The organism is Kribbella sp. NPDC051718 (genome assembly GCF_040681515.1).
Classification (GTDB): Bacteria; Actinomycetota; Actinomycetes; order Propionibacteriales; family Kribbellaceae; genus Kribbella.
Genome location: NZ_JBFAYZ010000004.1, coordinates 1 through 57671, shown reverse-complemented (window position 1 = coordinate 57671; position 57671 = coordinate 1). Strand labels below are relative to the sequence as shown.

The 57671-nt window shown below is 69.7% G+C and carries 48 protein-coding genes and 1 pseudogene (1 of these 49 running past the window's edge); 20 read left to right on the top strand and 29 right to left on the bottom strand.

The features are described from left to right. Positions 1-999, top strand: the 3' portion of a protein-coding gene (locus AB0M15_RS15905) for a thiolase family protein (protein ID WP_363818594.1). The gene continues 216 nt to the left of window position 1, outside the view; 999 of the gene's 1215 nt are visible here — the last part of the coding sequence; its start codon lies off the left edge, out of view; it ends in the stop codon at positions 997-999. 29 nt (positions 1000-1028) lie between these two features. Here the strand turns inward: AB0M15_RS15905 and AB0M15_RS15900 are convergent, their stop codons facing one another. Genes AB0M15_RS15900 through AB0M15_RS15885 form a run of 4 tightly spaced genes read right to left on the bottom strand, consistent with a single transcriptional unit; the run spans position 1029 to position 8732 of the window. Continuing rightward, positions 1029-3152: an AAA domain-containing protein gene (locus tag AB0M15_RS15900; RefSeq protein ID WP_363818591.1), complete on the bottom strand. Its 2124-nt coding sequence runs from the start codon at positions 3150-3152 to the stop codon at positions 1029-1031. Continuing rightward, positions 3127-6288, bottom strand: a complete 3162-nt coding sequence (locus AB0M15_RS15895; RefSeq protein ID WP_363818587.1) for a DUF4011 domain-containing protein — start codon at positions 6286-6288, stop codon at positions 3127-3129. Before AB0M15_RS15895 ends, AB0M15_RS15900 begins: the two co-directional genes overlap by 26 nt. Positions 6289-6344: 56 nt before the next feature. Beyond that, a complete protein-coding gene (locus tag AB0M15_RS15890) occupies positions 6345-7529 on the bottom strand; it encodes a M48 family metalloprotease (protein ID WP_363818584.1) in 1185 nt (394 codons plus the stop codon). Between the two features lie 9 nt (positions 7530-7538). Beyond that, the gene (locus tag AB0M15_RS15885) at positions 7539-8732 is read right to left on the bottom strand and encodes an amidohydrolase family protein (protein WP_363818582.1); all 1194 of its coding nucleotides are present in this window, start codon (positions 8730-8732) and stop codon (positions 7539-7541) included. 64 nt (positions 8733-8796) lie between these two features. Between AB0M15_RS15885 and AB0M15_RS15880 the strand changes: the two genes are divergently transcribed. From AB0M15_RS15880 to AB0M15_RS15870, 3 genes are read left to right on the top strand one after another with little or no spacing between them, the layout of a single operon-like run. Continuing rightward, a complete protein-coding gene (locus tag AB0M15_RS15880) occupies positions 8797-9414 on the top strand; it encodes a hypothetical protein (RefSeq protein WP_363818579.1) in 618 nt (205 codons plus the stop codon). Positions 9415-9428: 14 nt separating this feature from the next. After that, positions 9429-10118 carry a response regulator transcription factor gene (locus AB0M15_RS15875; RefSeq protein WP_363818576.1) on the top strand — a complete coding sequence of 230 codons (690 nt, stop codon included), beginning with the start codon at positions 9429-9431 and terminating at the stop codon, positions 10116-10118. A gap of 2 nt (positions 10119-10120) precedes the next feature. After that, a complete protein-coding gene (locus AB0M15_RS15870) occupies positions 10121-11452 on the top strand; it encodes a HAMP domain-containing sensor histidine kinase (RefSeq protein WP_363818573.1) in 1332 nt (443 codons plus the stop codon). On the opposite strand, the gene AB0M15_RS15865 is transcribed toward AB0M15_RS15870, so the two are convergent. Next, entirely contained in the window at positions 11342-11932 is a 591-nt protein-coding gene (locus AB0M15_RS15865; protein WP_363818570.1) for a DUF6790 family protein, read from the bottom strand. The genes AB0M15_RS15870 and AB0M15_RS15865 overlap by 111 nt on opposite strands. Before the next feature lie 57 nt (positions 11933-11989). On the opposite strand from AB0M15_RS15865, the gene AB0M15_RS15860 reads away from it, so the two are divergent. Then, entirely contained in the window at positions 11990-12406 is a 417-nt protein-coding gene (locus AB0M15_RS15860; protein ID WP_363818567.1) for a MarR family transcriptional regulator, read from the top strand. Position 12407: 1 nt separating this feature from the next. Here the strand turns inward: AB0M15_RS15860 and AB0M15_RS15855 are convergent, their stop codons facing one another. The 3 genes from AB0M15_RS15855 to AB0M15_RS15845 form a co-directional block, all read right to left on the bottom strand. Next, positions 12408-13097 carry an HNH endonuclease family protein gene (locus AB0M15_RS15855; RefSeq protein WP_363818564.1) on the bottom strand — a complete coding sequence of 230 codons (690 nt, stop codon included), beginning with the start codon at positions 13095-13097 and terminating at the stop codon, positions 12408-12410. 84 nt (positions 13098-13181) lie between these two features. Continuing rightward, on the bottom strand, positions 13182-13325 hold the full coding sequence (locus AB0M15_RS15850; protein WP_363818561.1) for a hypothetical protein: 144 nt from the start codon (positions 13323-13325) through the stop codon (positions 13182-13184). Continuing rightward, the gene (locus AB0M15_RS15845; RefSeq protein WP_363818560.1) at positions 13322-13867 is read right to left on the bottom strand and encodes an alpha/beta hydrolase; all 546 of its coding nucleotides are present in this window, start codon (positions 13865-13867) and stop codon (positions 13322-13324) included. The genes AB0M15_RS15850 and AB0M15_RS15845 overlap by 4 nt, the downstream gene beginning before the upstream one ends. Positions 13868-13989: 122 nt before the next feature. Between AB0M15_RS15845 and AB0M15_RS15840 the strand changes: the two genes are divergently transcribed. Next, complete coding sequence (locus tag AB0M15_RS15840) at positions 13990-16758, top strand: AAA family ATPase (RefSeq protein WP_363818558.1); 2769 nt, start codon at positions 13990-13992, stop codon at positions 16756-16758. Here AB0M15_RS15840 and AB0M15_RS15835 read toward each other — a convergent pair whose 3' ends face one another. Continuing rightward, entirely contained in the window at positions 16759-17415 is a 657-nt protein-coding gene (locus AB0M15_RS15835) for a DUF1345 domain-containing protein (protein ID WP_363818556.1), read from the bottom strand. It lies immediately after the preceding gene. A 313-nt stretch (positions 17416-17728) separates the two neighbouring features. Here AB0M15_RS15835 and cysC point away from each other — a divergent pair, with 313 nt between their 5' ends. The 3 genes from cysC to AB0M15_RS15820 all read left to right on the top strand — a co-directional run bounded on the left by cysC (position 17729) and on the right by AB0M15_RS15820 (position 20420). Then, entirely contained in the window at positions 17729-18286 is a 558-nt protein-coding gene (gene cysC, locus AB0M15_RS15830) for an adenylyl-sulfate kinase (protein ID WP_363818553.1), read from the top strand. A gap of 126 nt (positions 18287-18412) precedes the next feature. After that, positions 18413-19144, top strand: a complete 732-nt coding sequence (locus AB0M15_RS15825) for a hypothetical protein (RefSeq protein ID WP_363818551.1) — start codon at positions 18413-18415, stop codon at positions 19142-19144. 235 nt (positions 19145-19379) lie between these two features. Beyond that, positions 19380-20420 (top strand): cytochrome P450, encoded by a 1041-nt coding sequence (locus AB0M15_RS15820; protein WP_363818548.1) that lies wholly within the window; start codon positions 19380-19382, stop codon positions 20418-20420. 115 nt (positions 20421-20535) lie between these two features. On the opposite strand, the gene AB0M15_RS15815 is transcribed toward AB0M15_RS15820, so the two are convergent. Further along, entirely contained in the window at positions 20536-21813 is a 1278-nt protein-coding gene (locus AB0M15_RS15815; protein WP_363818546.1) for an MFS transporter, read from the bottom strand. A gap of 30 nt (positions 21814-21843) precedes the next feature. Further along, positions 21844-22863, bottom strand: a complete 1020-nt coding sequence (gene gntD / locus AB0M15_RS15810; protein WP_363818544.1) for a guanitoxin biosynthesis L-enduracididine beta-hydroxylase GntD — start codon at positions 22861-22863, stop codon at positions 21844-21846. 450 nt (positions 22864-23313) lie between these two features. Between gntD and vioD the strand changes: the two genes are divergently transcribed. From vioD to AB0M15_RS15790, 4 genes are all read left to right on the top strand, one after another. Next, positions 23314-24444 (top strand): capreomycidine synthase, encoded by a 1131-nt coding sequence (vioD, locus tag AB0M15_RS15805; protein ID WP_363818542.1) that lies wholly within the window; start codon positions 23314-23316, stop codon positions 24442-24444. Then, entirely contained in the window at positions 24441-26402 is a 1962-nt protein-coding gene (locus tag AB0M15_RS15800; protein ID WP_363818539.1) for an amino acid adenylation domain-containing protein, read from the top strand. Before vioD ends, AB0M15_RS15800 begins: the two co-directional genes overlap by 4 nt. Then, positions 26399-27283, top strand: coding sequence for a transglutaminase domain-containing protein (locus tag AB0M15_RS15795; RefSeq protein WP_363818537.1), 885 nt, complete (start codon positions 26399-26401; stop codon positions 27281-27283). Before AB0M15_RS15800 ends, AB0M15_RS15795 begins: the two co-directional genes overlap by 4 nt. 88 nt (positions 27284-27371) lie before the next feature. Next, on the top strand, positions 27372-28478 hold the full coding sequence (locus AB0M15_RS15790; RefSeq protein ID WP_363818534.1) for a hypothetical protein: 1107 nt from the start codon (positions 27372-27374) through the stop codon (positions 28476-28478). 51 nt (positions 28479-28529) lie between these two features. Here AB0M15_RS15790 and AB0M15_RS15785 read toward each other — a convergent pair whose 3' ends face one another. After that, positions 28530-29567, bottom strand: a complete 1038-nt coding sequence (locus AB0M15_RS15785) for a hypothetical protein (RefSeq protein WP_363818532.1) — start codon at positions 29565-29567, stop codon at positions 28530-28532. Then, positions 29564-30955: an FAD-binding oxidoreductase gene (locus AB0M15_RS15780; protein ID WP_363818529.1), complete on the bottom strand. Its 1392-nt coding sequence runs from the start codon at positions 30953-30955 to the stop codon at positions 29564-29566. Before AB0M15_RS15780 ends, AB0M15_RS15785 begins: the two co-directional genes overlap by 4 nt. Positions 30956-31158: 203 nt before the next feature. Here AB0M15_RS15780 and AB0M15_RS15775 point away from each other — a divergent pair, with 203 nt between their 5' ends. Then, positions 31159-31959 (top strand): hypothetical protein, encoded by an 801-nt coding sequence (locus AB0M15_RS15775; protein WP_363818526.1) that lies wholly within the window; start codon positions 31159-31161, stop codon positions 31957-31959. Between the two features lie 7 nt (positions 31960-31966). On the opposite strand, the gene AB0M15_RS15770 is transcribed toward AB0M15_RS15775, so the two are convergent. The 8 genes from AB0M15_RS15770 to AB0M15_RS15735 are packed head-to-tail and all read right to left on the bottom strand — an operon-like array spanning position 31967 to position 43313. Next, a complete protein-coding gene (locus AB0M15_RS15770) occupies positions 31967-33001 on the bottom strand; it encodes a GntG family PLP-dependent aldolase (RefSeq protein WP_363820221.1) in 1035 nt (344 codons plus the stop codon). A gap of 10 nt (positions 33002-33011) precedes the next feature. Beyond that, positions 33012-35294, bottom strand: coding sequence for a pyridoxal-phosphate dependent enzyme (locus AB0M15_RS15765; protein WP_363818523.1), 2283 nt, complete (start codon positions 35292-35294; stop codon positions 33012-33014). Then, complete coding sequence (locus AB0M15_RS15760; protein ID WP_363818520.1) at positions 35291-36229, bottom strand: hypothetical protein; 939 nt, start codon at positions 36227-36229, stop codon at positions 35291-35293. The genes AB0M15_RS15765 and AB0M15_RS15760 overlap by 4 nt, the downstream gene beginning before the upstream one ends. Then, entirely contained in the window at positions 36226-37710 is a 1485-nt protein-coding gene (locus tag AB0M15_RS15755; RefSeq protein WP_363818517.1) for a lyase family protein, read from the bottom strand. The genes AB0M15_RS15760 and AB0M15_RS15755 overlap by 4 nt, the downstream gene beginning before the upstream one ends. After that, positions 37707-40235, bottom strand: a complete 2529-nt coding sequence (locus AB0M15_RS15750; protein ID WP_363818515.1) for an amino acid adenylation domain-containing protein — start codon at positions 40233-40235, stop codon at positions 37707-37709. Before AB0M15_RS15750 ends, AB0M15_RS15755 begins: the two co-directional genes overlap by 4 nt. Positions 40236-40258: 23 nt before the next feature. After that, the gene (locus tag AB0M15_RS15745) at positions 40259-40993 is read right to left on the bottom strand and encodes a hypothetical protein (protein ID WP_363818512.1); all 735 of its coding nucleotides are present in this window, start codon (positions 40991-40993) and stop codon (positions 40259-40261) included. Positions 40994-40997: 4 nt separating this feature from the next. Further along, positions 40998-42005, bottom strand: a complete 1008-nt coding sequence (locus tag AB0M15_RS15740) for a TauD/TfdA family dioxygenase (RefSeq protein ID WP_363818509.1) — start codon at positions 42003-42005, stop codon at positions 40998-41000. 18 nt (positions 42006-42023) lie between these two features. Beyond that, positions 42024-43313: an aminotransferase class III-fold pyridoxal phosphate-dependent enzyme gene (locus tag AB0M15_RS15735; protein ID WP_363818506.1), complete on the bottom strand. Its 1290-nt coding sequence runs from the start codon at positions 43311-43313 to the stop codon at positions 42024-42026. Positions 43314-43590: 277 nt separating this feature from the next. Between AB0M15_RS15735 and AB0M15_RS15730 the strand changes: the two genes are divergently transcribed. Beyond that, positions 43591-45513: a RiPP maturation radical SAM C-methyltransferase gene (locus AB0M15_RS15730; protein WP_363818503.1), complete on the top strand. Its 1923-nt coding sequence runs from the start codon at positions 43591-43593 to the stop codon at positions 45511-45513. A 3-nt stretch (positions 45514-45516) separates the two neighbouring features. On the opposite strand, the gene AB0M15_RS15725 is transcribed toward AB0M15_RS15730, so the two are convergent. The 8 genes from AB0M15_RS15725 to AB0M15_RS15690 all read right to left on the bottom strand — a co-directional run bounded on the left by AB0M15_RS15725 (position 45517) and on the right by AB0M15_RS15690 (position 53482). Next, positions 45517-46443 (bottom strand): phosphatidylglycerol lysyltransferase domain-containing protein, encoded by a 927-nt coding sequence (locus AB0M15_RS15725; RefSeq protein WP_363818499.1) that lies wholly within the window; start codon positions 46441-46443, stop codon positions 45517-45519. 32 nt (positions 46444-46475) lie between these two features. Next, entirely contained in the window at positions 46476-47246 is a 771-nt protein-coding gene (locus AB0M15_RS15720) for an endonuclease/exonuclease/phosphatase family protein (RefSeq protein WP_363818496.1), read from the bottom strand. A gap of 217 nt (positions 47247-47463) precedes the next feature. After that, complete coding sequence (locus AB0M15_RS15715; RefSeq protein WP_363818493.1) at positions 47464-48489, bottom strand: LLM class flavin-dependent oxidoreductase; 1026 nt, start codon at positions 48487-48489, stop codon at positions 47464-47466. Continuing rightward, entirely contained in the window at positions 48486-49856 is a 1371-nt protein-coding gene (locus AB0M15_RS15710; protein ID WP_363818490.1) for a condensation domain-containing protein, read from the bottom strand. The genes AB0M15_RS15715 and AB0M15_RS15710 overlap by 4 nt, the downstream gene beginning before the upstream one ends. Continuing rightward, entirely contained in the window at positions 49853-51433 is a 1581-nt protein-coding gene (locus AB0M15_RS15705) for an amino acid adenylation domain-containing protein (RefSeq protein ID WP_363818488.1), read from the bottom strand. Before AB0M15_RS15705 ends, AB0M15_RS15710 begins: the two co-directional genes overlap by 4 nt. Positions 51434-51435: 2 nt before the next feature. Next, positions 51436-51690 (bottom strand): phosphopantetheine-binding protein, encoded by a 255-nt coding sequence (locus AB0M15_RS15700; protein ID WP_363818485.1) that lies wholly within the window; start codon positions 51688-51690, stop codon positions 51436-51438. A gap of 207 nt (positions 51691-51897) precedes the next feature. Then, positions 51898-53166: a condensation domain-containing protein gene (locus AB0M15_RS15695; protein WP_363818483.1), complete on the bottom strand. Its 1269-nt coding sequence runs from the start codon at positions 53164-53166 to the stop codon at positions 51898-51900. 34 nt (positions 53167-53200) lie between these two features. Then, entirely contained in the window at positions 53201-53482 is a 282-nt protein-coding gene (locus tag AB0M15_RS15690; RefSeq protein WP_363818481.1) for an acyl carrier protein, read from the bottom strand. Positions 53483-53723: 241 nt separating this feature from the next. Between AB0M15_RS15690 and AB0M15_RS15685 the strand changes: the two genes are divergently transcribed. From AB0M15_RS15685 to cysD, 5 genes and pseudogenes are all read left to right on the top strand, one after another. After that, positions 53724-54824, top strand: a complete 1101-nt coding sequence (locus tag AB0M15_RS15685; protein ID WP_363818478.1) for a hypothetical protein — start codon at positions 53724-53726, stop codon at positions 54822-54824. Between the two features lie 126 nt (positions 54825-54950). Continuing rightward, complete coding sequence (locus tag AB0M15_RS15680) at positions 54951-55232, top strand: phosphopantetheine-binding protein (RefSeq protein WP_363818475.1); 282 nt, start codon at positions 54951-54953, stop codon at positions 55230-55232. Further along, a complete protein-coding gene (locus AB0M15_RS15675; RefSeq protein WP_363818473.1) occupies positions 55229-55615 on the top strand; it encodes a cupin domain-containing protein in 387 nt (128 codons plus the stop codon). Before AB0M15_RS15680 ends, AB0M15_RS15675 begins: the two co-directional genes overlap by 4 nt. Before the next feature lie 56 nt (positions 55616-55671). Further along, a pseudogene (locus tag AB0M15_RS15670) lies at positions 55672-56211 on the top strand (FAD/NAD(P)-binding protein); the annotation flags it as partial. 864 nt (positions 56212-57075) lie between these two features. Beyond that, on the top strand, positions 57076-57671 hold a 596-nt coding region (cysD, locus tag AB0M15_RS15665), incomplete at its 3' end, for a sulfate adenylyltransferase subunit CysD (RefSeq protein WP_363820218.1).

The following is a 57671-nucleotide window of genomic DNA, read 5'->3' as shown; positions in this document are numbered from 1 at the left end:
TGGGCGGTACTCGCGGCCGGCTTCCCCGAATCGGTACCAGCGGTGACGGTCGACCGGCAATGCGGAAGCAGCCAGCAGGCGATCCACTTCGCCGCCCAGGGCGTGATGAGCGGCGCCTACGACATCGCCATCGCCTCAGGCGTCGAGTCCATGAGCCGGGTGCCGATCGGCAGTCAGTATCGGGAGTCGGTCGACGGCCAGTCTGTGCTTGCCGATTTCGCCGGGCCGGCTGTTGGTCAGCGGTATGAGCCGGGGCTGATTCCGCAGGGTGTCTCTGCGGAGCTGATCGCCGCGAAGTGGAACTTGAGCCGCGGGCAGCTCGACGAGTTTGCGGCCGAGAGTCACCGGTGTGCGGCTGCGGCGTGGGCGGAAGGGCGGTTCGATGCGGAGGTGGCGCTGCTGAAGACGGACGGTCACGGGCGCGCGTTGGGTATCGACGAAACCATCCGACCTGCGACGACTGTGGAGGTGCTGGCCGGTCTCCGGCCCGCCTTCCAGAACGACTACTTCAGCGGCCGTTATCCCGACATCGACTGGCGCATCACCGCCGGCAACTCTTCTCCGGTCAACGACGGCTCGGCCGCGCTGCTCATCACCAGCGAGGAGGCCGCACGACGCCTCGGCCTGAAGCCCCGCGCCCGCCTCCACACCTTCGCCGTAGCCGGCGACGACCCCGTCATGATGCTCACCGGCATCCTCCCCGCCACCGAAAAGGCGCTCAAGCGAGCCGGCCTGACGCCCGCCGACATCGACGCCTACGAGGTCAACGAAGCCTTCGCGAGCGTCGTGCTCTCCTGGCTGGCCGAAACCGGCGTCGACCCTGCCAAGGTCAACGTCAATGGTGGAGCCCTGGCTATCGGCCACCCGCTCGGCGCCAGCGGCGCCCGCCTGATGACGACCCTGCTCTCAGTCCTGGACCAACGCCAAGGGCGCTACGGCCTCCAGGTCATGTGCGAGGCAGGCGGCCTGGCCAACGCGACCATCATCGAGCGCCTCTGAAGCCATACCGGCGGCTTCGGAGTGGTCGGCTAGTTGTCGGTGGGGCGGTCGAGGGTGTCGAGCAGGCGGGCCAGCACTGCGTCTGGGTTGGTGGTCCAGTCGCCGGTGAGGACGTGGTGGGTCCGCCAGCCGCCTGCGGTGAGTGCTCGTGGGTGAGTGGTCAGACGTTCCAGGAGGGAGTCCGCGGCGACTCGCTCCGGAGTGTCGATCAGTACTGCGAGTCGATGGCCCTCGTGCGTCGGTCGGCGCAGCGCCAGATCGCAGCGGAAGACCGACTCACCGACGCCCGTCTCGACGACGACTCCTTCGGTGCGCAGTCGCTCGGCCAGTTGCTGGGCGACCGCCGATCGGAGCGCATCCCCGGCTCCGGGGCGGCGTACGGCGTACTGGGCGAGGGCTGCTTGGGTGGCTTCGGGGTTGGCTTGGGAGACTGCGTTGGCGTAGGTGAGGAAGCGGCGCAGGGTGTTGGCGCCGTCGTTGTAGGTGTTGGTGATGGCTTCGGGGTCGATGCTGCTGACGATGACCATGTGCTGGCGGGCGCGGCTGAAGATGACGTTGAGCCGCTTCTCGCCGCCGGAGGTGTTGATCGGGCCGAAGTTCATCAGCATCCGGCCGTCGGGGCCGGCGGCGTAGCAGACGCTCATGATGACGATGTCGCGCTCGTCGCCTTGGACGTTCTCCAGGTTCTTCACGAACAGCCCGGCATCCTGCTCGTCCCGCGTCCGCACCTGCTCGGCCTCGTACTGCGCACCGAACACCGGATCGGCCTCGGCAAATTCATCCAGCGCCCGCTCGATCTCCCCTTGCTGCGCCTCCGAGAACGCCACGATGCCAAGGCTCTTCCCGGTGTCGCGCGCCAAGATCTCGCGCACCAGCCCGGCGATCCATCGCGCCTCGGCCGGATTCGTCCGCCGCACATAGACGCCATCGGCAACCCGCACCGCAGTAATACTCCCCGCAAGCATCCCCTCCACAACCTCCGCCACCTGAGACGGCACACCCCCAACCGCACCACCGCCGGGGTGGGTGTTCGCCAGCCGGCCATCGCCGGATCGGGCGCTCGCGGGCGGGCCACCGTCGGGTTGGGGGTTCGAGCGTGCGCCACCGGCAGGTTGGGCATCGGTGGGGCGGGTGTGCGAGGTGGGGGGCTCGTTGCCGGCGCGTACGGTCCAGGGGGGTGCGGGGTGGGCGGGGAGGCGGTCTGGGATGGTGGCCAGGCGGCCTTGGTAGAAAGCTGCGTTGCTGAAGGAGATCAGCGCCTCGGAACGGCTTCGGTAGTGCCAGGTCAGCATGGTCGACGCCAGCCGGAGCGCGCTGATCGCGAGGAAGCTGTCGTCGGACAGCGCGACGCCGACGTGTTCGACCTCGTCGTCGGGGTCCGCGGCTGGGGTGGCGACGCGGAAGTACTGGGTGGGTGGCAGCTGCATCTGGTCGCCGACGACGATCACCTGCGGTGCCCGGTGCAGCGCCGGAATCGCTTCCTCGATGGGGATCTGGCTCGCTTCGTCGTAGATCACCACGTCGAAGGAGGTGTCGAGCGGGAGCGTGTCCGAGACCGACGACGGGCTCATCAACCAGACCGGGCGCAACCGCGAGACGACCTGGCCGGGGTCGCCCGACGCAAGATCGCGGATCGACTTGTAGCGCATGACCTTGCCGAACTCGTGCTCCAGTTCGCGTCGCCCGGCGCTGAACGCCTTCTTGCGCGCCCGTTCCTCCGTCGGCATCCCGGTCACACTCGCCTCCGAGTGCGCGAGCTCACTCAAGAACCGCCGCCGTACCCCGGCCACCACCACCTCGGCGTTGACCGTGGTCAGCTCGTCGTACACCAAACTCAACTCCCCGACGATGGAGTCGAGCCGCGCGGACGTCACATCCCCCAGCAACGGCGCCCCCGCCCGAGCCCGCTCCCACTCCAACCCACAAACCGCATACTCCAACTGCTCCGGAGTACCGTCCAACCCCCGCACCGCGTCCTGCACCCCAGCCGGCACCTCCCCAAACCGCCGCATCACCGAAACCAACCGCTGAACCACCGGCACCACAGCCGGCGACGCCAGCACCTCAACAACCTCCCGCACCCCACCCAACGTCCGTTCCGCATACTCCTCAACCAACAGCCGCCCACTAACCGCCTCGGCAACCTCCAACAACTCCCCAACCCCAGCAAGCCTGCCCGCAACGCCCGCGCCTACAGCGGTGGGTGGCGGGGGTGTTGGGTGGTCGGTGGAGAGGGTGGGTAGCCAAGGGGTTAGGGCTTTGTCTTGGGTTAGGTGGTGGAGGGAATCGGCGAGGGCTGTGGGGTTGGGGGTGCCCCAGGTTTGGAGGGCGTTCTGGGTGCTGGCGGTTACTGCGGTGGTGCTGTCTTGGGCGGCGATCAACGTGGTGAGGAGTTCGGTGATGGTGGGGCGGACGGCTCGGGATGTGGTGTCTGTTCGGGTGTGGACCAGGGATTTGATGCGGCGCCAGTCGGAGGAGAGGAAGGCCAGGAGGGTGCCTTCTTTGCTTTTGGCAACTGTTAGGGCGGAGCGGGCGTCGGCTGGGGGGAGAGGAGTGGTCCAGGCGGCGGCGTCCTGCCAGGCCTTGCTCGGCGGATACGAGCGTCTCGTGGTCGGTGGAGGCGGCTCTTAGTTCGCGGGCTGTGCGGGAGTTGGGGTCGAGGGCGTCGGACTTGCCGCGGTCGGCTAGGGGGAGCATGAGCTTGCCGAGCTCGGTCAGGCGGCGTAGGACGGTGAGGTCGACGGATGACCAACCGTCCGCGGGTGGTGTCAGAGCGGTGGAATCCAAAGCATCGGCGACGGTGGTCCACGCGGTGCGGGCTTCGATGGCTGTGGCGGGGATTTCGGTGTCGGCGCCGGGGGCTGACCAGACCGAGGGGGCGATGAGGCTTAGGGGGCTTCGGGAGAGTACGCCGCCGCTTGAGGGGTCGGCGGCGGCCAAGCTGGACGACAGTTCGCCTACAACCTCGCGGGAAGCCCACCAATCGGCGGGCGACGGGATCAGTTTGCGCTGCGACGGCTCCAGGGATGAACCCCAGGAGGATGAGCGCAGCTCGGCCAGGGTGTTGACGACGGTTCGCAGGGAGGGGGAGCCACCGGCCAGCAGAGACTCGAATTCGCCGACGGTTGCTAGGAGGAGGTCCACCCGGGCCACCAGTGCGTCCCGGCGTACGGTCAGATCTTCTAGATCGTCTGAGGCAGCGAGCCAGGTCTCGTAGGTGTCGCGCAAGCCGTGGACGAAGGCCTTCTTGTCGGCTTGGGAGTCATGGATGAGCGTGCAGAGCCCGTCCAGCCGCCGGCTGACCAGGCGGGCGTGGACGACGTCGAGCGCCGCGCGTTTCTGGCAGACGAAGAGAACCCGCTGACCGCGCGCCACGAAGTCGGCGATCATGTTGGTGATCGTCTGCGACTTACCTGTCCCCGGCGGTCCTTGGATGACGAAGCTTTCGCCGCGCTGCGCCCGCGCGACCGCCGCCACCTGTGAGCCGTCGGCCGGCACGACCAGATGGCGCGCCGACGTCGGCAGCTCAGGCGGATCGCTCACCAACGGGCGCGGCCGATCCGAGAACAGTTGGTCGAAGGACGGGCACGACCGATCCGTCTCGAGCAGTTCGTCGTAGTCGCGGACGAGGCCGAGCGTTCGGTAGTTGAAGTTCGCCAGCGCGACCGCGCACAGATCGACGTCCCACGAATACGGGCTGCCGTCGTCGCCCGTCTCCAGCGTGTAGCTGTCGGTCTCGATCGCGCCCGGCCGGCGCGGCTCGCCGAACACGACACTCAGCGGCAACTCCTGCACAGCAAGCTGATTGCGGAAGATCTGCACCCCGAGCGGCTGATAGTCCGGCCGCCGGTACGAGTAGGAATAGTGCCGTCCGCCGAACTCGTTCGCCGTGTTCCCGTGCTGCCGCCGCCGGTAGTTCCGCAGCTTCACCATCGCGCGCTGCCGGACGAGATCGATCCGCGGCTTGGCACGCAAGTGCAGTTGCAGCCCGGGCTCGGACGCCTGCAGCTCGGCCCGCAACTTCTCGTGCAGTACTTCGACAGCGTCCGGCTCGCTCAGATCCACCTTGGCCGGGAGGTTGATCCCGTACAGCTGGTGCAGGTGATGGCGCAGCGTCGGGTTGATCTCGGCGATCGGGTCGGTGATCCGCAGCGTGTACGAATCGCGCACGCCCCGCTTCTTCGCGAGCTCGACCTTGACCAGCACCAGCGGCGAGGTCAGCCGCGTCGCCGGATCGTTCTTCAGATCGTGCCAGCGCAGGAACGCCGGGACGAGCCGCAGCTGGTCCTGCCCGTACTCCGCTCGGTCGCGCCTGGCCGTCGAGATCAGCTTGTCCAGCGCGGAGGCGGCGTACGGGGCTTCGTCGTACCGGATCCATCTGCCGAGCGGTCTGGCCTTGCCGTCGACGAGTTGCGCGGCGAGATCGGCGTTCCAGGTGAAGAGCTGCTCGGCGCGGATGTTGCGCACGTCGAGCATCAGCGGGACCGAGACCTCGGTGAGGTTGATCGTCTGGGCGGTATGCCGGAAGCTGACCAGCCGGTTGCGGCGGGAGAGGTCGAAAAGCCTGTCCCGCAAGGCTTTCAGGACTGCCTCGCGCCGGTCCGCCGTGTCGCGGGTGATCGCGTCGACGTCGAAGTCGAGCGGCTGGTCGCGGTAGTTCTCCAGTTGCTCGATCAGCGAGCGCAGGTCCTGGGCGCGGTGGTGACGATCGGGCTCGGCCATCTGCGAAGCCACCGAGACGATCACCGGATGCAGCGAACCGGTCAGCGCATAGAAGTTGCCTCGGGCATCGATCAGCCGGGCGACGTCCTCGGTGCGGGACAGGTCGAGCCCGCAGCCGAGGCCGATCAGGAGCTGGCCGAGGCTGAAGATGTCGGTCAGCGGATCGTGATGACCGAGGACGTGCTCCCAGCTCTGCCAGCCCGGCACGAGCGCCGGCGCGGTGATCGCCGCGGGCGTCGGCTCGGTCACCTGCAACTGCGGTCGCCCGCCGCTCTCGCCGAGGTCGAGCTCGGTCTGACGGTGTGCGACCACCTCGACCGCCGAGGCCCGATGCCCTTCCCTGGCGGCGATTTCGGCGGCTTGGACGACTGGGCGTGACGCACCTTCCGGTGCGAAACCCAGTCTGGTCCGGTCGTCGACGGTGATCCGGTCGAGCCCACGCAACGGCGCGACCAGGCCGCGCTCGTGCACCTCCGCGGTGGCATGGAACAGCGGCAGGACCGCGGCCAGCAAGGCGTCGTTGCCGAGCCCGCCCTGCGAGACGGCCAGCGCGACGAGATCCCTCATACCGTCGCCAACTGCGGCGGGGGTCCTCATGTCGCCGCCACCAGCGGCAGGGGTTGTCATGGCGTCACCGCCTGGGTCAGCTCGGCCCGGCGCTTGTCGCTCCAGCCGAGCTCGTCGTCGGCCAGATCGTCGTACTCCGAAAGCCCGGCCCGCCGTGCCACCCGCAGCGACGCGATGAGCCCGTCATCACCCAGCTCGGGGTCGGCCGTCGCGAGATCGAGCAGGAGATAGCAGAGGTACTGCCGGGTCGCACCCGTCAACGCGCGTGGCCGTGGGATCGGTGCGCCGTCGACCGGCCGGATCGCCAACGGTTCGTCGAAGCGCGGCACCGCACCACCCGGTACGCCGAGAGGCCCGGGCGGATCCGCGAACCCGGCCGCAAACGTGGCGACCGTGTCCGAACGCAGCCCCTCCGAATGGGCGATGTGCGCCGCGAAGTCCATGCTCAGCTCGCGCAACAACGCGGCGTCGAGCAGATCGGGCGAGTCGACGTCGAGCGGGCCGGTCAGCAGCACCTCCACGTCTTCGTCGGCCAGCCAGTTCTGGAGTGCCCAGGCGCGAGCGACTCCTTCGGGGTGGCTCGTCCCGCGGCTGCCGGTGCTCAGGTCCAGCTCATTCGCTTGGCGGAGATAGGCGGTCGGATCGACGGAGCCCAGTCCTGTTTGGACTTTCAGTAACGCGCGCACCGTAGTACCGAGGTCTCCACAGGCGACGAGGGCACCACGGTCGGCGAACAGTTCGCAGGCCATCACCCAGCGGCGACGAGTCTCCAAATACTGCGCTGGGGTGCGCGCGTCGGCGGCCGCCGCGTCGAGCAGCCGGTCGACCGCCAGATACGCGCCGTCCTCCACGGTCCACAGCACCCGATGCGCCAACTCGTGCCCGCAGACCGCCGTCAGCTCATCCGGATCCAACCGATCCAGCAGCGGTCCTTCAAAGAGAATCACCGCCCGATCGCCCTGATGCAGCAACGACGCATTGGGCTGCCCGGCCCCTTGCGCCTGGAAGAACTCGATCTCCACCTGAAGCCCGAGTGCCTCCGCCGCCCGCCGCCCCGCCGCATGCAACTCGGCGTGACTCTCCGCCTCGAGCCGGTACGTGTTCCGCAGCAGTACGTCGCTCAGCCCGTCATCCCGCGCGTCCCCGTCCCGCAAAGCCGTCCAGGCGCGCTCATCCACCCGGCGTACCTGCGACAGGACGGCCCGGTGATAACCCAGCACTCCAAGCGACTTCTCAACCACAACGTCACCTTAACGACCCCCACTGACAGAAAGTTCACGCCGACCGCCGACGAACACCGCCTGGGGTGAACGCAGTGTGGGGATGTCGGTGGTCGGGTTGCCGGAGACAACCAAGAGGTCGGCGTCGGCGCCGGGGGTGAGGTGGCCTTTGGTGGGGAGGTTGAGGGCGGTTGCGGCGTGGAGGGTGGCGGTGGTCAGGGCCGCTGTGGGGGAGACGCCGCCTTCGGTGAGGGCGATGATGGACTCTGGGAAGACGCCATGGGCCTTGCCGGGGCCGATGCCGGCGTCGGAGCCGGAGATGATGCGTACTCCGGATTGGTGGAGACGGGCAAACAGGCGATTGCGGCTGCTGAGGTCAGTGCCTGTACTACTCAGTCGCTCGAGTACTGCGGGTGGCGGGCTCATGCCGGGAAGGATGCCCAGCGTCGGGCAGACCGGAGTACCGGAAGCGGCAAGGTCGCTGATGACGGACTCGTCGACGGTGACTCCGGATGCTGTGATGAAAGAGCAGTGTTCGATGCTGTCGACGCCTGCCGCGAGGGCGAAGCGGATGGCATCCAGGGAGTGGGCGTGGGCTGTCACCGGGAGGCCAACGGTGTGGGATTCCTCAACTACTACAAGGAGTTCCGCGGCGGTGAACTGGGCGGCGGCCGGGTCGGTGCCGGGGGTGTTGACGCCGCCACTGGCCATGATCTTGACGACTTCGGCTCCGCGGGAAGCTCGCTCGCGAACGGCTGCGCGCAGTGCGTCGTCGCCGGAGACGGCGCCGCCCATGTTCCAGCAGTGACCGTTGGGAGTGGTGATCGGTGGTCCGCTGGCGAGGATGGTCGGTAGTAGGGCGCCAGAATGTCGGGCGCGCCAGTCGACGACCGCCCAGTCGCGGTCGCCCAGGTCTCGTACGGTCGTCACGCCGCTGGCCAGATGCATCCGCAGCGAGTTCTCGATGACCGCATCCAGCTCGGTCGCGGTGAAGTCGGGGATGCGGTCGAGGGCGCCTGGGTTGCTGTCGCAACAGAGGTGTACGTGGGTGTCGATCAGGCCCGGCAGGACAGTGCAGCCGTCGAAGCGGATCACCTCGCACCCGGCGGGCGTAGTACCGGCTGGTCCGACGCTGACGATCCGGCCACCGTCGACGAGCACGACGGCGCCGCCGCCGGAGTACAACTCTCCGTCGAACACGCCGTCGGCCTCGATCCCGATCATGAACCGACGGTACTAGTGTCAGCCCGCTCGCACATGGGCATTGGTGGGGTAACCGATCGAGGAGATGACCGGCGTGAAGCTCTACTCCGATGTGGGTGTGCAGCGGTTCGGGCAGGCTTTCGGGGATCTGCTGTTGCTGGGCTGGATCGCGTTTTGTACCGCGCTCGGGCTGACCGTCTTCAAGATCACCAATGCGCTGGGCTACCCCGGTCGCAAGACGGCCGAGGCCGGTGACGGGCTGGCGGCCGACCTGCACCGGTTCTCGGAACCGGTGGGCAAGGTGCCGGCGGTCGGCGACGAGTTGCGCGCGCCGATCGACGGAGCGGCGAATGCGGCGTCCAGGCTGGCCGAGGCGGGGCGGGACCAGGCGCACGCGGTCGAGCAGTTGGCCTATCTGTTGGCCGGCGTGACGATCGGGTTGCCCGTGCTGTTCGCGTTGCTGATCTGGCTGCCGCGGCGGATCAGGTTCTCCAGGCGCGCGACGGCCGCGCGGAGGTTCATCGACAACGCGGCCGACCTCGACCTGTTCGCGCTCCGGGCGATGGCCAACCAGCCGATGCACAAGCTGGCGAAGATCTCCGACGACCCGGTCACCGCCTGGCGCGAGGGCGACACGGCCGTCATCACCCGACTCGCCGACCTGGAACTTCGCAGTACCGGCCTGAGACTGCCGACCCCCTAGCTACCCTCGACAGCATGGCAAGGGTTCTGCTGGTTGAGGATGATGACGCGATCCGGACGTCGCTGGGCAAGTCGCTCACGGCCGCCGGGCATGCGGTCACGGCGCTCGCCAGTGGGGCCGAAGGGGTCGCGGCGGTTGCCCGGGACAAGCCCGACGTGATGTTGCTCGATCTCGGGCTGCCGGATCTCGACGGGCGGGACGTGCTCGCGATGGTTCGCGCGGTCAGCGACGTACCGGTGATCGTCGCGACGGCCCGTGACGACGACGCGAGCGTGGTACGGCTGCTCGACGCCGGCGCTGACGACTACGTGATCAAGCCGTTCAGCTCCGTCCAGATCGACGCCCGGATTCGGGCGGTACTACGCCGAGGCGGCCCCGACCAGCAGGAGGAGTCGACGCTCAGCCTCGGCGCGCTCTCCATCGACCCGCGGAGCCGCGAGGTGACCGTCGACGGCCAACCCGTCGACCTGACCCGCAAGGAGTTCGACCTCCTCCTCGCCCTGTCGCGTCGGGCGGGGACGGTCGTGACGAAGCGCGAGCTGCTGGCCGAGGTCTGGGGTCTGCCGTGGGGTGGCGGCGATCGTACTGTCGACGTCCACCTCTCCTGGCTGCGCCGCAAGCTCGGCGAGACGGCCGCCGAGCCGCGCTTCCTGCACAGCGTCCGCGGCGTCGGCGTGAAGCTCGCATCTCCGGAAGCAGGCTGACGATGCGCCGCCGGATCCTGCTGCTCTCGGTCGGCATGACCACCCTGGTCGTGCTCGCCTTCGCGATCCCGCTCACTCTGCTGCTGCGCAACGCCGCCGCCGACGAGTCGCTCAAGGCTGCTCGCTACCAGGCCGAGAACGTCGCGTACTACGTCGGCGACAGGGACCACACGGCCGCCGACATCCAGGCGTACATCGACGAGGTCAAGAAGAACAGCGCCGGCCGGATCTCCGTCCGCCTCCCCAACGGCACCACCCTCGGCGACCCGCCACCCGGCGGCGTCGCCGATCCCAAGCCGGTGCCGGGCGACGATGACGACGACAACGACGACAAGCACGGCCCGCCGAAACTCTCGACCGCATCCTCCCGCGCCATCGGCGGCGGCAAAGCGACGGACATCAGCGTCGGTACGCCGACCGGCCCCGCGACCGTATGCCTCTACCTGACCGCCGACGAACTGTACGAGGGCCTGCCCACCCGCCTCCTGATCCTGCTCGGCGGAAGCCTCCTGGTCCTCCTCCTCAGCGTGATCGGCGCCGAACTCGTCTCCCGCCGCCTGGCCCGCCCCCTGGAAGAAACAGCCCGTACCGCGGAACGCCTGGCCCGGGGCGACGTCGACGCGCGAGCCCCCACGACCGGCCCGGCCGAGGTGGCCAAGGTCGGCGCCGCCCTCAACGGTCTCGCCGATCGCATCGACGAGGTCATCGCCGTCGAACGTGAAGCCGTCGCCGACCTCTCGCACCGCCTCCGCACCCCGCTCACCGCACTCCGTCTGCAGGTCGAGGCGCTCCCCGACCGCGAGCGAGCCGAGGAGCTCAACACCCAGGTCAACAGCCTCGAGCGCACCCTCACCGCTGTCATCAGCGCGGCCCGCCGACCCCAACGCGAGGGCCGTGTCCCACACTGCGACGCAGTCGAGGTGACTCGCGCCCGGGCCGCCTTCTGGGCCCCACTGTTCGAGGACCAAGGCCGGGACCTGGTACTTGACCTAGTGCAGCCGCCTGCCATGGTCCGCGCCTCAGCCGACGACCTGTCCGCGGCACTCGACGCCCTCGTGGAGAACGTCGTCGCCCACACGCCCGACGGCACCCCGGCGCGGATCATCCTCACCCGGCAGCCGGTCGGCGGCAGTGCCGGCGTACTGATCGTCGTAGCCGATGAAGGCCCGGGGATCCCACTAGGAGCAGGGGAGCGCGGCCGCAGCGACCGCGGCTCCACCGGCCTAGGCCTTGACATAGCCCGTCGTTGCGCCGAGGCCGCCGGTGGCCGGCTGACCATCCACCCGAACCTCCCGCGCGGCTCCTCCGTCCACCTGACCCTCGCGGCGCCTTGAGGCGACCGCGAGGCCGATCATGACGGCAGGGATGAGCAGGTCGTAGATCAGGACGCCACCGGTGTTGCCCGGCGCGTGGTCGCCGTTGGCGAACCATTGGTACAGGTGGCCGATCACCGCGCCCCAGAGGAACATGCCCGCACCGAGGCCGATGGTGATGCGCTCTCTCGCCGAAGCTGACGGTGAGGCGGCGCGCAAGCCCAGCACTGCGAGGCAGAGGTTGGCGAAGGCGATCTCGAACTCGAACGGCGTCTGCCCGAACCCGATCGCGGTGGACATCACATCCGGGATCAGGATGAACGAGATCGTCATCCACAGGCTGCCGCAGCCGAGGGCGGCGATCGCCCACCAGCGTTGCCAGGTCTCCAGCTTCGCCTCGGCGGACGGGCTGTGGCGGGTGCGGATCGTTGCGCCCACGACCGCGATCAGCAGCCAGAGCAGGGGAACAGAGGTCTGTACGAGATAGGAAGGTGTGCTCATGTGATCGAGTGTTGCATGGTTAATATTAACTGCGCAAGATTCAGGTATGCTCGCCTGGTGGATGACGGACTCGCAGACCTGCTGCATCGCGTGGTGTTCCTGCTCGGAGAGGCCGCGCGGCAACGCGGTGACGGCCCCGGCGACCTGACTTACAGCCAGCTCCGCCTGCTGGGCACCCTGGAAGACATTCAGCCGGCGACCCAGCACCGACTCGCGCAGGCGTTGCTGGTCTCCGACCCAGCGGTCAGCCGGGCCCTCGGTCCACTGGAAGCGGCTGGTCTGGTGCAAGTCACCCAGGACCCCGACCACGGCCGCCGCCGTCTCGTCACCATCACCGAAGCCGGCCGTAAAGCCTTCCACGACGGCGGAAAGCCCCTCTACGACCAGCTCCGCACCTATCTACAGCAAGCCGGCTTCCCCTACGACCGGTACTTGGCCGACACCGCCAAACTGGCCCAACTCCTCAAGGACTGAGTCACTTGCAAGTTGGGGCGAGGGTTTTGGCGGCTGCCTGGTCGTCGCGGGTGATGGGGAGCTTGTACTTCGCCGCGACGTGGAGGTAGCGGGCGACGTAGGTGCAACGGAACGACTTGTTGAGGGGGAGCCATTCGCCCGGACCCTGGTCGGACTTGCTGGCGTTCGTGGCGCCGTCGACGGCCAGGAGGTTGTCGGTCAGGTCGTTCGCGAAGTCGACTCGACGCTGGGCCGGCCAGGTCGAGGCGCCGAGGTCCCAGGCTCGGGCGAGTGGGTAGATGTGGTCGATCTGCACCTTGCTCGCGGCTGCTTTGCGGAAGGTGATCAGGCGGCCGGTGTACGGATCGAGCAGTTGGCCGGACATCACCACGCAGTGCTTCGGGCCGGCCTTGTAGGTGACGTCGGTGAGTTGCTTGGCGAGGACGTTGTTGCGGGTGTCGCAGCCGTCGTGGCCGCCCGGGCCGGTGTGGTTGTCGGACCAGGGCTGACCGAACGAGCAGGCGCCGGACTTGCCGCAGTCGCGGTCGTAGCCCTTCACCTTGGGACGGGTGGCGACGACTTTCAGGAGGGCGAGTTCTGAGCGGATCGAGCTTCCCGAAGTACCGGCTGGTTGTTGCTCGATCGGGGTGCAGGCGGTGGTGGAGAGGAGAAGCAGCGAGAAGAGCAGGACGGCAGGGCGGGCAGAGGTCACCGGCGGGTTCTATCAGCACGCGCGGCGACGGGAACCGGCGGGCATGCTGGGGGATCCCTACGTGCCCGCCAGTGCGGAACCGGATCAGGCCAGGGAGTCGACGGCTGTCTGGATGAGGTCGGCGACGGCCTGGGGCTGGGAGACGTAGACCGAGTGGCTACCGGGCACCTCGCGGACGGTGGCGCCGGCGCGCTTGGCCATGTCGTGCTGGACCGGCGGGGGGATCATCCGGTCGTCGGTGGCGACCAGGTACCAGCTCGGCTTCGAGCGCCACGCGGGCTCGGTGATCGTGCCGCCCGCGCACCGAGGCCCCACGGGATCTGCGAGTCGGCCATGAAGGCTGCCTCGTCGCTGGGCAGGTCGCCGGCGAAGGAGTCGTGGAACTTCTCCCGGTCGAGGAAGAGGAAGCCGTCCTGCGGCGGCAGGATCGGCGGTACGGGCGCACCGGGAGCCGGGTTCGAGGTCAGGGTGACGACCGACTCGTCCTTCTCCGGCGCGAAGGCGGCGATGTAGACCAGGCCCGCCACCTTCTCGTGCCGGCCCGCCTCGGTGATGACCGCGCCGCCGTACGAGTGGCCGACCAGGACCACCGGGCCGTCGAGCTGGTCGATGATCTGGTGGGTCGCGGCGACGTCGCCTTCGAGGGTCAGGGTCGGGTTCTGTACTACGGCGACGCGGTGCCCCTGCGCCCGCAGCCGGTCGTAGACGCCGCGCCAGCCGGAGCCGTCGACGAAGCCGCCGTGGATGAGCAGGATGGCCGGTGCGTTCATTTCGTCCTCCAGGGGTGGTTGGTGATGAGGACGAAATTAGGGTGGGAACCCTCGTCGTCGCTGCCGGGAAAACCCTCGGCCCGCCCCTCGCTCCCGTTGACGAGGTAACGGATGATGTCCGGGTGGATCAGGTATCGGCGACCGCCTACGGCCTGTTCGGCCGTGACGACGCACTGCAGGCTGTGAGCGACTTGCTGGAGCACGGTGGCAGCGCTGCGGTGACGGGCGAGCCGGGGTTCGGCAAGAGCAGTCTGCTCAAGGTCGCCGGCCAGTTGGCGCAGCGGCGGGGTCGCCGGGTGCTGGCGATCAGTCCGACCCAGTTCGACCGGGGGCTGCCGTTCGCCGGTCTGGCCGAGTTGGTGAACCAGTGCCCGGACGGCGTACTCGATCAGCTGCCCGGTCCGCAGCAGCGGGCACTGGCGATCTCCCTGCAACGTGCCGAGCCGGAGGGGCGCGATGCGGACGCCCTGGCCGTGCCGCTGGCCGTCCGTGGGCTGCTGGCCAGGCTCTGCGAGATCAGCCCGGTCACCCTGGTCATCGACGACCTGCAGTGGCTGGATCAAGCGAGTGAAGGCAGCCTGGCCTTCGCAGTACGGGCTGTGGACCCCGAGCGGTTGGGCGTACTGGTCGGGATGCGGCCTGATCCGGATGCGGGTGCTGCGCTGCTGCAGTCATTGCCCGAGCCGCGGCGCGATGTCCGGCTCCAGCCGTTGGAGGACTGGGCGATCGGCCAGCTGCTGCGTGAGCGGCTCGGGAGGCGGTGGACTCCGCCGATGGCTGCCGGTGTGGCGCGCGCGAGCGGCGGTAACCCGTTCCTGGCGTTGATGATCGCGCTGGCGATGCAGTCGGACGTCTCGAAGTGGCGCTGGAGTGCTCAGCAAGGCCAGGACCCGATCTTTCCCCTCCCGCCGAGTCTGTCCGGGCTGCTCAGCGAAAAGGTCTCGCTGTTGCTGTCGGCGGCCGCTCGCGAGGTCCTGCTGCTGGTCTCAGCGGCCGGGCGGCTCACGGTGTCGCAGCTGCAACGGATCGTCGAAGAGGGCATGCTCAGGTCCGCCCTCGAAGCGGCCGACGACGCCGACATCGCGCGGATCGGGGCCGGATCGGTGGTCGGCTTCACTCACCCGCTGCTGGCCTCGGCCATCTACGACGCCGCTGCGCCGGCTGATCGACGACGAGCGCATCGGGTACTCGCGGACAAGCTCGAAGATCCGGTCGAGCGGGCCCGGCACCGGTCGAAGTCGATCATCGCTCCCGACGAGATGGTGGCCACTGAGCTGGAACGCGCGGCCGAGATCTCCCGCAGTCGCGGTGCCCAGCAGCTGGCCGGGGAACTGCTCGAGGGCGCGGCGGTGGCGACGCCGTCCGATCTGGACACGACCAGCAGCTTCAACCGTTGGACCCGAGCGGTCGACACCTACCTCGGCGCCGGTGATGCGCTGGCGGCCCGGACCGCGCTGGAGAAAGGTTCGGCCCTGGCCGAGACTCCTGAGCAGCGGGCGCAGGTACTGCTGCGGGAGTCCCGGTTGGCGGGCGATGTGGTCGTCAGCAGGCCCAAGGCCGAGCAGGCGTTCCGGACGGCACCCGTTGGCAGCCCGGTCCGGGCCGAGATCCTGCTGGATCTGACCGAGTACCACCGGATGGAGGGACACGGCCGGCTGGTACTCCGGCTGATCGAGCTGACGATCCGGGCGGCCGTCGAAGCGAACCGGCCGGATGTCCAGCTGGCGGCACTGAACGTGCGGCAGAGCATCCACTGGCTCTGGGGGACCGGCGAGGGGCGGCGGACGCTCGCCGAGATCGATCGACTGGTCGCCGAGTCCGCGATCGAACTCTCCGCCGCGGAACGGGCGTACGCGCACAGCTTCTACGCGGACTGGAACGACGAGGCGGCCGAGGGAGTCGTCCGGGAGGGCATCGAGCGAACCGTCGAGTCCGGCCGGTACGGCGATCTGTCCAGCCTCTACATCACCCTCGTGCTGGTCCTCATCCGCGCCTCCAAGGTGCCGGCCGCCGCGGCGGCGTTGGACGAAGCAGGTCGGGTGAGTGCCTGGGTCAGCGGCTTCGGGCTGCAGGAGTACATGGCCCGCGTCCTGGTCACCGGCCACAGCGGTGAGCTGGAGACCGCGCGCGAGCTGGCCCAGAAGGGCGTCGAACGGACGGGGGCGACCGGAGTGCCGTACTGGCAGGCCGGGTTCCTGGCACAGCTCGGTTTCGTCGAGGTCTCGGCCAGGAACTGGCAGGCCGCCCTCGTCCCGCTCCGCGAGCTGGCCGGGATCTTCGCCCGGTACGAGTTCGTCGATCTGGAGCAGCTCCTCTGGCAGGTCGACTACGCGGACGCCGCTTTGCAGGTCGGCGCGTTGGACGAGGTCGATACAGCCGTCAAGCTGCTTCGCCGTCAGGGCGCGGCCGGCCGCCCCGAGGCAACCGTCGCGGCGGACCGTTGCCAGTCTTTGCTCACAGCAGCCCGAGGCGATATCGACACTGCGTTGGTGGAGCTTCGCCGTCTTGCGGACCTGTCAGGAGCCGAGTCTCCGTTTGAAGCCGCCCGGACCAAGTTGGCCTTGGGCCAGGTCTACCGCCGCGCCGGCCAGAAGGGCCTGGCCAACGAAACCCTCACGGCGGCAGCAAAAGCCTTCGACGACCTCAACATCCCCCGCTGGGCCGAACGCGCCCGCGACGACGCCGACCGCATCGGCCTGCACCCCAGCACTTCGATGCTCACGGCAACAGAACGACGGGTGGCCGAACTAGTGGCCGCCGGCCGCTCCAACCAGGAGGTCGCTGCCGAACTGTTCCTGTCCGTCAAGACAGTCGAAGCCAACCTCACCCGCGTCTACCGCAAACTCGCCGTCCGGTCCCGAACCGAACTGGCCAACAAACTCAAACCCTGATCAGCTCTTGCCGGTGAAGGCTCCGATCGCGATGCCGATCACCGCGGCGTTGTAGAAGAAGGCCAGCACCGAGTGCCACAGCACGGCGTGCCGGATCCGGCGGTCGGTGATCTCGACGTCGGAGGTGGCGAAGGTCGCGCCGACGGTGAAGGCGAAGTACGCGAAGTCGAGGAAGTTCGGCGTCTCGGTACCGGGGAACCTGATGCCGCCGCCGCGCTCGAAGTACAGGTTCGCGTAGTGCATCGAGTAGCCGCTGTGCAGGATCAGCCAGGCCAGTACGACGGCGACCGCGGCCAGCGCCCTGATCGCCGACAGACTGGCGAAGCTGTCCTCCAGCTCGGCCTCGATCGCGTCGACGCTCACGATCAGCAGACCGCTCGACAGCCCCGCCGCACTGGCCAGTACGACCGCGCCGAACCGCAACCGCATCCACCGCGCCGGCAGCAGCCAGTCGGCCGGCTCGCCGGTCGAGGTCCGGCCACGCCGCATCGCCCGCACCTGACGACCCACGAAGACAAGCGCGAGCACGTCCCAGCCGACCAGCGTCAGCACCGTCACCTTGTCAGGTACCGACACAACCCACAGAACCAGCAGCAACACCACACCCGCCACCGCGAGCAGTACCCGGACAGCCCCGTCAACCCGCACTCTGGCCACCCGCGGATCGTAGCCACTCAAACCGGCTGAACCCCCGAACTCGTTGCCATCGGCCACGGCGCGCCGCACAAGAGGGAGGGCTCCTCCCGCGCCGGCATCGTCCGGCGAGAAGTTGCTTTAGGCAAGCATCTCGTCGCGGCGGGGCTGCTGTACTTCTGCACATAGCTGCAAAATCGAGGCGGTCGCCGGGGGTGGATTGCTATAGTCCTCGGCTCTAGCGACTCGCGTTGCGACCGGTGTTCGGCCAGGTTGGAGCGCAGCTCAGGATGGAGTGGACTGTGCCTGACCGTAGCAGTGCGTCGCTCGGTGAATCATGACGGACAGCCGGCCGAACGGGACGGACGCGGGCGCGACGATCTGGTTGACGGGATTGCCCAGTTCGGGCAAGAGCACGATTGCCAGGCACGCGGCGAAGCGGCTGGAAGGTGACGGCCATCGGGTCGAGATCCTGGACGGCGACGAGATCCGCTCGAGGTTCGGCGCCCGGGGGTTCACCCGGGCCGACCGCGACCTGAACGTCCGGCAGATCGGCTGGGCCGCGGAGTTGCTGGCCCGCCATGGAGTCAAGGTGCTCGTTCCGGTCATCGCGCCGTACGCCGAATCGCGGCTGGCGGTCCGCGAGCAGCACGAGCTGGCCGGGGTCCGGTTCCTCGAGGTCCACGTCGCCGCACCGGTGGAAATCTGTTCCCGCCGCGACGTCAAAGGCCTGTACGCGTTACAACGTTCGGGACAGCTGACCGGACTGACTGGTGTGGACGACCCGTACGAATCACCGGAGTCTCCTGAGTTGTGCCTGCGGACCGAGGCGTTCGAGATCGACGAGACGGTCGACCAGTTGATGGCGATGCTGTCCTTCCGAGGTCTGGTCTGACTCGGAAGGACGCCTTCAGGGCTTCCCGCAGTGCATCGTCGATCTGGATGGCCCAGTCGTCCGTGTAGGTTCGACGCCATGCGAGTGGGTGGAGGGGGCGACTCGGCGGTTGTGGTGGTGACCACTATGCCGCTGTCTACGGCCGCCAGGGCGGAGCTCAGCGAGACGCTCGGCGACGGCTACGTCGTGGTGGACATCAAAGATGCGCCGGACACCGCCAACCTGCTGCTCACGCCGGTGGTGAGCGGCACGTTGCTCGGCATGCTGCGGGGCATGTTCCCGCAGGCCCGGATCCTGTTCACCGAGTTGCACGACGACGGTCACGGCATCAGCCTGTCCGGACCGCTGTCCCGGATCGTGGCGCAACAGCCGGACGGGTACTACGTTGCTCATGCCCTCGACGCGTTGGCGCCCATCGTCCAGTCCGAAGCCAGGCTCCAGTTGTCAGGCAGCTCGCGACGGACTCCCCCGCGCATCGCGCTCTCCACGCGAGCCGACGAGACCCCCAAACCGCCCCGTGCGGTGTCGCCCCCGGACCTGCCCAACACGCCTGACCTCGCGGAACCCATGGTCAACGCAGTCATCTGGATCGACCACGACGCAGGTCCGAACCCGCCGCTGGGGCACGTGCTGGATCTGGGTCCGATCGACGACCTGGTTACGCAGATTCTCGGGATCCCAAACCCTCGCGAGGATCTCCTGTGGGCAGCCCTGACCGCCGAGTGCGCCATCCGGATGCTGGCGTTCGGCGGCAAGAACGTGCTGGTGGACGTGGGAGGTTTGGCGCCACCGATAGCCGCGGAGCTTCAGATCCGGATCAGTAGCGAAGGGGTCGAGCAGTTCCCTTGGAGCGTGTGAGCCCGACGTAGCCCCAGCCCTCGGTTGACCGGGTGAGGTCGAGGAGCCGGCCGGGGCGAAGCTGACAGCTGACAGTACCGGCCGGCGCCGGTATCGCAGATGCTCGGGCAGCGCCCCACCGCGTCCACCGGACTGAGAGGACGACATGTTCCAGCTCTTCGAACGGCCCGGGCCCCTCGAGCCGCCATCCATCTACGAGGAGATGCGGGAGAAGGCGCCCGTGGCGCGCGTCCCCATGCCCAGGTTCGACAATGCCTGGCTCGTGACGTCGTACGACGCGGTGGCGACCGTGCTTTCCGACCCCCGTTTCGGCGGGGCTCCTCCGGCCGCCGAGGCCGAGGCCGAGGGTGCCGTCGACGGGCGTGCGCGCATCCGTCGGCTCGTCACCCGCGGGCTCACCGCTCGCCGGGTGGAGGCGGTGCGTCCGTACGTCGAGGAGATGGCGCACGGCTACGTTGCCCGGATCACCGCGCAGAAGGTCGATGCGTCGCACCCCATCGACCTGGTGGAGACTTTCTCCGCTCCGCTGGCGATCAACGTGCTCGGCGAGTCCATCGGCGTGCCTGTGCAGGAGCGAGCAGCCTTGCGCGGGTGGGCCGAGGAGGCGCTGCTGATCGGCAACGTGCCCAACGGCGAGCGTATGCGCCAGGGGATGGCGGCCCTCGAGGCTTACGTCAAGGACCTGGTGGCCGCCAAGCGTAAGAGCCCGGGCGACGACCTGCTCAGCGACCTGATCGCCGTCCGTGACACCGAGGACGGGCGCCTCGGCGACGAGGAGCTCACCTCGCTGATCATGGTCCTGCTGGAGGGCGGCTACCTCAGCCCGCGCAACGCGATCTCGGTGGCCGTCCTGCAGGGCATCGTGGAGGGGCGAACCCGCGAGACCGATCCCGACGTCGACGAGGTGCTCCGGCTCCTCGCCGGTCTGACGGGCGAGGCGCTGCCCCGCTGGGTGCAGCAGGACCTTACGCTCGAGGGCGAGCAGCTCGTCGCCGGTGACATGGTGCTCGCCCGCCTGGAGGCGGCCAACCGCGACCCCGAAAGGTTCCCCGACCCGAACCGCTACGTCGCGGGGCGCGGTGTCCCGCATCTGACGTTCGGCCGCGGTCCGCACCACTGCCTGGGGGCCGCACTCGCGCGCATGGAGCTGGGCGCGGCCCTCACCGTGCTCGCGCGCGAGTTGCCGGGCCTCCGGCTGGAGACCGCGGTCCAGGACGTGCCGTGGTCCTACGGCTTCGCCGACTCCGGGCCGGCCACCCTCCACGTCTCCTGGTGACTGCTGAGGGGTTGCGGGCCGGGCCTCACTGACAAGATTCCTGAGAAGCACGAGGCGCCCGCCCCCTCAACGGGGACGGGCGCCTCAGCGTGCGCCTTGACGAGCAGCCCACAGATCAGTCGGCCACGACCTGGTCGAGGGGCGTGTCGAGCACGCGGAGCCCGCGCGCGACGAGGGTGCTGATGGCGATCAGGGCGAGCAGGCCGGCGAAGATGCCGGTCGCCGCTGCCGGGCTGATGGCCGAGGCCAGCAGGCCGGCGGCGAGCGCGCCGACCCACCGGATCGACGACGCGCCGAACTCGATCGCGCTGGAGGCCCGGCCGATCAGCCGGTCGGGAATGATCCGCGCCTGATAGGAAGAGAAGAGCACGTTGAGCGGCGAGACGACGAACATCAGCACCGCCATCAGGACGCCGACGGCCCAGGCGGTGGTGACTACCGCGATCCCGGCGACCGCTAGCGCCATCAGCCACGAGGCGACGATGACCAGCAGGCGGCCGGGGAGCGCGCGGACGATCCTGGCGGCGACGAGCGCGCCGACGAGGCCACCGACCGCTCCGATGGCGTTGACCGCGCCGACCAGCGCCGGGCTGCCGCCACGGGTGTGCACCAAGACGATGACGAGGATCAGCAGGCCGGCCGCGCAGGCGTTGATGAGGGCGGCCCAGACCAGGACGAACCGCAGGTAGGCGTTGGCCATGATGAAGCGGATGCCTCCGCCGATGCTCTTCAGCACCGGCTCGCGTGCCTCGTTCTCGTCGAGGTCGGGACCTAGCGGCCGGCGGATCATCAGCACGCCGACGATGTTGACCACGAAGGAGATCGCGTCGACCAGGAATGGCAGGAACCGTGCCAGGCCGTACAGCACGCCTCCGATCGCCGGCCCGGCCAACCGGATCACCATTCCCCGGGCTTGCATCAGCGAGAAGGCGGTGGGGAGCTGGTCCTGGTCGACCACGCGGCGTAGTGCGGCATACTCCGCGCCACCCGAGAGACCGCCCGCGAGCCCCTGCAGGAACCCGACCAGCACGATGTGCGGGATGGTCACGTGGTCGGTGAACACCGCGATCGTGACGGTGATGACTGCCACCGCCTGGATCGACGGACTGAGCAGCATCAGGGTCCGGCGCGAGAACTGATCCGCGAGCGCACCGCCGACCAGCAGTGTCACCACGTAGCCGATGCTGACTGCTGCCTCCACCGCGCCGGCACCGGTAGCGGAGCCGGTCACCGCCAGGACGAGCAGCGGATAGGCGACGACCGCCAGGGCGGTGCCGAACTCCGAGAGCGTCGCCCCGATCCACCACCCGGTGTAGTCGCGGTTGCGGAACAGGAGCCCCCGGGCCCGCTGCTCGGTGTCTTGGTCTACGGCGGGCGTGGTCGGATCGTCCATGGAAGGGCTGTATCGCTTTCGGGTTGGGGATCAGAAGATGATGCGGTCCGAGCTCGACAGCCTCGCCTCGCGCGAGTTGCGGAGGTTGCGGGTGACACAGATCCGCTTGAGCCAGCGGTCGTTGCCGTCGTAGCGGGCGGTGAACGGGTTGCGGCCGTGCACGGCCTTGTGGTTGTCCACGAAGCAGAGGTCGCCGGGCTTGAGCACGACCGGCTCCAGCACCCGATCGATGGCGCCGATCAGTCCCTGGATCGCTCCCCGGGCCGGCTCCTCGAGCTGGTCGACGTCCATGAAGTAGGGGTCGAGGCACATGTAGGGAGACCGGGCGGACCCCGAGAGGATCGGGCGCTTCTCGGCCCGGGTGTTCATCTCGCTGATCCGGGCGTAGGCGGCGTCGAGGAGCTCCGCGATCTCAGGGGAGACATCGCGGTCGGCCTGATTCTTCGGTCGGTGCGATTCGTCGGGCCGGATGTGGAAGAGAGGCTGGAAGAGGTGATCGACGTCGAGCTCGTCCCACGGGATCGAGTCCGCCATGGCGACGGTGGTCTCGACCTCGTCGGGGTTGCGTAGGCACAGGAGCCCGACATAGTCGCTGCGGAACGGGTGGAAGGCGTCCTCGGTGTGCCACCAGAGCAGCTGCTTGCTGCCCGTGCCGAGCTGGTCGTCCTCGTCGCCCTTGATCGGAAGCACGTCGTGCATGAGGTACCCGTCCTGCTGGGTCGACCAGCCGAACACGTCGCCGAGCAGCGTTCCGCACAGGAGGAACAAGATCTCCTCGGGCAGGGCGGAGGAGACTGTGTCGCGATCCCGCCAGTGGGCCGGCGTGCTGCCGATGCGCTCCTGGTCGATGGGGAGTCCTGAGATCACCGCAACGCCACTGGGCTCGGTGAGGCGGAAGTCGTTGAGGAAGCTGCGCACGCGCCGCGGGAGTTCGTGCGCGAGGACGGATGCGTTGAGTAGCAGCTCGCGGTCTTCGACGGTGGTGTACTTCTCGCTGATCTCACCGACCAGCCGATGAATGGCATCGATCTCCGAGCCGTTCAACGTCATCCCGTACATGCTACTCCTCGCATTGGTTCCGGTTGTGGTCAGCAGGCCCGGGACCGGGACGACGTACGCCTCCGCGAGCTCGAACTGGTGCGGAGCAGGTGGGTGGTGCGTCAGGCGCCGGCTGCGCCCGGAAGCGGGTGACGGCCATCGTTGTCCTGCCAGGTGTCGTCACGCCGCGATGGTAGGCCGGGTTGAACGCCCCCTGCGGCTGGCATTTGTCAGGGTCGCCCGCGCCGTCGGAAGACGCTGCGGACCCTTTCATCTGTCAGTGTCCGGCCCCGTGGCACCCGGTCATACAGTGAGGAACTCGTCGGGCAGTGAAGGGCGCCGACTCGATCCTGGGGATCCCAGGAGATCCGGTTCCAGCGCGAGAGCGAGCTGGACGAGCAGGAGGAGGCGGCCCGTGGCCCGGCAACTCGACGTTCTGTATGCGCGCACGGGCACCGACCGGTGACCGTGCTCGGTCGGGTCCCCGCAGCCGCGCTCGAGGACTGGTTCCGCGTGCGCTACTTCGACGCACGGGTGGACATCAGCAGCAGTGGGGTTCACCCGTACACCCTCGGCGAGGTCCGTGAGCTGACCGGCACGACCGCCGAGGAACTCGACGAGCTGGCCTTCCGCGACTCCCCGTCGTCCGGGCAGGAGAAGCTGCGCACGGCGCTGAGCAAGAGGTTCGAGCCGGGGCCTGGCCACGAGCCGCTGGTGTGCAACGGTTCCACGGAGGCCATCCTGCTGGCGGTGTCCGCCCTCGACCTCGGCGCCGGCGACGAGGTCGTGGTCACGACGGCGAGCTACCACGCACTCACCGCCCTCGCCGCGTCGGCAGGCGCCACGCTGGTCAGGTGGGAGCTCGACCTGACGGGCGGCCGGCCCGACCTCGATGCGCTCCGTTCCCTGGTCGGTCCCCGCACGCGCGCGGTCGTACTCAACTTCCCGCACAACCCCAGCGGGATCACCCTCACCGCTGCCGAGTACGACGAGCTCCTCGCGATCGTCGGCAGCAGCGACGCCTACCTGCTGTGGGACGCCGCCTTCGCCGAACTGGTCCACGATGCCGAGCCCCTGCCCGATCCCTCCCGCACCATCGAGCGCTGCGTCTCCTTCGGCACCTTGTCCAAGGCGTACGGCCTGCCGGGGCTGAGGGTGGGATGGTGCATCGCGCCGTCCACGCTGGCTCGCGAGCTCGTACGGATGCGCGACTACGTCACCTTGAACACCTCGCCCCTGCTGGAGGAGATCGCGGCGCGGGTGGTCGAGAACGCCGACGCGGTGCTCGGGCCGCGACTGGCGGAGGTCCGGGCCAACCGGGCCACCGTCGTGGATTGGCTGGCGGCTCATCGCGACATCGTGGCCGGGTTCGCGCCCGGCGGTGGCGTGACGTTCTTCCCGCAGGTCCTCGGGGTCGAGAACACCAGGCCGCTGTGCGAGGTCCTCGCTGACGAGCACGGCGTACTCACCGTCCCCGGTGATTGCTTCGACCACCCGGACCGGATCCGGCTGGGCTTCGGCGCTCCCGGGCCCGACGTCGCCGCGGGGCTGGACGTCCTCGCTCGCGTCATCCGGCAGCAGGACCGGCGATGATGACGAAGGGCGACGGCGACGGCGCCATGCTCTCGCAGCCGAGCCCGTTCGCACGGCCAGGGGACGCCGACCTCGACGAGGTCGAGCGCGCGGCCTGGCTCGAGTTCAACCAGGCGCCGGTGAACTCGGGCGGCCACCCGTCGAGGCTGCTGCCGTGGCTGGCGCAGGCCGCACGGGACCATCGTGACCGTCCCGCGGTGTCGGCCGACGGCCAGGTGCTCACCTACGCCGAGCTCCACGAGCGGGCCGAAGCGCTGGCAGCCCACCTCCGAGGATCGGGCGTGCGGCCGGGGGACACGGTCGCCGTGGTCGCCACCCGGACGGTCGTGCCCTACCCGGCGCTGCTCGCCGTGATTTCGGTGGGCGCCGCCTACGTCCCGCTGAACCCCGACGACCCCACGGACAGGCTCCGGCTGATGCTGGAGGACTGCGGGGCCTTGACCGTCCTCTCCGACGTCTCGAGCGCACCGAAGGTGCAGCCGCTGACCGGCCTGGTGCCGACATGCGCCGTGCTCGACGCGGGCGGGGCAGTGGACGGGTGGCAGGACTGGTCCGGGGTTCCGGCGGCAGACCGGCTCGCACCGGTACCCGAGGCAGGGGCTCCGGAGGACACCACCGCCTACGTCATCTACACGTCGGGCACGACGGGGCGGCCCAAGGGCGTGCGTGTCGCGGAGTCCAGCGTGCTCAACCTCGTGCGGTGGTTCCATGACCTGCACGGGACCGTCGCCGGTGACCGCGTGGCGCAGAACGCACCCCTGACGTTCGATCCGTCGGTGCAGCAGATCTTCCCCGCGTGGACCGCCGGCGCCTGCCTGGTGGTCATGCCTGAGGTGGCCCTCCTCGACTCCCACGAGCTGCTGGTGTGGCTGCGCGAGGAGGAGATCACGCACCTCGACATGGTCACCTCACATTGGTTCCACCTGCTCGACGCGGCCGTCTCCAACCCCGGCCTGCGCGATCTCCCGCACCTGCGGTGGACCCTGGTCGGAGGTGAGAGTTTCACCTACCAGAGCACGCGGCAGTGGTACGACGTCGTCCGGTCGCCCGGCCTGCTCAACAACGTCTACGGCCCGACCGAGGCCACCGTGAACGCGACCTGCATCGTCGTACCTCCCGAGCGGACGGACGGCAAGGTCCCGATCGGGAAGCCGCTGCCGCACTACCGCCTCTACGTGCTCGACGACGCAGGCGGCCTGTGCGCGATCGGTGAGCAGGGCGAGCTCTACATCGCCGGCGCGGGGCTGGCCCAGGGCTACTGCTCGGAGGAGGCCACCCGGAAGGTGTGGCTCGACCACTGCGTCTTCGGCGACACGACCGAGCGCCTCTACCGGACCGGCGACCTGGCCCGGCTGGTACGCGATGTAGACGGCTCGCCGGTCCTGGAGTTCCGTGGCCGGGCGGACCGGCAGGTCAAGATCTCGGGATACCGCCTCGAGCTCGAGGAGGTCGAGATGGCGGCGAAGGCGTGCCGGGACGTGCGCGACGCCGCCGTCATGACCCTCGGGGATCCGCCGACCCAGCTCGTCTGCTTCGTCGTGGGCGATCTCGACGGGCCTGCGGCGGTCCGCGCCGAGATGTCGGAGAAGCTGCCTGCCTACATGGTCCCGCACATCGTCCTGCCGGTCGGCAGCATGCCGTTCACCGCCAGCGGCAAGATCGACCGGGCCCGCCTGCTCCAGCACCTCGAGCAGGTGCGCGCCGATCAGGCGGTCCTCGGCCGGAGCCTGACACCGACCGAGCAGCTGGTCGCAGACGTGCTGGGCCAGGTGCTCCGTGTCCCCGTGACCTCGTCGACGGCCGACTTCTACCTGCTGGGCGGGTCGTCCCTGCTCGCCCTGCAGGTCGCCGGCATGCTGCGCGATGCCGGGATGCCCATGCGCGCGACCGACCTCCTGTACCACTCCCGCGTCGAGCAGCTCGCGGCACACCTCGACCGGGAGCGCATCGTCCGATGACCGCACGCGTGGACATCACCGGCGTCCTACCACCGACGCTCTCCTTCTACGCCCAGCTGGGCGGCACCACGGACGTGGGCCGCCACCGCCCGCAGGTCGAGGCGCTCCCGCACGACGTGGACCGCATCACGGCAATCAACCACGCCCTCGTGGTGCACGAGCACATCGCCCCGGCGTACGGCGTCGTGCTGACCGACGAGGACCGCGGCACCGCGCACCACCGCTCGGTCGAACGGATACTGGACTTCGTCATTGCGCGGGACGGGCGGCCGCTCGACCAGCCGCGCGCGCCCACGGGCCGGATCGCCGGCAACTGCTGGCACTTCGTGGTGCTGCTGGTTGCCGCCCTGCGCGTCCACGGGACACCTGCCCGAGCGCGGTGCGGCTTCGCCGGCTACTTCAACGAGGGCCGGTTCGAGGACCACTGGGTCTGCGAGTACTGGCACGCCGAGGAGCAGCGCTGGGTGCTGGTCGACGCCCAGGTCGACGCGATGCAGCGGAGCCTGTTCGAGATCGACTTCGACCACCTCGACGTACCGCGCGACCAGTTCCTCGTCGCCGGTGAGGCATGGGCGCGGTGTCGTGCCGGCACCGCCGACCCGGAGGCGTTCGGGCTGAGCATCACGGGTCGTTTCGGGGAGTGGTACGTCGCCGCAAACCTGATGCGGGACGCCGTGGCTCTGCAACGACAGGAGGTGCTGCCGGACGATACCTGGGGGGCGATGCCGGGACCGGGCGACACCGTCGACGCCGGGCTCGCGGCCCTCCTCGACGACCTCGGCATGCTCACGCAGGCGCCCGACTCAAGGCTGGCCCAGCTCGAGCGGCTGTGTGCCGACGAGCGGCTGCGGGTGCCGGAGCCCCGACCGGGCGGGAGCTGAATCGGGGTGACGACGCCGGACCGGACCGTCTCCGGGCGGCGGCCCCACCCCAAGTGAGCGACCACGTCAGTGCCGGAAGGGAGTGTCCATGGAACCCAGCGGAGTGCGCTACCACGACGGGCTCGATTGCTACGTCGTGTGGGGCTGGGAGCCGGCCCGTGCCGCGATGGCCGACCCCGCCCTCATCAGCGACACCTTCGGGCCGATGAATCTGAGCTACCTGCCGGATGAGGTCCGCGACAAGTGTCCCGACCTGGTCAGTCTCGTCGAGCGCTGGTTCATCTTCCACGACGGCGCCGATCACCAGGCGGCACGCAAGGCCGTTCGCCCGCTCTTCTCCCCGCGCCACATCCGCGACATGGCGCCGGCGCTGGCGGTGATCGTGGAGGAGGTGCTGGACGAGGCGATGAGCTCCCCGGAGTTCGACTTCGTGACGGAGGTCGCGGACAAGGTGGCGGCTCGGGCGATCGCCCTGGTCCTCGGGTTCGAGTCGGCCTCGCAGGAGTCGCTGCACCGGTGGGGCCTGGCGCTGTCGAAGTTCCTGGGCGCGTCCTATCGCCCGGACTACGCGATGGAGGCCCAGGTCGCCATCGTGGAGCTGTCCGACTTCGTCCGGTCTACCGAGGCGACTCCCGGCGCCGTGCTGAGCCTGGCGTCAGGGGAGCAGGAGGACCGGGTGGCGACTGCGGCGATGATGGTGTTCGGCGGGCTGCAGACGACGGTCGGCCTCCTGGGCTTTGCCTGCAAGTACATGATCGAGTCCGAGGTCGCCCCGTCGACCGCCGGGGAGCGCAGCGCCCTCATCGAGCGCACCCTGTCGCACTGGGCGCCGCTGGGACATGTGGCGCGGGTGGCGGAGCAAGCGACGTCGATCGCGTCCACGCCGATCCCCGCGGGGAGCGCGGTCCTCATCTCGCTCGACGGCACCGACGTCCTCGATCGGCCCGGAACCCTGACGTGGGATCCGGAGGCGCCGAGTGGGGGCCCGGGACCGCTGGCGGACAAGGCGGTCCACCTGGCCTTCGGCTACGGCGTCCACCGCTGCATCGGCGCGCCGCTGGCGCGCCTGGTGGGTGACGAGGTGGTCCGTCAGTTCGTGGAGAAGGCGCCCGGCGCGAGGGTGGTCTCCGCGACCCCCAAGGCCAACCGCACCTATCGCGGGTTCAGCGAGCTGGTCGTGGGCGTCGCCGGCTGAGCCGGCGGCCATCGCGAGCAGGCGCTGGGCTACGCGGGTGATGCATCACATCTAGACGATGTCGAGGCGATTGGGCATCAGATCGGGATGGCTCGACATCAGCAGCTGGAGGGCCTCTTCGAGCACGTCCTCGTCGCGGACGCGGAGCGGGGTGTCCTCCCAGGCTTCGTCGGTGGTCAGCAGGTCGGCGAGGTCACCATGAATATGCACACCGCTGTGTCGCAGCGCGTCGATCCGGCGAGACGTCTCGTCCTCGATCCATCCACGCGCCGACGCCGGCAGGCGTATCTCTCTGCTGCGATCGGCGGACCGCATCAGCGGCAGCAAGGTGCCGTTGAGCAGCCGTCGTTGAGCCCGCACGTCCAACGAGGGTGAAGCTGCCAGGTTGAGGCGCCGGAAGAGCTCGGCCTGGACCCGGTCCAGGGACCTGTTCGTCGCTATGCCGTCCGTGTGCCAGGCCGTCGTCTCGATGCCCAGCGCCTCCGAGAACCGGCTCAGCAGCTCGGTCGGTTCGGCACCTCGCGGCGGGACCGTGACCACGTGGATGCGCGTGGGCGGCACGTGAGCGAGCCATCGGTTCACGATCAAGGAGGCGTCGGTCCATGGCGACCCGGTCTCGCGCTCGGCCACCAGGAAGTCGGGCAAGCTGGTGTCGGGGTAGACCATCTTGATCAGTTCCTGCCACAGCGAGGCCAGGATCGGGGCCAGGCTCCTGGCCATCACCACGACGTGCAGCCGGGCGGGAGCGAGGGAATCCACGACCTTCGCGACGTGCCTCTCGGTCGACCAGCCCAGCACCTCGTGCGAGATCAGCGAGGTGCCGTCGTGAGCGGCCACCCGTTCACACACCTGGGCCCAGAGCCCGGCCGCCTCCGGCATCTCGAAATGGATGAACTCGTAGTCCTGCAAGTCGGTCGTGGCCAGCCACATCTCGTTGGGGTGCTCACCGGGATGGTGATATCCCTGCCGAGCGAGATCATCGCGATTGCGCCACAGCAAATCCTGCAGATAGGTAGATCCCGTCTTCACCGGCCCGACATGCAGGTACACATCCTTCGTGGCCGCGAGATCGGAGTCGGCCTGGTTCATCGACATTCCTGTACCGCTTTCTTCGGGGCCGGATGGCGGATGGCGGCTGCCGCGTTCACGGCCTGGGACGGTTCGCCGAGGAAACCGGGGAAGCGCCGTTCGGGATCCCGGTCGTCGCGCACTAGCTGGTAGCGGATCCATGCGGCATCCGACATGACCCGGGCACTTCGGGTGGCGAGGTCGGTGTCGCCGAGATAGCACCCGGCCGACGACGGAGCGAGGTCGGCCATCGTCCGCGCCAGCCAGTCCTGACAACGGGTGTCCCCGGAAGGCGTGTCTGTGATTGCGTAGGCGGCGAAGTAGAGGTCGGTGTCCACCGAGAAGGCCATCTCCGGACGGGCCCGGCGTGCCGCGGGGCCCAGGTCGCCCAGGACTGTGAACGTCTGTGGCGTGGGGAGGGAGCCGAATGTCGGTACGAGCGCCCGGCACCAGTCATCCGCCGGACCGGTGAGGAACGCGTTGTCGACGTGGTAGCGGTGTCCCTCCGGGTTGGCTCGGTCCTGGGCAGCGAGGAGGTCGGCGAACGACACCCCAGAGGTCGTCTCGCGCGACAGAGCCCGCCCCCGGACGGGACAGGTCTCGAGCGCGCCGAGCGAGTCCGCGCCCCCGTCGAAGGACAGCGCGTCGACGACGATGACCTGGCCGAGGCCGGGAACCGTGCACCCGACCAGTGCCAGCTCTACCTCGTCGGGGACCGCGTGGCGGCACTCGGCGTACCAGGACAGGATCTCCGGTGCCGTGTCGACCGGATAGGCCCAGGTCGCGTGCGTCAGGTGCCGGAAGCGAGGGCGCGTCCGCAGCCGGAAGGAGGTGACGACGCCGGTGAAGCCGGGGCCGGAACCACGCGCCATCCAGAAGAGGTCGGCGTTCTCCTCCTCCGAGCAGTGTACGAGCTCTCCCGAAGCGGCGACCACGTCGAGGGACTCCACGTGTTCGACCGCCCAGCCCCAGCCACGCGTGTTCCAGCCCAGTCCGCCCTGCAGGAGGAAGCCGGCAACGCCCACCGAAGGTGCGTGCCCGACGGGGAAGAACCGGTCGTGGCGCGCCAGGAACGGGTCGAGGTCGTGCCCGCCGCGGGCGCCGGCGCCCACCGTGGCGATGCCCGTGGCGGGGTCGTAGGCCAGGTCGCGGAGGTTGGAGACGTCGATCAGGAGGGTCCGCTCGCGCAACGACCACGCGGTCCAGCTGTGCCCACCGGCCCGCACGGCGACCTGCCACCCCTCCTGAGCCGCCAGTCCGAGGCCGGCGACGACGTCGGCAACGCTGCCGGCCCGGAGCACGGCCAGCGGCCGTCGCGACGGAACCCGCTGGTTGAACAGGCCGGCCACCGACGCCTTCTCGAAGCCCGGGTCACCGACGCGCCACAGCCTCCCGTCCCACGGCTTCACGGGGCCACGTTAGGGGGCGCGGACGGCGCGCGTCCATGACCCATCGGACACTCTGCAACTTGCTGCAACGCAGCGGGATTTCCACGACGCGAAGCCGCTGACGCTGTTACGTTGCTGGCGATCAGCTGCGCCGAGACTCGGGATCCCGGCAGGTGCTGACTGTGAAACGGACCGGCCGAACCACCGCTCAGGGGGAGCCACCCATGGAGAAATTTCCGCATGCACGCACAGCGGCAACCAGCGCGGAGCCGGCCGTCGGGCCAACCGCGACGATCACCTGGGTGCACGGACCGCCCGGCGTCGATGACGACGGCCCGACCGGACGTCGCATCGACCTGCGCGAGGGCGAGTGCGTCGACTTCGGACGCGACCCCTCCTCGGGAGGCTGGAAGCCCGGCGCCCTGCCCCGGGTCGGCGCCTTCGAGGTCGAAGACGACCGGCTGATCATCTCGAACTTCACGACCAGCACCACGTTCGTGATCGAGAACCTCGAGGGCGGCAGCGAACTGGTCAAGGCCCGCCCGCGGCATATGGGGGTGTCGGTCCCCTTCGAGATGTCCCGCATCCTCATTCCCGCCGGGATGGACGTCTTCGAGCTCAAGGCGTTCGGTCCGGAGCCGCCGATGCTCGACGTCGAACGCGCAACCGACGACGGCAACGGCCCGCTGCCGCGCCTGGACACGTCCAGCAAGTACTTCGCGGTGCTCGTCGCGCTGTGCGAGCCGCGGCTGCGCGGCAACTCCATGGCGGCCGTCCCGTCGGTGCAGGAGGTCGTGACGCGACTGCAGGGCACCGACGGGTTCAGCCTGGCCAGCCGCAGCAGCATCAACTACCACATCGACTACCTGGTGGAGCAGAAGGTCCCGGTCACCCGTTGGGCCAAGCACGGCGACGACGGTCGGCGGCACTCCAAGCGGGAGGCGCTTGTCGCGTTCGCCCTGCGCTTCGACCTGGTCTCCGACGAGCACCTCGACCTGCTTCCCCAGTTGCCTCGCTCTGCCTGAGACCGGGTCAGCCGGCCTCCTTGATGATGCCGGCGAGGATGTCGGCCGCGTCGCGCACGTCGGCGGGCCCGAGGCCGCGGTGCGTCACCGCGCGGATCCGGCCGTGGCCGAACTCGCCGATGGCCAGGCCACGCTGACGGGCCAGGTCGACCACGGCGTCCACGTCGAGGTCACCGGCGGTCACCCGGAACAGCACGATGTTGGTCACGACCGAGCTCGCGTCGATGTCGATCCCGTCGACCTCGGCCAGCCGCTGCGCGAGGCGCGCGGCCAGGGCGTGGTCCTCGGCGAGCCTGTCGACCATCGAGGTCAGGGCCACGATGCCCGCGGCAGCGACCACCCCGGCCTGGCGCATGCCGCCGCCGAGCATCTTGCGTAGCCGGCGCGCCCGGGCGACGACGTCGCGGTCCCCGGCCAGGATCGAGCCGATCGGCGCGGAGAGCGCCTTGGACAGGCAGAACTGGAGAGAGTCGGCGACGCGGGCGATCTCCGCCGCGGGCACGCCGCTGGCGACCTCTGCGTGAAAGATCCGGGCTCCGTCCATGTGCACCGGAACCCCGCGCTCGTCCGCCAGGCGTCGTACGTCGTCCAGGTAGCCGGGGGCCAGCACCCGCCCGCCCATCCGGTTGTGCGTGTTCTCGAGGCAGACCAGGCCGGGGAGGGCGAACTGCGAGTCGTCGAGGTCGGGTGGCCAGCCCGCGTCGAGGTCGGCGAGTTCGAGCGTACCGTCGGGCTGGGTGTGGACGGGCTCGTAGACGATCCCGCCGCACACGCTCGCCCCGCCGGCCTCGTAGAGGTAGATGTCGCTCTCGTCCCCGACGATTGCTTTCCCGCCCCGCGGGACGTGCGCCATCATCGCGGTCAGGTTGGCCATCGTGCCGCTGGGCATCAGGCAGGCGTCGGTCTTGCCGACCCGCTCGGCCGCGAGCTCCTCGAGCCGCCTGACGGTCGGGTCCTCGGAGTAGACGTCGTCGCCGAGGTCGGCCATGGTCATGGCGGTGAACATCTCGGGGGTGGGCAGCGTGAAGGTGTCGCTCCGCATCTCGATCACGTCAGTAGGTCCTCACTCGGTCGTCGGTCAGTCGGACGGTGATGCCGGCCAACGCCGAGTCGAGGGTGCGGTCGACTTGCTCGACCGACTCCCCGCTGGCGATCACGTGGCCCAACCGGTCGTAGGCGTCGACGGCGGCGCGGATGCGGTCGCCGGGACGGCAGCTCGTGTGCACCGCCGCGACACCTTCCCGGCTCCGTGCCTCCTCGACGCCGTCGATGGTGGACACCTCGCCGTCGGTGGTGCTGGTGATGAACGCGATGCCGGCCGTCCTGGTCGGGAGGTCCCCAAGGGCTATCGGCAGGTCGACTGCCGCCCTCAGCTGCTGGTCGAGCAGGTCGGCGCCGCCTGCGAGACTGATCAGCTCGGGGATCATGCCTCCGGCCGGGCGGGCGTTGATCTCGATGACGGTGGGTCCGGCTTCGGCAAGCCGCAGTTCGGTGTGGCACACCCCGTGGCCGATCCCGGCTGCCGCGAGTGCCTCGGTCACGACGTGCCCGATCTCGCGCGCGGTGGTTTCGTCGAGCGCGGCGGGGAACGCGTGGCGCAGCTCCACGAAGGCCGGGCGGCGGGACAGGTCCTTCCTCGTGATGCCGACGACGTGGCAACGGCCGCCTACGAAGACCGTCTCGACGCTGAACTCCGCGCCGTCCACGAACTGCTCGACGAGCACCACGGGGGGCTGCGGCTGCATCCGCACGTTGTGCATCTGGCCCAGCAGGAGGCTGACCTGCTCGACGGCCTGCCCTACGCTCTCGCACAGCAGCACGCCGGTCGACGCCGAGTCGGCCACCGGCTTGACCACGCAGGGCAGTCCGGTGCGGGCGACGGCGGCGGCGACGTCTCCTGCGGTGCCGACACAGACCGACACGGGCTGGGGTAGACCTGCCTCAGTGAGCACTTTCCTGGTCTCGGACTTGTCGCGGCACCGGCGTACGGCTTCGGGTGTGTTGCCCGGCAGGCCGAGTTCCGCCGCGAGCAGGGCCGCGGCCTCGAGGTAGAACTCGCTGGTCGTGGTGACCCCGGCCACTTCCTGCGGGTCGAACGCCTCGTGCACGGCTTTCGACAGGGCAGCCTGGTCGTTGGTGTCGCAGCGCACGATCTCGCAGTCGGTCTCCGCGACGCCCCGGTAGCGCGTCGCCGAGCTGGTCAGCAGCACCGGGGCCAGGCCCAGCTCGCGGACGCGCTCCATGGCGAGCATCCCGGTGCCGGTGGTGTTGGACTCGACGAACAGCAGCCGCCGTCGGGGAGGCGAGGTTACCGGGGCCCACGACCACTGGGCCACCTCTGTCCCGTAGGCGACCTGCTCCGGCTCGGGACGGATCGGGAGGGACCGCAGGTCAACCCGGTCCCAGTAGTCGTCGGAGTAGATGGTGTCGACGTAGCGGTCGCCGCGGTCGGGGAAGATACCGACCGCTGTGGCGCCCTCCGGCAGAGTCAGTGCCACGTGCCGGAGCACCTGGTACACCGACCCCGAAGAGTTGCCGGCGAACAGGCACTCGTCGCGGGCGAGCTCACGGGTAGCGGCGAACGCCTCGTGGTCGTTGAGCCAGTGCACCTCGTCGATCTCGGCAAGGCTCAGGTTGCCCGGCATCAAGCTGTTGCCCAGACCGCTCTGTCTGCGGTGGGGGAGGTCGGGCTGCTCGAACAGGACGCTGCCCACGGCGTCCACGCCGATGACCCGCACGGGATCGGTGAAGCCGACTGCTCGTTGCGCACGTCGCAGGGCGCGTGCCGTACCGCACAGGGAGCCACCGCTCCCGACCGCGCCGACGAGCACCTCGACGCGACCGAGGTCGGCGAGCAGTTCGTCGGCCAGCGCGCTGTAGGCGAGCGGGTTCTGCGGGTTGTAGTACTGACGGGGGCAGAACGCGTCGTCGTACTCGGCCATCAGTTCGGCGAGGCGGGTCAGCCGCGCGCTCTGCCAGCCGTGCGATGTCATCGCGTCGACGACGTGCACGGAGCAGCCGAGCGAGCGGAGCTTGGCCAGGGTGATCTCGTCGATCCGTGGGTCGGTCACGATGTGGACCGGGTGGCCGAGCATCGTGCCGACCAGCGCGAGCCCCAGCGCCATCGTGCCCGAGGAGCTCTCGAGGATCGGCGCACCGGGGCGCAGCAGACCGCTGGCGCGTGCCTCGAGGACCACGCGCTTGGCGACTCTGTCCTTCATGGCGAAGACATTCTGCATCTCCAGCTTGGCGTAGACCGCCGCGGTCGAGGGACCAGTGCGCAGCCGGACCACGGGGGTGTGCCCGATCGCATCGACGAGGTCGTCGTACTTCACAGTTCTGCTCCAATGTCGGCGGGGTCGAAGTCCAGGGTCTGGCACACCAGGAGCGCCTGGCCCAGATGCCGGCAGCGGGTGATCGCCTCGGCCAGCCGAGCGCGGTAGTCGGGGAGGTGCTGGGGGAGCAGCAGCCCGATGGCCGAGCCGCTGTGCGCGGCGACGACGCCTACCCCGCCCACCTCCGCGCTGAGGGCGGTCATCGCATGGAGCGACCGCTTGGGGCACAGCCGCTGGTTGAGGTATGCGCTGCGCGTGGCGATGCGCCCGATGGTGAGGGTGTCCGCGGCGAGCACGGCGGCGCCGAGTTCGGTGAGTAGGGCGGCGTACTCCGCACGGTCGCGGTCGGTGAAGTGCTTGGAAATCGCGTTGAACGCGACCGTGTCGACGGGCGTGCCTTCGTCGATGCCGACGATGGTCATGGGCGGCAGCGCGCCCAGGCTGCTCCGGTGCACGACGTCGCGGTGGTCGAAGGCGACCACGCCGGGATACATCACGCCGTCGGTGGGTTCGATCGGTCGCAGCAGGTCCTCGACGAGCGCGGGCGGCATGTCGACGCCGATGGCCCGGGCGACCGCCCGGGCGGTCGCCACCAGGTCGGCCGAGGAGCTGGCCAGGCCGCGACCCTCAGGGAGGGATCCGCTGAGCCGCAGCGACCCGCCACCGCCCGCGGCATGCCGGGCAAGCACCGCCTCGGCGACCCGCTGGGCCTTGGTCTTCGTCGCAGGCGAGGTCTCGATGCCCTCGCGGGCGCCGTCGTACTCGAACTTGGCGGTGGACCAGCGGGCGATCGGGAGCGTGACCAGGAAGTCGGGCCCCTCGGGCAACGCGCCCTGCAGCAGTTCGCCGAAGGTGCCGAAGACCGAGCTGACTCCCGAGCCACGGGCCCGCCCGGCCGGCCGGGGTCGCTTGGATCGGAGCAGCTGCCGGGTCATGCGCGGCGTCCCGCCAGCGCGTCGAGCGCGGCGTCGGTCCTGGCCACGGCCGCGTCCACCGCCGACGTCCGTGCAGCCCACTCGCGCTCCAGGGCGACCCTGCGCTCGTGCTGGCTGTCCAGCAGCGCTCGCACAGCGTCGGGACCTGTTCCACCGGCCGACACCTTGCTCGCCAACTGACCGTCCACGTCGAGGGATGCGTCGAGGAACGACCCGGCGTCCTCGAGCGGGTGGCCGGCCGCATGACAGAGGTCGCTCAGCAGCCGGGCGTCATCGCGGCCGCCGTCCTGCTCGAGGACGGCGACGATGTAGCGTCCCGCGACGACCTGGGCCGTCCGCCACGGGACACCGGCCCGCAGGGTGAGCTGGTTGGCGAGGCTGAACCCGCCGAAGTGGTCGCGCTCGCACCACGCACGCATCCTGTCCACGCGCCACTGGAGGCGGTCCACCACGAGGGTGGTCCCGTCCACCACGGCTCGCGCGTCGGCGAAGGCGGCGCTCGCGTGCCGCCCAGCCTCCTTCGACACCTCGACGCTGTTGCTGTACGCCGTGTTGCGCTGGCCACTGGCGAGGTCGACGTAGAACGAGAGGAGGTGCGCCGTCCGGCCGCGCAGCCGCTCGAGGATCGGATAGTTCTTCTTCTGGGGCATCGACGCCGATATGCCGGCCAGGTCGTCGGGCAGCTCGACCAGACCGTACGCACTGGAGAGCCAGGCCATCAGGTCGGTGTGGAAACGGCTGAGACCCACACCCGCAGTGGACAGGTCGGCGGCGACGTCCAGTAGCCACGATCTCGAGGCCACCGCGGCCAACGCGTGTGGAGCAGGGGCAGTGCAGCCGACTGCCTCGGCCAGTAGGTCCCGGTCCCACGCCAACTCCTGCCCGGCCATCGGGCCGGCTCCGAGCGGCGAGAGGTTGATGCGGTCGTAGGTCGAGAGCAGCCGCGATGACGTCGCCAGTGCGTGCTCGGCCAGGGCGGACAGCCAGAACCCCGGACTCACGACCTGTGCGGCCTGGAGGTGGGTGTAGCCGGGCATCGGGGAGGTGACGTCCTCGCCCGCACGCCCGAGCGCTGCCTGCGCCAAGCGGCCGAAGCCTGCGGCCAGGGTCGTCACCTGGTCGCGCACGTGCAACAGCTGCGCGCACGCCTGCAGGTCGTTGCGACTGCGATCCACGTGCCAGGCCGGTACGGGGCCGGAGCCGGCGAGGACCTGGGCCTCGATCGCCAGAGCGATGTCGGTGAGCGACTCGTCGGCCCGGGCGGCGACGCTCTCCTGCGTCAGCCCGCGCAGGCCTGCGGTCAGGCCGGCCACTTCCCCCGAAGACAACACCCCCAGACGGTGGTACTCGGCCAGGAGGGCCTTCTCGATCAGGACGTACCACGGCAGCAGATGCTCCAGCTCGTGGCGGAGTTGGGGCTCGAGGAACTCGCGCCGCGCGAAGTCGCCGGGTGTGGCGGTCAGGCGCCCAGTCACGCTCACGGAGCCCTGCCCTCTGCGACGGGCGTGAGCAAGTCGCGGACGAGCGCGGCGGCGTCGGCCGCCCGGCCGCGCACGAAATAGCGGTCCATGACCTTCAGCGGGACGAGCCGCGCCAGGGGGAAGAGCTCGGTGAGCTCGGCGGCCACCTCGCGCTCACCGGGAGCTCGAGGCACGGCGACAACGGTGGTGGGCGCGTCGACCGGCTGCCGCCCGGCGTCGCCGTAGTAGGCCTCTGCCTGGTCCACGTCGTGGCGGAACGCGCGCTCGATGATCTCGCTGTGGATCGACCGGGCTTGGTCGACGTCGGTGAGCGCACCGGCCTCGCGCATCCAGGTGCCGACGTCAGCAGCACCGTCAGCCGGCTCCCCGGCACCGGCCGCGAGGATGACGTGGCGAGGAGCGGCACCAGCGGTCTGCAGGTGGCCCGCGATGGCGTGCGCCAAGGCACTTCCTGCGCCGTGTCCCCAGAGGATGACCGGCTCGGCCACCCGGTCGAGGATCTCCTCGCTCAGCCGACGGGCCAGCTTGTCGATGTCGCACAGCTGCTCGTCGGGACGCGCGATGTCGTGGCCCGGCAGCTCGGCGGCCCAGACCGCCAGGTCGTCCCGGGCGACCGCGCGTGCGAGTGCATCGAAGTTGAGGGCGTTGCCGGCCTCGTAGGGCAGGCACACCAGGGCAGCGGAGGCAGCCTCGGGCCGGGCGAGGGGCTGGAGGAGGGAGTCGCCGTCCTGGGGCTGCTCGACCGCCGCCGCCAGGTCGGCCAGCACTGGGTGCTTCATCAGGTCCACGAGCGACACGAGACCGGACAACCGGACCACCAGCCGGATGCCGGCGAGGGATCCTCCGCCGCGCTCGAAGAAGTTGTCGTTGCGGTCGATCTCGTCGAGCGGCACGCCGAGCACCTCGGCCCAGGCCGTGGCGATGCGGCGCTCGAGGAGGTTCTGCGGGGGCGTGACGCTGGTGCCCGTCGCGCATCCGGTTTCCAGGTCCGCCAGCGCGCGCTTGTCCACCTTGCCGTTGCCGGTCAGCGGCAGCTCGGGCATCCACCGCAGCGTGCGCGGGACCAGGTGGTGTGGCACGAGCTCGGCGAGCGACTCGGCGACTTCCCCCAGCGGGGACTCCGCCGTGTAGAAGCCCGCCAGGCGCTTGCTCGAGCCGTCCGGCATGACGATCACGCACGCCGTACGGACGCCGGGGACGCGCAGCAGTTGCGCCTCGACCTCGCCGACCTCGACGCGCATGCCGCTGATCTTCACCTGCTCGTCGCGACGGCCGATGAACCGCAGTCGCCCGTCGGCCAGCCAATGCCCGTAGTCGCCGCTGCGGTAGCGGCGCAGCCCGGCGCGCACCGGGTCGTCCTCGAAGGCCTCGGCCGTCCGGACCGGGTCGTTGACGTAGCCGCGTCCGACGCACACCCCGGAGAAGGTGATTTCCCCGACGCTGTCGTCGTCGACCGGCAGACCGTCGGGACCGACCACGTCGACCAGGACGTTGGCGATCGGCACGCCGACGGTGACCAGATCGTCGTCGGCGACCCCGGTGATCACCTCGTGCGTGGTGTCGTCGGAGGCCTCGGTCGCACCGTAGGCGTTGACCACGGGGATCGCGGGGCAGCGGGCGAACCAACGACGCAGCACGGCGGCGGTGACTGCCTCGCCGGTGACGCCGAGCATCCGCAGGGTGCCCGGCACCTGGTCACCCGCCTCGAGCCGGGTGGCCACCACATCGAGGTAGCTCGGTACGACCTGCAGCACCGCGACCTTCTCCTCGGCCAGCAGTCCCAGCAGCGCCGGCACGTCGAGGACGGTCTTGGGGTCGACGATCAGGGTCGACCCGCCGGCCAGCAGCGGCGCGAAGGCCTGCCAGAGCGAGATGTCGAAGCTCTGCGAGGCCGTCTGGGCGACCACCGACCCCGGACCCAGCTCGAAGATCTCGATCTTTGCCAGCAGGTGATTGAGCATGCCTGCGTGCTCGCAGGCGGCGCCCTTGGGCTCACCTGTGGAGCCGGAGGTGAAATAGATGTAGGCCAGGTCGGATTCCGAGACGGTGACCGCCGGCCGGGGTGAGACCGCGGCGTCCGGCGCCACGGGCAGGACGCTGACCCCCACGTCACGGAAGGTCTGCGGTGGGACGTCGTCCGCCAGCAGGGCGTGGGTCGACTCCGAGCGTCGGAGAAGCTCGGCGATCCTCTCGTCCGGGTAGGCGGGCTCAATCGGCAGGTACACGCCGCCGGCCTTGAAGATCCCGATGATCGCGGCGAGCCACTCCAGCGTTCGCTCACTACACACAGCGACGACGCCCTCGGGCCGCAGGCCTGCCGAGTGGAGGGCGCCCGCGACACGGTCAGCGGCCGCGTCGAGGCAGGCGTAGGTCCACCGCTCGTCGCGGTGCACCGCGGCGGTCGCGTCCGGCGCCCTCCGCGCCCACTCCTCGAACAGCTCGTGCGCTCGGCGGCCCGGCAACGGCCGTAGTGGACCGACTCCCCGCGGCTGCGAGCTACGTACTGCCTCGACCTGCTCCGTCACGACGTCCTCCTCTGGTTGCCGGCTCAGAACCAGGTCAGGAACCGGGTGAGCTCCTCGCGCAGCTCTGCCGGTCCCGGGCGCTCGATCTTGACCGCGACCTTGTCCTCGGTCTCCACCGCGGATCGGCGGTAGACGTTGGTGAACTCGGTGACGGCCGGCTGCTGGAGGACCAGCGATGCCGCACCACCGCCGCCGGAGCGGGAGATGTTGTGCAGCACCTCGTGGTTGATGCGATACACCGTGCCGGCGGGGAGTACGGCCTCGAAGACCTTGAGCAGCCGGGCCGTGCCCTGCGGCTCCAGGCTGTAGGACTCGTCGGCACCCACTGGGAGGTACTTCAGCTGATGGTGCTCGTCGCCGGTGTCGTCGACCCGGAACTCCCGCGCGCAGTACTCGCCGGCCAGCAGCGCGGTCGTGAAGTCCCAGCGGTGGGAGTGGACGTCCTCGGTGATCTCCTCGGTCACGTCCGGCTGCGGGTGCCACACGTGGAGCCGCAGCTTCCACGGGTTGGTGTCGCCGGCCATCAGCACGAGCTTCAGGAAGTTGTTGGAGTGGTAGTAGGACCGGGCTGCGATCTCGGCCAACTGGTCCTCGTCGTCGATGATCTGCCCGAGCATGCCCCTCAGCTCGGCCGGTGCGGCGAGGCCGCGGAGGACCGAGATGTGCGCATCGAAGCCGGCCGTGTCGGACTTCTCCACGACCACGTCGAGCTGGTCCTTGATGTCCCGCAGGCTCGCACCGGTTCTGATCTGCGCCATTTCTCTACTCCTCGTACGTCTGTGGTGCTTGTGCACTGGATGTGGGGCGCCGTGCCCTGCGGTCCGCTAGAGCGACCAGGAGCTCGGGCGACCCGACGAGCGGCGGACGGCCCTGCGCGCTCAGCAGGTTGTCCGCGACGAGGACGTCGCCCTCCTGCCAGGTCACCTCACGGCGTACGGCTGTGTAGCCGGCCTGGAGGGTCGTCAGCTCGCCGGTCGAGAGGGGCCGGCCGTCCCCGAAGGCGGTCTCCATCGGCAGGTTCTGCCCGAAGGCGCGCGTCATGACCTCGCGCTCGGCGGGGTCGAGGCTGCCGGTGTTCAAGAAGGCGAGGTCGTTGAACCAGCAGGTCTCGCCGGTGCCCGGATGATCGACGAACGCCGCGCGGTGCCGGGTGGTGCGCAGTGCGCCATCGGGCAGCCACGTCGCCTCGACCTCCTCGCGGGCGAGCACCTGCTCGAGCTCCTCCCGCGTCATCACGCCGAACGCGTCCTGCCACGACATCCCGAACCCTTCGTGGAAAGTCCGGGCCACCGTCCAGCCGAGCGTGCGGAGCCGGTCGACGAGCTCGTCGGGCAGCACCTCGGGCAGGCGCCGCACATCGCTGACGTGGTGCTGCGAGCCGGGACGCGGCAGCCGGGCGCAGGCAGTGAGCACCAGCGCAGGGGGAGTCAGGCTGCAGGAGCCTTCCTGGGACGGGCACAGCTCGCGATCCTTGGGCCAGCTGAACGGCGTCACGACCCCGCCCGCCCGGTCCTCACGGGGGGCGAAGTGCTCGGTGGTGTGGTGGGGCCGGTAGCCCAGTGCGTCCCGCGTCGCCGCGAGGTCCCTCGGGCTGCCGATCTGCAACCCGCGTACGACGACCGCGCCCTGCCGTCGTACCTGGTCCAGGACCATCGGCGCCTCGGTCGTCAGCCAGCCCATCGGGCCACCGGCCGGCGCCTCCACGACGGCCAGTTCGACACCGGTTCGCGACGTGCCGGCCCCAGGCAGCGCTGGTGCGCTCCCGCTCACTCAGTCAGCCCTCTTCTCTCAGCGGACCGGTTGCGCCGCAGCGGCGCCCTGTCCGACGGCCACCCTGACCGCATCGACGATCTGGTCGGTCTCCTCGGTGCTGATGGTGAGCGGCGGCGCGATCCGGATGACGCCACGCTCGTGGCGCGCCATCACGCCCTCGGCCGCCATCGTCACGGCGATCGCCTCGCCGGCCTCCACACTGGACGCCTCGAGCGCCACGACGAGCCCGAGCCCGCGTACGCCGGCCACCAGGGACGATCCGGTGAACCGGCCGAGCCCCTCGAGCAGGCGGCGCCCCTGCGCGGCCGAGTTCTCGACCAGGCCCTCCTCGGACATCACGTCCAGCACGGTGTTGGCGACCGCGGCGGCGACCGCGTGTCCGCCCGTCGTATGTCCGTAGCGCAGGCCCTGGACGAGTGGCTCGGAGAGGAAGGACTGCTTGATTCCGGAGGTCACCGTCACCGCGGCCAGCGGCAGGTAGCCCCCGCTGATGCCCTTGCTCATCGTGACGAGGTCGGGGGTGATGCCCTCGTGGTCGAAGCCGAACATGCGTCCCGTCCGCCCGAAGCCGCAGAAGACCTCGTCGAGGATGAGCAGCGCCCCGTGCTCGTCGCACAGGCTGCGGAGCCGGGACAAGAAGCCGGACGGGAGCACGACGCATCCGCCGAGGCCGAGCAGCGGCTCGACGATCACGGCAGCGGCCGGCGGTCCGGACCGCAGGGCCTGCTCGAAGCCGGCGACCAGCGCATCGGCCGCCTCTTGGGTCTGCATGCGGCTCGCGGGTGCCGGCAGCGGCACTCGGTCGATCGGGAACGGCTCGGTCCACTCGCTGACGGTGAACGGCAGGCCGGAGAGCTTCTGGCACAGGAAGGTCGACCCGTGGTAGCCGGCCTCGAAGGTGATCACGCGGTTCCGGTCCTCGCCGAGGTTGCGCCAGTACTGGAGCGCGATCCGCACCGCGGCCTCGGTCGCCTCGGAGCCGCTGTTGAGCAGGAGCGTCTCGTTGAGCTCGCCCGGAAGGATGTCCGCGAGGCGCGACGCAAGCTTCTCGGCCGGGTCGTGGCTGGTCACCATGGGGTCGTAGTGCACGAGCTGGCCCATCTGCCGCGTCGCCGCGTCGATGAGCTTCGGGTGTGCGTGCCCGCAGGAGGCGTTGAGCACCCCGGAGATTGCGTCGATGTACCACTTGCCGTCCTCGTCGCGGACGCGGTTGCCGCGTGCCTCGACGATCCGCAGGGATTGCGCCTGCTGCGTGATGGGAGTCCAGGGACGCCAGAGGACGCTGGCCCGGGTGGTATCCGACATCGCATTCACTCTCCGTGCTCGAGCTGGGCAGAGACCATGGCCGGCTTCGCGGCATGGCCGGCTTGGACTCGCCGGTGACGGGGTCGGCGGCGCGACGCACAGGAGGCCGACAGCATCCCGATCACCCACCTCCTGTCGGCGCCCACGATGCCCGAGCAGTGCGGGTCTGCAGTCCTATCAGGTAGCAGGACGCAGTCCCTGGGAGGTGATGTCTGATCGGTGGTCAGGTATGTCGCACGCTCTTGACGGCGACCTCGCACAGGACCGAAGGATCAGCATGCTCAAGATCAGCTTCGTCAACATGCCGTTCGCCGACTGGGACCGACCGTCGTTCGCGCTCAGTCAGCTCGCCGCGCTGACCCGGCAGGAGTTCGGCGACCAGGTCGAGGTGTCGGTCCACTCGCTCAACCTCGACGTCGCCCGCTACCTCGGCGCCGAGACCTACGAGGAGATCACCGGGAACATCCAGCACCTCCTCACCGGTCTCGGCGAGTGGATGTTCCGCGGTATGGCCTTCCCCGACGTCGAGGACAATCAGGGCTCCTACTTCGACCGCTACTACACCGGACCCCGGATGAGCGGGTTCAGGGCGCGGCTGCTGGACCTCCGCGCGGGGCTCCCGGAGCTCTTCGACCAGCTGTGCGACCAGTACGCGCTCGCCGGCTCCGACATCATCGGGTTCACCTCGATGTTCGCCCAGACGAACGCGTCCCTGGCGATGGCCCGCGTCGTGAAGGGCCGGAACCCGGACGCGGTGGCGGTGATCGGCGGTGCCAACTGCGAGGCTCCGATGGGCTCGGTGCTGGCGCGCAACGTGCCCGAGATCGACGCGATCTTCTCCGGACCGGCTCTGCACACCTTCCCCGAGTTCGTCCGGCTCTACCTCGAGGGCGGACTCGACGCCGTCAACAGCATCAAGGGTGTGGTCACGCCGGCGAACGTCGGCGACCCCGTCATGGTCGCCGCCGTCGGCAGGGACCGCGACATCGACGACTTCTTCGAGCCCGACTACTCCGGCTATCTCGACGCCTTCGACCGGGTGCGCGGCGAGCTGAGTGCGGACCCCGACGCCAAGCCGGAGCTGATGTTCGAGACCTCGCGGGGCTGCTGGTGGGGCCAGCGCTCGCACTGCACCTTCTGCGGGCTCAACGGACTCGGCATGGGCTACCGCGCGATGTCGCCCGACGTGGCGCTGCGCCAGTTCGCCTGGCTGTTCAGCCTGAGCGACCGGGCCAGGGGCTTCTCGTGCACCGACAACATCCTGCCCAAGAACTTCCCGCGCGAGGTGTTCGCGAAGCTGCCCGAGCGGCCGGACGGCCCCCCGGTGTTCTACGAGGTCAAGCTGCCCCTGAGCGCCAGGGACATGACCGCCATGGCACGCGTCGGGGTGACCCGGGTGCAGCCCGGCATCGAGTCCATCTCCACCGAGACCCTCAAGCTGATGGGCAAGGGCACGACGGCGTTCTTGAACATCCAGTTCCTGAAGAACTGCGTGGGCAACGGGATCACCCCCGAGTGGAACCTGCTGATGGGCTTCCCAGGTGAGAGAGAGGAGGTCTACCGCAAGTACATCGCGGACATCCCGCAGCTGACGCACCTGCCCCCGCCGCAGGCCGCCTTCCTCGTCCGGTTCGACCGCTACAGCCCCTACTTCACCGATCCCGGCAAGTACGGTCTGGACCTCGTCCCGATGGACTTCTACGAGAAGGCGTTCCCGTTCGCGCCCGACGACCTGCGCGAGCTGGCGTACTTCTTCCGCGACCGCGGAGCCGGCACCTACCAGGACTCGTCGTTCGCCTACGTCGGAGAGGTCAACCAGCTCGTCGAGCACTGGCTCGGCAGGCGGGCGGCGACCGACGGGGGAGCGAGGCCGGTGCTCGAGCTGCGCGTCGGCGGCGAGGGGGACCGCTGGATCCTCGACACGCGTTCGGGGTCCGCCCGGGAGCTTCCCGTGGACGAGGCCATGCTCCGGCTGCTCGAGCGGCTGGCGTCCCCGGTCACCGAGGAGTCGCTGGTGCGCGCGGAGGGCTCGAGCGAGGGCGTCATGGCACGGCTCGCGCTGCTGCGTGAGCACGGCATGCTGTTCGAGGAGGACGGCCGGATCATCAGCCTCGTGGTGCTCGACCTGCCGGAGGAGGAGCCCAACGAGGACGACCGGGTGCTGCTCCAGCTGGTGCCCCCGAGTGCGGCGCTGTCGTGACCGCTACGGGGTGAGCCACACCATCCGGGCCATCCGCTGGGGCTTGAGCTGGTCCTTGGCCCGGCGGAGGTTGGCAAGCCCGCCGTCGTAGCCGATGTTGATCGTGGTCGCGCCCGCGTCGTGTGCGGCCGCGAACAGGGCGTGCATGGTTCCGGCCGTGATGTCGCTGTCGTGCTCGGCCTTCATGAAGTGCCCGGTGGACTTGTCGCCGAACACGTCATAGACGGCGAAGCCGCGCAGTGATCCCTCGACGTCGAGGCCCACGCACCGCAGCCCGGCGTCGGCGCCCCGTTCGAGGGCCCGGGCCAGCCCGCGCCGCTCGGCTTCGATCGTCGCGGACTCCTCGCGCCCCGCGGCCCAGGCGTCGTACATGCGCCAGACCTGTGCCGTGGTCTCCGCTGAGGCCAGGTCGAGGGGCACTGCCTCGACCGAGGCGTAGTCCCTCTTGAGGGCCGACAGGCAGCGCCGTCGGTGGCGGAAGCGACCTCCGCTGAGGCGCAGCTGCTCGTCGAGATCGTAGATGTAGTCGTCGAAGTCCCGGTTCGGGATGGGGGTGAGCGCCGCCGGGTGCCGCAGAGACTCGACGTGCGCCCCCGTGCCGGCGTCGGCGCGGAACGACGCGATGTCGAGTGCGGCGAGATCGTCGAGGTCCGCACGGACGCCACGTCCCCACAGCAGCGAGACCGAGCCGCTGGAGATCGGAGAGGGATACGTCATCACGAGGAATCCTCCGAACCGGACGAGCACGAACTCGCCCGTCCCACCCCGGTACCAGGCGTAGTTCGGGTTCCAGTCGTACGGGAGTTCGTGCCGCGTCCAGAGAGCAGTCAGCAAGGCCTGCGCGAGTGCGCCCGAGCCGACCGGACGCCCCTCGGGGAAACCGCTCAGAATTCCCTCGACGACCCGTATGGACACATCCTCATCACTCACGGGTACGTCCCCTGCGGACGTCGAGGGCGGAGTCAAACGAGCACACTCGCGTGACAGTAGAAGTGGTCCGACTGCGTCGAAACCGTTCCCGCGGAGGCCACCCGGGTCTGGTGACCACAGAGCAGGTAGTCGCGCTGCGCCCCGTGCGGAGTCGTTGGTGTGTGTGCATCCAGCGCGCTCGAGAAGCGACCGGGCAACATCGCCGCCCCCAGTACCTCGTCGACGGGGGAGTGGTTGAGGTCGACCCCGGCCACCACCGGCCCGGCTGCGTCGAGCTCGAGCAGGTCGTCGGTGAACGCTCGCCACACCGGCGCGAACTGCGGGTCGGCAGGGCTCCGGCCGAAGCGGCGCAGCGGGAAGAAGTGACCGTTGGCGAGATGGACCTCGCCGCCGTCGGGCAGCCCGACCCTGCTGACGAGATACCCCTTGTCGTGCAGGGCCCACTCCTCGCCGGCCGGCCGGATCGCCTTTAGCCTCGGCGCGGGTAACGCGCGGAACGAGAGCCCGCTCAATGGGTATTGCGACAGCATGCCGAGCGCCAACCGCGCGCCGTCGACCAGGTGAGAGGCACTCAGTGCGTACGCGGCCCAGTGGGCGTACCCCGCGCGCTCGGCCAGCTCCTGCGTTTGGCCGGTACGGTCGTCGTACTCGTGGGCCTCCTGCAGGCACACCACGTCGGGGCGATGCGTGGTCAGCACACCGACGTGGTGGTCCAGGTCCGGCACGGCGTCGCGCTGGTGCGAGGCGCCGATGACGCCGCCGCCGATGTTCCAGGTGGCCACGTCCAGCCGTCGTGACATCATCGTCGCGCCCTCGCGGCGGCGGCGTCGACCACGAGCGCGGAGGCTCGCAGTACGCCCTCGGCCTCGCCGTCGTGGCTGATGATGACGGCACCTGCTCTCGCTGGGGTGGCTCGTGGGCACCGTCAAAACTATCGGGCGCGGCACCTGACTCGGTCCTGACACCGGCGAGGGTCGTACCGGGGTGGCCGCCTAGCGGATGACCCTTGACCCGCAGGACTCAGTCGTCCAGGAGGCGCAGCAGGTCGCGGACTCCTTCGAGCCCTGAGGCCTCCGTTCCGATGGACACGCGGTCCACGCCGAGCGACCGCAGCTGCTCGAGCCGGGTCCGCACCTGGTCCGGCGTGCCTGCGATGAGGAAGCGGTCGCCGAGGTAGTCCCAGGCGCCGGAGATCCGCGCGGCGTCGAGGTACCAGCGCTTCCTGGCGGCCGACTGCATGCCGTGATTGCCCACGTCGTAGGACCCGGCGAGCTCGACCACTCCGGCGCGCAGCTCGGCAGGGATGGAGGCCCGTCCCGCCTTCCCGTTGACGAGGTGGTGGGCGGCCCAGGCAGCCAGCCATCCCGCGCGTACGACGGCGCGTTCCTCGTCGTCGTCGACCACGATCCCGCCGGCGTTCCACCAGAGCTCGAGCTGGGGCAGGCCGGCGGCGGCGCGGGCCGGCGCCGCCTCCGCGACGATGCGGTGAGCCAGGTCGACCGAGGCGCGGTCGAAGCCGATCCCGACGATCGCGCCGTCGGCGATCCGCGCCGCGAGGGCGAGCGAGCGCGGCCCGTGCGCGGCCAGGTAGATCGGCGGGCTGCTGGATCCCGATCGCTCCATCACCAGCTCCTGGCCGCGCCACTCGGCGCGGCCGCAGTGGAGCAGGGCGCGCACGCAGCCGAGGTACTCCTCCAGCGCGCCGAGGGTGGCACGCTGACGGCCGAGGTTGACCACTCCGCTGTCCCCGGTGCCCACGCCCAGAAAGCTCCCGCTGGGGCTTGCCTGGTGGAGGCTCGCGATGGCCGACGCGGTGACGAGCGGGTGCCGCGTGACGGGGTTGGTGACCCCGACCCCGAGGGGGCGGGTGGTCACGTGCTGAGAGAGCGCGCCCAGCGTGGTCCAGCAGTCGGCGTAGCGGCTCGGGGAGTCCCAGATGCTGACCCGCGCGGCACCCCACTCGACCAGACTCTTGGCCTCCTCGACGGTGCGATGGATGCCACGCGGATTGACGCTGACGTCGACCTGGGTGCGCCCGGACGTCATCGCACCGTCCGAGCGACCGACTCGTCCTGACCGACCTGCCGGTCGGGATCGTGGAGCAGGAGGTCGAGGAGGTCGAGGAAGTCGTGGGCCATCCCGGCGATGGTCTTTTCGTCGAACAGCGCCATGGCATAGACCCACTCGACGAACATCCCCGCGGGCCGGTCGGCGCGGCGACCGCCTTCGGGGTCGACGATGTTGACCTGCAGGTCGAACTTGACCCGCAGGTTCTGGCCGACCTCCACCCGGGCGTCGGTGCCCGGCAGGTCGTAGGTCTCGGTCGTGATGTAGGAGATTGCCACCTGCGCGAGCGGGTGCCGCCGCGACGACCGCGACGGGTTGAGCGCCCGGACCACCTGCTCGAACGGGACGTCCTGGTGGGAGTAGGCGTCGATGTCGACCCTGTGCGTGCGACGCACGAGCTCACGGAACGACGGTATGCCCGAGGCGTCGACGCGGAAAACCAGAGTGTTGACGAAGAAGCCGACCACGTCGTCGAGGTCGCCGTCGAACCGGCCGGTGACAAAGCCTGCGACCGTGAGGTCGTCGCCGGCGCCACGTCGCGCCAGGAACGCGACCAGCGCAGCCTTGAGCAGGGTGAAGGGCGCCACCCGTTCGGTCCGGGCGAGCTCCGTGATGCGCTCGCGCATCTCGTCGGGTATCGGCAGCACCACGGTCGCGCCGCGCGTGTCCGGTACGGCCGGGCGCGGCCGGTCCATCGGCAACGGGGTCTCCTCGGGCAGCCCGGTGAGGTGTCTGACCCAGTGGTCCAGCTGGCGTGCGGCCAGGCTGCCCGGGTCGCGGACATCGCCGAGAAGCTCGCGCTGACGGGCGGCGTAGTCGCGGTACTGGAGACCGAGGGGCTGCCACGCGGGCGCGCTCCCGGACCGGCGCGCGACGTAGGCCGCGCCCAGGTCGTCGAGGAGGGTTGGCAAGGAGGCCTCGTCCACGGCGATGTGGTGGATCACGAGGACCAGCACGGTGCCGGCGCCGTCCTCGCTGGAGAGCAGCCAAGCGTGGAGCGGGAGCTGGTCAGCGAGCTCGAAGTCGTACTGCGAGACCTCGCGCACCCGATCGGGCAACCGTGCCTCGGAGACGGTCTCGACGCTGAGCAGGTCAGGCAGCGCAGCAGGCTCCCAGACCGCCAGCTGGGCGCGTCCGCCGACGTCCGCGTAGCTGGTCCGCAGGATCTCGTGGCGCGTGACGACGTCGCGCAGGGCTGCGTGCATGGTCGAGGCGTCGACCGGGCCGGGGAACCGCACGACGAGCGGGAGGTTGTACTGAGGGTCGGGTCCGGTGAACTGGGTCAGCAGCCAGATGCGCGCCTGAGCGAAGGACAGGGGGAAGTCCGGGACGAGACGGTGGTTCACAGCATCGCTTCCTCACTGCTCCGCGGTGGGGGTGTGGTGCCACCGGGCCCGTCCTGAGCGCCGGTGAGGCTGGTGCGGTCGATCTTGCCGTTGCTGGTCCGGGGCAGCGAGCCCAGCTCCACGACCTGCGAGGGCAGCATGAACGGTGGCAGCGACCGAGCGAGGAACTCCTGATAGTCGGCGGCGCCGGTGCGTCGCGTCGCGACATAGCCGACGAGGCGCTGGTGCGCCCCGTTGCCCTGGACGACGACGCACGCGTCGGCGACGCCGGGGTGCGCGCGCAGCGCAGCCTCGACCTCGCCGAGCTCGACGCGGAAGCCGCGGAGCTTCACCTGGTCGTCCATCCGGCCCAGGAAGCCGATCGTCCCGTCCTCGCCCCACCGGGCGAGGTCCCCGGTGCGGTAGAGCATCCGCCGTGCGTCGAGCGGGTCGGGGACGAAGCGCTCCGCTGTCAGCTCGTCCCTCCCGACGTATCCCCGGGCCAGGCCGTCGCCACCGATGTGCAGCTCGCCGACCTCTCCCGGTGCGACGCGATCTCCATCCACCAGGATCGCGACCTGGGTGTTGGCCACCGGCCGGCCGATCGAGAGCCGGCCGCCGGCGACGTGCCGGGGCTGGACATCGAGGCCTGTGCTGAAGGTCGTCGCCTCCGTCGGGCCGTACATGTTCAGTACCCGCGGGCCACCGGCGCCGAGGACGGCCCCGACCGCTCCGGGGTCCAGCACGTCACCACCGACGAGCACCGTGCCGATCCCGTTGAGGGCAGCAGGAGCCTCGTCGGCGTGGGCGTGGAACACCGCGGGCGTGAGGAAGAGCACCGAGACCGAGTGCTCGGCCAGGAAGTGCGTCAGCTGCTGGTGGACCAGCATGTCGTCGGTGTCGAGGCCGACGAGCGTGGCGCCGTTGAGCAGGGCGCCCCAGATCTCGAAGGTGGAGGCGTCGAAGCCGGCGTTGGACCCGTGGGCCACGACGTCGTCCGGCCCGAGGTGCACGTAGTCGGTGTTGACGACGAGGCGGGTGATCGCGCGGTGCGTGACGGCGATGCCCTTGGGGCGACCGGTGGACCCGGAGGTGTACATCACGTACGCCGTATCGGTGGCGGAGCCGGGGAGCAGCGGAGGCGCACTGGCGGCATCGCCCATCCGCTCGGCCGCGCCGGCGTCGACGACCTGCACGGCCGCCCCCGGGGCCTGGTCGCCGGCGACCAGCACTGCGACGGCGTCGCTGTCGGCCACGAAGAAGGCGTTGCGCTCGGGCGGGTTGAGTTCGTCGAGCGGGAGGTAGCCGGCACCAGCCAGGAGGATCGCGAGGTAGGCCACGATCCGCTCGGTCGTACGCCCCTCCTGCACCGCGACGACGTCGCCCGGCGCCACGCCACGGGCGCGCAGGCCGCGACCCAGGCGAGTCGCCCGGTCGAGCAACTGGCCGTAGGTCAGGGTGTCACCTGAGGCAACGACGGCGCGAGCGTGCGGGGTGCGCCGGGCCCAGGCGGCGACCTGCGCGGGCAGAGTGTCGTCGCGTGGGTAGTGCCGTTGCTCTCCGTGCTCGAGCTCGGTCAGCTCACGGTTGCTCGGCACGGTCAGTGCGTGAGCGGCGCGCGGCCGCTCACGGCGTCAGCGATACCGCGCGGCGTGCGCGCGGTGAAGACGTCGCGCAGCGAGATCGGGATGTCCAGCTGCTCGCGCACCCGGGCGACCACGCGGCCGGCGAGGACCGAGTGACCGCCGAGGTCGAAGAAGTCGGAGTCGGCGTCGACCTCCTCGACCTCGAGGACGGAGCGATAGGTGTCGACGAGGCAGTCGACCACTTGGCCGGATCCTGCGGCTTCTGGCATGGTTCCTCCACTCTCGGACAGCACCGTGAACTTCGCACGCTCCCGCACCCCGAGGTACTGACACCCATCAGTACTGAGGGTGCCGCACCACTCGGATGCTCCGGGGTACGTCGTTCGTGGCGCGAGGAGCTGCCCGGTACTCCGGTACGGGCACCTGCCCGACGAGCTGGGGTGATGCGCGCCGTGCAATGAGCCCGCGCGGGAGGCTCAGGCCTCGTCGAGCCCCTCCACCGCGTTCGCCGCCGCGAGCCGGACCAACCGGTCGACGGAGTCGCCAGGGAAGAGGTTCCGGTCATAGATGGCTACTACGTGCGGCTGCGACTCGCCCACGGTCCAGACGAACGCGATCGTGTCCTTCGCGCTGGCTGCGCCGTCGAACACCATCTCGACCGACTCGGCCGAGATCCCGGGCAGCCGCAGGCTGGGCTCGGCGGCATCTCCCTCGGTCACGCCGAGGAACATCCCGGCCGCACGGGGAGACGCCAAGGGCGTGGACCAGGCGTCGCCGGCGATGTCGAGCGACAGAATGTGGTCGGAGGTCTCCACGCCGCGCTGGAAGACCTCGCGCACGGTGTCGAGGCGGGACCTCGAGGTACCCCTGAGGTGGACGGGGACGCCATGCGTGAACAGGCCGAGTGTCCGGTAGCTGGCCGGCCTGAATCGTCCGTGGTGGCGGAAGGCGAGGCCCACGGTATCGTCGCCCGACACCTCCTGCATGCTGCTCATCACGGCCGCGGCGATCACGGCGAACGGGGTGGCGCGTGCCTGGCTCGCGGCTGCGCGGACCCTCGCCCCGGCATCGTGCGGGAGGTCGAGCTCGAGCGTCGTCATGTCCGGCTCGGCATCGGACTCGCCGCGGAGCGAGAACGTCGGCGGGATGGACCCGAACTCGCCGGTATAGCGGCTCCAGAACTCCCGGCGCTCACGCCCCCACGCTCCGGCGAAGTCGTCACGCATCGTCGACGCGAAGTCCCGGTAGGTCGTGCTCTCCGCCGTATCGGGCGCGGTGCCTTCGAGCGCCTGGCGGTACTGGACGCTGAAGTCCCGCAGGAAGTACTGCCAGGACATCTCGTCGCTGATGATGTGGTCCACAGAGATTCCGAGGAGGTGCCGCTGGTCGTCTCGCTGGACGAGGACGATGCGCGCGAAGCGGTCGCCGGCCAGGTCGAAGGGGGTCGACAGGCTGCGGTGCAAGATCGCCGCCGCCGCCTCGTCGGTGTCGGCCGTGTGGAGCTCGACCTCGGCGAGAGGGTCAGGGTGGGTGAGCGCCTCGACGGGCGAGGCATACGTGCGACGCATCGCGTCGTGGCGCAGGCACACCCGGTTCCAGGCGTCGCGGACGGCGTCGACGTCGAGCGGACCGGTCAGCCACCAGATCTCGTAGAGGAGGTTGTGCCAGTGCGCGAAGGCACCCCGCAGCCGCGCCTCCTCGGCAAGCGACGTCGGGCCGCGGTGGACGGCGCGGGTGACGCTCACCGCGCGGCTCCCGCCGCGCGGGCGTCGCGCGGAGTCAGGACGCGGCTCCATCCGTGCTCGCCGTGGAGGCTTCCGAAGTGCCGTACAGGAGGGTGGCCAGGCTGCGTGGCGTGGAATGGGTGAAGACGTCGCGCAGGCTCACACTGGTGCCGAGCTGCTGGTAGATCTGGCCGGCGACGTTGAGGACGTGCAGCGAGGTGCCACCGTTCTCGAAGACGTCGGAGTCCTCGTCGAGGCCCGGCTCGTCCAGGGCCTGTCGCCAGATCTCCGTCAGGGCGGCGACCTGATCGGGCCGCGCGTCGCTCGGTCGGTCCATGCGCGGGCTCCTCGTTTCACCGTCAGACATCGGAGCGCGGACTCGTCGAGCCACGCCGTCACCGACGCTACGGGCCACCCGACAGGCCCTGTACTGACACCGGTCAGGACTGGCGCCGGCGGACGACGGCCAGTCTTGTGACCGGTTGGAGGTGCCCATGTCGTCGAAGCTCCCCATGTTGAGCGCTCAGTTCGCCTTCGCGATGGAGGGAGAACGCACGGGCCGGAGGGGCAGCGTGTGCATGCAGTTCTCGGCGGTACCGGGGAGCCTGGTGGCGCGCGACGTCGAGGAGGTGCTCGCGGCGGTGGCCGCGACGAACCCCGCGCTCTGCTACCGCCCGCGGTTCTCACGAGGTGAGGCCGGACAGGAGTGGGTGCCGGGCTGGTGTGACTTCGCCGAGATCCGGGCCGAGTCGGAGGAGGCCGCGGACCGGGCCGTCGTGCACCTGGTCGCGGGGTTCGAGAGCGATCTGGGCGGGGCCCCGATCGGGGCCCGGCTGATCCGTTCGCCGGCGGGCGAACGATTGGCCGTCGTGCTGGACCACGCCCTTGTCGACCAGCAGTCGTTGCTGCTGGTGATGCGTCAGCTCGCCGCCCCTCGCGCCTGCGTCCCGGGCGAGCGCGAGCGCTTCGAGGCAGCGGTTCACGACCGGTTCGCATTCGAGAACGCGGCCGCCGACGGTGCCTCGATCGGGTTCTGGGCGGACCGGCTCGCGTCGGCGGGCGGGGCGCTCCCACGTGTGCGGCAGGGGATGGCCACGACGGTGCCGATGGTGGCGCTCCCGAGGGTCAGGGTGCCCCGGAGTTTCCGGGGCTCGTTGTTTCCCCACCTCCTCTTTTCCCTCCACCGGACCATCCAGGACGTGCTGCCCGGTTCCGGGGCTTCCGTCCTGGGATACCCGTGGGGTGGGCGCGACTCGCGCGTGGCCGACCTGGTCGGGTGCTTCATGAACACCGCGGTCTCGCTGGACATCACCGGGGCACGCACGGGCTCGCGCGACGCGACTGCCTTCCGGGACGCCTGGTTCGATGAACTCGACCACATCGACGTGCCAGTCACACGGTTGATGGGGCTCGACGCAGGCTTCACCGGTGCCGTGTCGGCCTACCTCAGCTTCTCCGGTGGATGGCTGGACACGGTGGATGTCGCCGGGACCGAGGTGGTGCAGCTGTCACCGGCCTACGCCGAGATCCCGGTGACTGCCACCTTCCAGGCCGCCGCATCGATCCGCGAGGGCGAACTGCAGCCCTGGCTGATCGTGGACGAGTCGGTGCCGGGGCTCGGCACCGACGAGCTGGGAGCACGCTGGCTCCACTGGCTCGGCGAGGTGCTGTCCGAATGACCCGCTCGGGGCCGGCCGGCCTGACGGCTGACAGGGCGTTCGCCAGGCTCTGGCTGACAGGTGCCAGTACCGCGTCGTACGGCGCTCGCGCATCCTCGGGGAAGTCGAACGTCGAAGGAGTCGCGCATGCCCGTGCCACCCAGCCCCGCGTCGGAGGATGCGTCGGCCGACGAGTCGCTCTGGCTCCGGGCCTTCAAGGACGTGCTCGAGCTCGACGACCTCACCGAGGACAGCGACTTCTTCCAGCGGGGTGGCTACTCCCTCCTCATCCCGCAGTTGATCAGCCGCTACGAGGCACTCGCGGGGTGGCGTCCGCCGGCGCGCCTGGTGTTCGAGTTCGGCTCCCCGCGGGAGCTCGAGAGGGAGATGGCCGCGAGGCGCGAGGCGACCGGGACGGCTTCCTCGTGACGGGTGACCCTCGCCCGGCGCCGTGGCGGTGCACGGCGAAGGAGGCCGTGCAGGTCAGCAAGCACGGGATCGACCTGACCATCTACGCGCCGGCCAACCCGTCGGCGACCGTGGCGAGGGTCGAGGTGCAGCGGGGGCATTTCCAGGAGTTCTACAACACCCGCAGTACCTACCTGTACTACGTCGTCAGCGGCAGCGGCACGTTCTACGTCGACGACCAGCCGCACCAGGTCGGACCTTGCGACCTGGTCACCGTGCTCCCTGGGAGCAGGGTCCACTACTTCGGCAGCATGGAGCTGGTGCTCACTGTCGCCCCGGCCTTCGACGAGCGCGACGAGCACCACGTGCGTTTCATCGGCGAGACCGAGGGCCCGGACCGGTGACCCCACGCAACTATTGATTCGATGGGAATTGGCGCTTGTCGGTAGAACTGGGCTGCGTGTCCGCCGGGAGGGGTATCCGTAGGGTCGCGGTGATCGGTGCCGGGGCGGCTGGAGTTCTGACAGCGGCCAGGCTTCTTGACTCCGACCGGGCCCTGACGATTGTTCTCGTCGATCCTGACCTGGAGACCGGGCGTGGGGTCGCGTACTCGACGCCTGATGGACGGCATCTGCTGAACGTGCCGGCGGCCGGGATGAGTGCATTGCCGGACCGGCCGGGTGACTTCGTCGATTGGTTGCAAGAGCACGTTGCCCTCGAGATCGGACCGTCGACATTCGTCGCGCGGGCTCTCTACGGCGACTATTTGGCGGCGCATCTCGATTCAGCGGCCAAGGAGTCGTCGGGTGAGCTTGTCCGTGTGCACGCCCGAGCGGTTGCCGTCGACCACACAGATCGACGGGAGCTCACCCTGAGCCTCGATACCGGCGATTCGCTTGTCGTGGACGCGGTGGTGCTGGCTACCGGTACTTCACGTCGAGTTGATTGGGCGCCCGCCAGGCTGCGGGCTTCTGATCGGTTCGTGGCCGACCCATGGCTTCCAGGAGTCCTTGACGCCTTGCCTGACGCAGATCTCCTCCTGGTCGGCAGCGGACTGACCATGGTCGACGTGGTCCTGTCCGCGGATCGGCCGGATCGCATCTTGCATGCTGTCTCCCGCCACGGCGCGGTACCGGCTGTTCACCGCTCGGAGAAGACGCCGGCGGTGCCACTCCATCCGGAGTTCGCCGAGGCCAAGGATTTGAACACCGTACGCACGATGTTCCTGCGCCACGTGGTGGAAACAGTGCGGCGCACTGGTGACTGGCGGGCCGCCGTGGACGGGGCCCGGCCGGCTACCGCGTCTGTGTGGAAGCGGCTGTCCGATACTGACAAGCGGATATTCCTCCGCGAGTACGCGTGGGTCTGGAACACCCACCGGCATCGGATGGCGCCGGCAACTGCTGAACGACTGGCGGTCGTCGGTGAGTCAGGTCGGCTCCGTCGCCATCAGGGAGAAGTGATCACGGCTGAGGACGTCCGCGGCGGTGTACGGGTGCTGCTCAGCGATGGCTGTCTCATCACCGTTGGTGCGGTGGTCAACTGCACCGGCCCGGCTGGAGACGCAGCAGCGGATCCGCTGCTCGCATCATTGATGGTCCGCGGGTTGGCTCGGGCCGGTTCGGCGGGGCTTGGCCTGGACACAGTCGCTGAGGGCCGCGTGCTCGGCACCACTGGCCGCCAGGCGCCGTTGTGGACACTGGGCGCATCGCGGCGCGGCAGCCTGTGGGAAACGACGGCTGTACCAGAGATCCGAACCCAGGCCGCCGAGATCGCGCGGGCGGTGATAGTGCATCTCGATGGTCCCGCAGTCGGCGCCCGCCCAACCGCTACGGCACCGATCTCTGCTGAATCCGTGCGCGTGATGAAGACTGCACTCGATCCGCTGGAGAGCGAGTCGATTTTCGTTTTCCGTGAGGTTGCGGCGGAGTTCGAGCGGCCGGTGATCTTGTTCTCGGGTGGCAAGGACTCGATCGTGATGTTGCATCTGGCGCGGAAGGCGTTTGCGCCGGCGTCGGTGCCGTTCACGTTGTTGCATGTCGATACGGGGCACAACTTCACCGAGGTACTGGACTACCGCGACGCGACCGTCGCCGCTTTGGGCCTGCGGCTCGAGGTTGCGAAGGTGGAGGACTATCTGGCTGATGGGCGGTTGCGGGAGCGCTCTGACGGTACCCGGAACCAGTTGCAGACGATTCCGTTGCTGGATGCGATCAACTCGCATCGGTTCGACGCGGTTTTCGGTGGCGGTCGCCGTGATGAGGAGCGGGCTCGGGCCAAGGAGCGGATCTACAGTCTGCGGGACGAGTTCGGGCAGTGGGATCCGCGTAACCAGCGGCCGGAGTTGTGGTCGTTGTACAACGGCAGGCACAAGCCGGGTGAGCATGTCCGGGTGTTCCCGTTGTCGAACTGGACCGAGCTGGATATCTGGAACTACATCGAGCGCGAGCAGATCGCGCT

Excerpts from the sequence above, each read along its gene's own strand:
- AB0M15_RS15895 (WP_363818587.1), bottom strand. The coding sequence starts at position 6,288 with ATGAGGGATCTCGTCGCGCTGGCCGTCTCGCAGGGCGGGCTCGGCAAC.
- AB0M15_RS15885 (WP_363818582.1), bottom strand. The coding sequence starts at position 8,732 with ATGATCGGGATCGAGGCCGACGGCGTGTTCGACGGAGAGTTGTACTCC.
- AB0M15_RS15880 (WP_363818579.1), top strand. The coding sequence starts at position 8,797 with ATGACCGGCGTGAAGCTCTACTCCGATGTGGGTGTGCAGCGGTTCGGG.
- AB0M15_RS15875 (WP_363818576.1), top strand. The coding sequence starts at position 9,429 with ATGGCAAGGGTTCTGCTGGTTGAGGATGATGACGCGATCCGGACGTCG.
- AB0M15_RS15870 (WP_363818573.1), top strand. The coding sequence starts at position 10,121 with ATGCGCCGCCGGATCCTGCTGCTCTCGGTCGGCATGACCACCCTGGTC.
- AB0M15_RS15865 (WP_363818570.1), bottom strand. The coding sequence starts at position 11,932 with ATGAGCACACCTTCCTATCTCGTACAGACCTCTGTTCCCCTGCTCTGG.
- AB0M15_RS15850 (WP_363818561.1), bottom strand. The coding sequence starts at position 13,325 with ATGATCCCCCCGCCGGTCCAGCACGACATGGCCAAGCGCGCCGGCGCC.
- AB0M15_RS15845 (WP_363818560.1), bottom strand. The coding sequence starts at position 13,867 with ATGAACGCACCGGCCATCCTGCTCATCCACGGCGGCTTCGTCGACGGC.
- cysC (WP_363818553.1), top strand. The coding sequence starts at position 17,729 with ATGACGGACAGCCGGCCGAACGGGACGGACGCGGGCGCGACGATCTGG.
- AB0M15_RS15825 (WP_363818551.1), top strand. The coding sequence starts at position 18,413 with ATGCCGCTGTCTACGGCCGCCAGGGCGGAGCTCAGCGAGACGCTCGGC.
- AB0M15_RS15820 (WP_363818548.1), top strand. The coding sequence starts at position 19,380 with ATGCCCAGGTTCGACAATGCCTGGCTCGTGACGTCGTACGACGCGGTG.
- AB0M15_RS15815 (WP_363818546.1), bottom strand. The coding sequence starts at position 21,813 with ATGGACGATCCGACCACGCCCGCCGTAGACCAAGACACCGAGCAGCGG.
- gntD (WP_363818544.1), bottom strand. The coding sequence starts at position 22,863 with ATGACGTTGAACGGCTCGGAGATCGATGCCATTCATCGGCTGGTCGGT.
- AB0M15_RS15800 (WP_363818539.1), top strand. The coding sequence starts at position 24,441 with ATGATGACGAAGGGCGACGGCGACGGCGCCATGCTCTCGCAGCCGAGC.
- AB0M15_RS15795 (WP_363818537.1), top strand. The coding sequence starts at position 26,399 with ATGACCGCACGCGTGGACATCACCGGCGTCCTACCACCGACGCTCTCC.
- AB0M15_RS15790 (WP_363818534.1), top strand. The coding sequence starts at position 27,372 with ATGGAACCCAGCGGAGTGCGCTACCACGACGGGCTCGATTGCTACGTC.
- AB0M15_RS15785 (WP_363818532.1), bottom strand. The coding sequence starts at position 29,567 with ATGAACCAGGCCGACTCCGATCTCGCGGCCACGAAGGATGTGTACCTG.
- AB0M15_RS15775 (WP_363818526.1), top strand. The coding sequence starts at position 31,159 with ATGGAGAAATTTCCGCATGCACGCACAGCGGCAACCAGCGCGGAGCCG.
- AB0M15_RS15770 (WP_363820221.1), bottom strand. The coding sequence starts at position 33,001 with ATGCGGAGCGACACCTTCACGCTGCCCACCCCCGAGATGTTCACCGCC.
- AB0M15_RS15760 (WP_363818520.1), bottom strand. The coding sequence starts at position 36,229 with ATGACCCGGCAGCTGCTCCGATCCAAGCGACCCCGGCCGGCCGGGCGG.
- AB0M15_RS15745 (WP_363818512.1), bottom strand. The coding sequence starts at position 40,993 with ATGGCGCAGATCAGAACCGGTGCGAGCCTGCGGGACATCAAGGACCAG.
- AB0M15_RS15735 (WP_363818506.1), bottom strand. The coding sequence starts at position 43,313 with ATGTCGGATACCACCCGGGCCAGCGTCCTCTGGCGTCCCTGGACTCCC.
- AB0M15_RS15730 (WP_363818503.1), top strand. The coding sequence starts at position 43,591 with ATGCTCAAGATCAGCTTCGTCAACATGCCGTTCGCCGACTGGGACCGA.
- AB0M15_RS15720 (WP_363818496.1), bottom strand. The coding sequence starts at position 47,246 with ATGATGTCACGACGGCTGGACGTGGCCACCTGGAACATCGGCGGCGGC.
- AB0M15_RS15715 (WP_363818493.1), bottom strand. The coding sequence starts at position 48,489 with ATGACGTCCGGGCGCACCCAGGTCGACGTCAGCGTCAATCCGCGTGGC.
- AB0M15_RS15700 (WP_363818485.1), bottom strand. The coding sequence starts at position 51,690 with ATGCCAGAAGCCGCAGGATCCGGCCAAGTGGTCGACTGCCTCGTCGAC.
- AB0M15_RS15690 (WP_363818481.1), bottom strand. The coding sequence starts at position 53,482 with ATGGACCGACCGAGCGACGCGCGGCCCGATCAGGTCGCCGCCCTGACG.
- AB0M15_RS15685 (WP_363818478.1), top strand. The coding sequence starts at position 53,724 with ATGCAGTTCTCGGCGGTACCGGGGAGCCTGGTGGCGCGCGACGTCGAG.
- AB0M15_RS15680 (WP_363818475.1), top strand. The coding sequence starts at position 54,951 with ATGCCCGTGCCACCCAGCCCCGCGTCGGAGGATGCGTCGGCCGACGAG.